At 70.6% G+C, this 55,447-nt stretch carries 45 protein-coding genes; 13 read left to right on the top strand and 32 right to left on the bottom strand.

Features of this window, described 5'->3' with window-relative positions:
* Positions 1–71 precede the first annotated feature (71 nt).
* From B056_RS0120425 to B056_RS0120380, 10 genes are all read right to left on the bottom strand, one after another.
* Positions 72–515, bottom strand: coding sequence for a Zn-ribbon domain-containing OB-fold protein (locus B056_RS0120425; protein WP_018503722.1), 444 nt, complete (start codon positions 513–515; stop codon positions 72–74).
* A 42-nt stretch (positions 516–557) separates the two neighbouring features.
* The gene (locus B056_RS37330) at positions 558–917 is read right to left on the bottom strand and encodes a 2Fe-2S iron-sulfur cluster-binding protein (protein ID WP_018503721.1); all 360 of its coding nucleotides are present in this window, start codon (positions 915–917) and stop codon (positions 558–560) included.
* Positions 918–949: 32 nt separating this feature from the next.
* The gene (locus tag B056_RS0120415) at positions 950–2,644 is read right to left on the bottom strand and encodes an FAD-binding protein (protein ID WP_026239928.1); all 1,695 of its coding nucleotides are present in this window, start codon (positions 2,642–2,644) and stop codon (positions 950–952) included.
* A 39-nt stretch (positions 2,645–2,683) separates the two neighbouring features.
* Positions 2,684–4,027 carry an aromatic ring-hydroxylating oxygenase subunit alpha gene (locus B056_RS0120410; protein WP_026239927.1) on the bottom strand — a complete coding sequence of 448 codons (1,344 nt, stop codon included), beginning with the start codon at positions 4,025–4,027 and terminating at the stop codon, positions 2,684–2,686.
* Positions 4,028–4,065: 38 nt separating this feature from the next.
* The gene (locus tag B056_RS0120405) at positions 4,066–4,308 is read right to left on the bottom strand and encodes a lipoyl domain-containing protein (RefSeq protein WP_018503718.1); all 243 of its coding nucleotides are present in this window, start codon (positions 4,306–4,308) and stop codon (positions 4,066–4,068) included.
* Positions 4,301–5,311, bottom strand: coding sequence for an alpha-ketoacid dehydrogenase subunit beta (locus B056_RS0120400; RefSeq protein WP_035752202.1), 1,011 nt, complete (start codon positions 5,309–5,311; stop codon positions 4,301–4,303). The genes B056_RS0120405 and B056_RS0120400 overlap by 8 nt, the downstream gene beginning before the upstream one ends.
* Before the next feature lie 120 nt (positions 5,312–5,431).
* Entirely contained in the window at positions 5,432–6,430 is a 999-nt protein-coding gene (locus B056_RS0120395) for a thiamine pyrophosphate-dependent dehydrogenase E1 component subunit alpha (protein ID WP_035752192.1), read from the bottom strand.
* Between the two features lie 235 nt (positions 6,431–6,665).
* Positions 6,666–7,406, bottom strand: a complete 741-nt coding sequence (locus B056_RS0120390; RefSeq protein ID WP_018503715.1) for an SDR family NAD(P)-dependent oxidoreductase — start codon at positions 7,404–7,406, stop codon at positions 6,666–6,668.
* A gap of 223 nt (positions 7,407–7,629) precedes the next feature.
* Complete coding sequence (locus B056_RS0120385) at positions 7,630–8,460, bottom strand: TauD/TfdA dioxygenase family protein (protein WP_026239924.1); 831 nt, start codon at positions 8,458–8,460, stop codon at positions 7,630–7,632.
* A gap of 147 nt (positions 8,461–8,607) precedes the next feature.
* Complete coding sequence (locus B056_RS0120380) at positions 8,608–9,507, bottom strand: BKACE family enzyme (RefSeq protein WP_018503713.1); 900 nt, start codon at positions 9,505–9,507, stop codon at positions 8,608–8,610.
* Between the two features lie 826 nt (positions 9,508–10,333).
* On the opposite strand from B056_RS0120380, the gene B056_RS37325 reads away from it, so the two are divergent.
* On the top strand, positions 10,334–11,179 hold the full coding sequence (locus B056_RS37325) for an SDR family NAD(P)-dependent oxidoreductase (RefSeq protein WP_026239923.1): 846 nt from the start codon (positions 10,334–10,336) through the stop codon (positions 11,177–11,179).
* Between the two features lie 59 nt (positions 11,180–11,238).
* Here the strand turns inward: B056_RS37325 and B056_RS0120365 are convergent, their stop codons facing one another.
* The 8 genes from B056_RS0120365 to B056_RS0120330 form a co-directional block, all read right to left on the bottom strand.
* Complete coding sequence (locus B056_RS0120365; RefSeq protein ID WP_018503709.1) at positions 11,239–12,501, bottom strand: acyl-CoA dehydrogenase family protein; 1,263 nt, start codon at positions 12,499–12,501, stop codon at positions 11,239–11,241.
* The gene (locus B056_RS0120360; RefSeq protein ID WP_018503708.1) at positions 12,498–13,637 is read right to left on the bottom strand and encodes an acyl-CoA dehydrogenase family protein; all 1,140 of its coding nucleotides are present in this window, start codon (positions 13,635–13,637) and stop codon (positions 12,498–12,500) included. The genes B056_RS0120365 and B056_RS0120360 overlap by 4 nt, the downstream gene beginning before the upstream one ends.
* A gap of 92 nt (positions 13,638–13,729) precedes the next feature.
* The gene (locus tag B056_RS0120355) at positions 13,730–14,554 is read right to left on the bottom strand and encodes an SDR family oxidoreductase (protein WP_018503707.1); all 825 of its coding nucleotides are present in this window, start codon (positions 14,552–14,554) and stop codon (positions 13,730–13,732) included.
* A gap of 58 nt (positions 14,555–14,612) precedes the next feature.
* A complete protein-coding gene (locus B056_RS0120350; RefSeq protein ID WP_026239922.1) occupies positions 14,613–15,827 on the bottom strand; it encodes a CaiB/BaiF CoA transferase family protein in 1,215 nt (404 codons plus the stop codon).
* Positions 15,824–17,125, bottom strand: a complete 1,302-nt coding sequence (locus B056_RS0120345; protein WP_020572611.1) for an amidohydrolase family protein — start codon at positions 17,123–17,125, stop codon at positions 15,824–15,826. Before B056_RS0120345 ends, B056_RS0120350 begins: the two co-directional genes overlap by 4 nt.
* Before the next feature lie 61 nt (positions 17,126–17,186).
* Positions 17,187–18,383, bottom strand: a complete 1,197-nt coding sequence (locus tag B056_RS0120340; RefSeq protein WP_018503704.1) for a cytochrome P450 — start codon at positions 18,381–18,383, stop codon at positions 17,187–17,189.
* 233 nt (positions 18,384–18,616) lie between these two features.
* Positions 18,617–20,059 (bottom strand): aldehyde dehydrogenase family protein, encoded by a 1,443-nt coding sequence (locus B056_RS0120335; protein WP_051105691.1) that lies wholly within the window; start codon positions 20,057–20,059, stop codon positions 18,617–18,619.
* A gap of 480 nt (positions 20,060–20,539) precedes the next feature.
* Positions 20,540–21,268: a TetR/AcrR family transcriptional regulator gene (locus B056_RS0120330; protein ID WP_018503702.1), complete on the bottom strand. Its 729-nt coding sequence runs from the start codon at positions 21,266–21,268 to the stop codon at positions 20,540–20,542.
* 1,201 nt (positions 21,269–22,469) lie between these two features.
* On the opposite strand from B056_RS0120330, the gene B056_RS0120325 reads away from it, so the two are divergent.
* The 7 genes from B056_RS0120325 (at position 22,470) to B056_RS0120295 (ending at position 31,873) form a co-directional block, all read left to right on the top strand.
* A complete protein-coding gene (locus B056_RS0120325; RefSeq protein WP_018503701.1) occupies positions 22,470–23,795 on the top strand; it encodes an ABC transporter substrate-binding protein in 1,326 nt (441 codons plus the stop codon).
* Positions 23,796–23,929: 134 nt separating this feature from the next.
* Complete coding sequence (locus tag B056_RS0120320) at positions 23,930–24,736, top strand: ABC transporter ATP-binding protein (RefSeq protein WP_018503700.1); 807 nt, start codon at positions 23,930–23,932, stop codon at positions 24,734–24,736.
* Between the two features lie 34 nt (positions 24,737–24,770).
* The gene (locus B056_RS0120315; RefSeq protein ID WP_018503699.1) at positions 24,771–27,584 is read left to right on the top strand and encodes an ABC transporter permease subunit; all 2,814 of its coding nucleotides are present in this window, start codon (positions 24,771–24,773) and stop codon (positions 27,582–27,584) included.
* A complete protein-coding gene (locus B056_RS0120310; RefSeq protein ID WP_026239919.1) occupies positions 27,581–28,516 on the top strand; it encodes a zinc-dependent alcohol dehydrogenase in 936 nt (311 codons plus the stop codon). Before B056_RS0120315 ends, B056_RS0120310 begins: the two co-directional genes overlap by 4 nt.
* A 100-nt stretch (positions 28,517–28,616) precedes the next feature.
* Entirely contained in the window at positions 28,617–29,168 is a 552-nt protein-coding gene (locus tag B056_RS0120305) for a VOC family protein (RefSeq protein ID WP_018503697.1), read from the top strand.
* A 114-nt stretch (positions 29,169–29,282) separates the two neighbouring features.
* Positions 29,283–30,140 carry an SDR family oxidoreductase gene (locus B056_RS0120300; protein WP_026239918.1) on the top strand — a complete coding sequence of 286 codons (858 nt, stop codon included), beginning with the start codon at positions 29,283–29,285 and terminating at the stop codon, positions 30,138–30,140.
* A 302-nt stretch (positions 30,141–30,442) separates the two neighbouring features.
* Positions 30,443–31,873 carry a DEAD/DEAH box helicase gene (locus tag B056_RS0120295; protein ID WP_020572607.1) on the top strand — a complete coding sequence of 477 codons (1,431 nt, stop codon included), beginning with the start codon at positions 30,443–30,445 and terminating at the stop codon, positions 31,871–31,873.
* Between the two features lie 149 nt (positions 31,874–32,022).
* On the opposite strand, the gene B056_RS0120290 is transcribed toward B056_RS0120295, so the two are convergent.
* The 7 genes from B056_RS0120290 to B056_RS0120260 all read right to left on the bottom strand — a co-directional run bounded on the left by B056_RS0120290 (position 32,023) and on the right by B056_RS0120260 (position 39,594).
* On the bottom strand, positions 32,023–33,213 hold the full coding sequence (locus B056_RS0120290) for an amidohydrolase family protein (protein WP_026239917.1): 1,191 nt from the start codon (positions 33,211–33,213) through the stop codon (positions 32,023–32,025).
* Positions 33,214–33,329: 116 nt separating this feature from the next.
* On the bottom strand, positions 33,330–34,340 hold the full coding sequence (dmpG, locus tag B056_RS0120285) for a 4-hydroxy-2-oxovalerate aldolase (RefSeq protein ID WP_018503693.1): 1,011 nt from the start codon (positions 34,338–34,340) through the stop codon (positions 33,330–33,332).
* Positions 34,337–35,263, bottom strand: coding sequence for an acetaldehyde dehydrogenase (acetylating) (locus B056_RS0120280; RefSeq protein WP_195905932.1), 927 nt, complete (start codon positions 35,261–35,263; stop codon positions 34,337–34,339). Before B056_RS0120280 ends, dmpG begins: the two co-directional genes overlap by 4 nt.
* 4 nt (positions 35,264–35,267) lie before the next feature.
* The gene (locus tag B056_RS0120275; protein WP_084647203.1) at positions 35,268–36,080 is read right to left on the bottom strand and encodes a 2-keto-4-pentenoate hydratase; all 813 of its coding nucleotides are present in this window, start codon (positions 36,078–36,080) and stop codon (positions 35,268–35,270) included.
* A 52-nt stretch (positions 36,081–36,132) separates the two neighbouring features.
* On the bottom strand, positions 36,133–37,068 hold the full coding sequence (locus B056_RS0120270) for a 3-carboxyethylcatechol 2,3-dioxygenase (protein ID WP_076784737.1): 936 nt from the start codon (positions 37,066–37,068) through the stop codon (positions 36,133–36,135).
* Positions 36,992–38,728 carry a bifunctional 3-(3-hydroxy-phenyl)propionate/3-hydroxycinnamic acid hydroxylase gene (locus tag B056_RS0120265; protein WP_018503689.1) on the bottom strand — a complete coding sequence of 579 codons (1,737 nt, stop codon included), beginning with the start codon at positions 38,726–38,728 and terminating at the stop codon, positions 36,992–36,994. The genes B056_RS0120270 and B056_RS0120265 overlap by 77 nt, the downstream gene beginning before the upstream one ends.
* 2 nt (positions 38,729–38,730) lie before the next feature.
* On the bottom strand, positions 38,731–39,594 hold the full coding sequence (locus B056_RS0120260) for an alpha/beta fold hydrolase (RefSeq protein ID WP_018503688.1): 864 nt from the start codon (positions 39,592–39,594) through the stop codon (positions 38,731–38,733).
* A 114-nt stretch (positions 39,595–39,708) separates the two neighbouring features.
* Here B056_RS0120260 and B056_RS42905 point away from each other — a divergent pair, with 114 nt between their 5' ends.
* The gene (locus B056_RS42905; protein ID WP_154677140.1) at positions 39,709–39,924 is read left to right on the top strand and encodes a hypothetical protein; all 216 of its coding nucleotides are present in this window, start codon (positions 39,709–39,711) and stop codon (positions 39,922–39,924) included.
* Here the strand turns inward: B056_RS42905 and B056_RS0120250 are convergent.
* Genes B056_RS0120250 through B056_RS0120230 form a run of 5 tightly spaced genes read right to left on the bottom strand, consistent with a single transcriptional unit; the run spans position 39,921 to position 45,762 of the window.
* Positions 39,921–40,673, bottom strand: a complete 753-nt coding sequence (locus B056_RS0120250; protein ID WP_018503686.1) for an IclR family transcriptional regulator — start codon at positions 40,671–40,673, stop codon at positions 39,921–39,923. The two genes, B056_RS42905 and B056_RS0120250, sit on opposite strands and share 4 nt — an antisense overlap.
* A 50-nt stretch (positions 40,674–40,723) precedes the next feature.
* Positions 40,724–41,260, bottom strand: a complete 537-nt coding sequence (locus B056_RS0120245; RefSeq protein ID WP_018503685.1) for a nuclear transport factor 2 family protein — start codon at positions 41,258–41,260, stop codon at positions 40,724–40,726.
* Positions 41,260–42,258, bottom strand: a complete 999-nt coding sequence (locus B056_RS0120240; RefSeq protein ID WP_018503684.1) for an alpha/beta hydrolase — start codon at positions 42,256–42,258, stop codon at positions 41,260–41,262. The genes B056_RS0120245 and B056_RS0120240 overlap by 1 nt, the downstream gene beginning before the upstream one ends.
* The gene (locus B056_RS0120235; RefSeq protein ID WP_018503683.1) at positions 42,258–44,051 is read right to left on the bottom strand and encodes a flavin-containing monooxygenase; all 1,794 of its coding nucleotides are present in this window, start codon (positions 44,049–44,051) and stop codon (positions 42,258–42,260) included. Before B056_RS0120235 ends, B056_RS0120240 begins: the two co-directional genes overlap by 1 nt.
* Positions 44,052–44,097: 46 nt before the next feature.
* Entirely contained in the window at positions 44,098–45,762 is a 1,665-nt protein-coding gene (locus tag B056_RS0120230) for an FAD-dependent oxidoreductase (protein WP_018503682.1), read from the bottom strand.
* A 569-nt stretch (positions 45,763–46,331) separates the two neighbouring features.
* On the opposite strand from B056_RS0120230, the gene B056_RS0120225 reads away from it, so the two are divergent.
* A complete protein-coding gene (locus tag B056_RS0120225; RefSeq protein WP_018503681.1) occupies positions 46,332–48,053 on the top strand; it encodes a class I adenylate-forming enzyme family protein in 1,722 nt (573 codons plus the stop codon).
* A gap of 65 nt (positions 48,054–48,118) precedes the next feature.
* Here B056_RS0120225 and B056_RS0120220 read toward each other — a convergent pair whose 3' ends face one another.
* Positions 48,119–49,000 carry an LLM class F420-dependent oxidoreductase gene (locus tag B056_RS0120220; protein ID WP_018503680.1) on the bottom strand — a complete coding sequence of 294 codons (882 nt, stop codon included), beginning with the start codon at positions 48,998–49,000 and terminating at the stop codon, positions 48,119–48,121.
* A 134-nt stretch (positions 49,001–49,134) separates the two neighbouring features.
* Positions 49,135–49,518, bottom strand: a complete 384-nt coding sequence (locus B056_RS0120215) for a rhodanese-like domain-containing protein (protein ID WP_230203085.1) — start codon at positions 49,516–49,518, stop codon at positions 49,135–49,137.
* Positions 49,519–49,721: 203 nt separating this feature from the next.
* Between B056_RS0120215 and B056_RS0120210 the strand changes: the two genes are divergently transcribed.
* From B056_RS0120210 to B056_RS45790, 3 genes are all read left to right on the top strand, one after another.
* Positions 49,722–50,420, top strand: coding sequence for a TetR/AcrR family transcriptional regulator (locus B056_RS0120210; RefSeq protein ID WP_018503678.1), 699 nt, complete (start codon positions 49,722–49,724; stop codon positions 50,418–50,420).
* 217 nt (positions 50,421–50,637) lie between these two features.
* Positions 50,638–52,653, top strand: coding sequence for a squalene--hopene cyclase (shc, locus tag B056_RS0120205; RefSeq protein WP_018503677.1), 2,016 nt, complete (start codon positions 50,638–50,640; stop codon positions 52,651–52,653).
* Positions 52,654–52,735: 82 nt separating this feature from the next.
* Positions 52,736–55,447: diguanylate cyclase domain-containing protein (locus tag B056_RS45790; RefSeq protein WP_326828239.1), on the top strand; the 2,712-nt coding region annotated here is incomplete at its 3' end.

Genomic DNA, 55,447 nt, shown 5'->3' with positions numbered 1-55,447 from the left:
CCGCCGCCCGCACGCGGACCGCCCGATACCGGACACGATCGCCCGCCGCTCGATGTTCCCGGGATCGGCGCTCACGCGATCCACGCTTCCACGGCCTGCCCCTGCCCAGCCTGCCCCTGCCCGGCCGGCCGGAACATCGGTACGAACACGTCCCCTCGCTGTTCGAAGGTCACCTCGNCCTCCATGCCGGTGCTGACCGCTTCGACGTCGCAGTCGACCACGTTGGTCAACAGGTGCAGATCGGGCTGCTCGGCGAGCACCACCCGGGCCACGACGTAGGGCGGCTCGTAGCCGGGGATCCACGGGCGGCGGACGACCGTGTAGGTCACCACCGTCCCGCGGCCCGAGACCGGCCGGGACGAGATCGACCGGGAATAGCAGCCAGGGCAGATCGGCGCCGGCGGATGGAACAGCCGTTCGCACGCCGCGCACACGCTGATCAGGAGCTGCCCGGCAGCCCCGCCGTGCCAGAAGCCGCGGCTGTCATCGTCAACCGCGGGTATGGGCCTGTCCACACCGGTCGCCGTACCGCCTCCGTTGTGAGGATTCTGCACAGGTCAGCGCTCCTGCTCGTCGACGACGGGTGGACATGGGCCGGTCGGTACTGCCTGCCGACGCCGGACGCCTTTCTTGCGCACGGTGACGTCGCCGGTCGCCTGCGCTCGGCAGGCGAGCCGGAGGCTGGTGAGGTCACGGCGGTGCGCGCCGGGGAGTCGGTGTTCGAGGGCGTCCCGTTCGTCGTGGTCGGGGGGTGTCAGGTGTTCGATGCCGGTGAGGATCTCAAGGTGGCAGACCGCGCACGTTGCCTGGCCGTGGCAGACGGTGGGCCAGTGGTACCCGAGGCGCCACGCGGCCTCGATGATCGTCTCTCCGGGTTCGAGTTCGAGGTCGGCGCCGATGGGGTCGACGTGTACCACCGGCCCTCGGGGCCGCCCTCTTTTTTGCGCGGTCATGTGTCCGCCCGGTCCGCGGAGGCGGCCTGGGCGGCGTGTTTCATGCCGATGTAGGAGAAGACGAAACTGTTGCCGATGCTGGCACCCGCGCCGAGATAGGTGCGGCCCATCACCGAGGCGGTGCAGTTCCCGGCGGCGTAGAGGCCGCGGATCGGGTCGTGGTTGGTGTCGAGCACGCGGGCGTGTTCGTCGCACAGGAGACCACCGCTGGTGCCGACGTCGCCCGGGTAGAGTTCGACGGCGTAGAACGGTGCCTTCTCGACGGGTGCGAGCGACGCGTTCGGCTTGTTGCCGTAGTCGCCCTGGTACTTTTCGTGGGCACCTTCGCCGCGGTGGAAATCGGGGTCCGTGCCCCGTCTCGCGAAGGTGTTGAAGCGGGTCACGGTGGTGGCCAGACCGGCGGGGTCGATGCCGCATGCCCGCGCGAGCTCGTCGAGCGTGTCGGCTTTCTTCATGTAGCCGCTGGCGAGCCATTCCTGTGGGGTGTTGGGACGGAACGCGAACAGGTAGCGGGAGCGGTGGCGGGCGTCCATGACGAGCCAGCTCGGGATGGATTCCCCGTCTACGTTGTGGGCGTACATCTGGCGGCCGGCTTCCATGTAGGAGACGGCTTCGTTGAAGTACCTGCGTCCGGCCCGGTCGACGATGATCGAACCCGGTTTGCAGCGTTCGCCGTTGTGCATGCTCGGACGGCCGCCGGGCTGGATGGAGGCCGGGATCCACAGGGCCTCGTCCATGAAGTCGACGGCGGCGCCCAGGCGCATGGCGGCCTCGATCGCCTCGCCGGTGTCACCCGGGTTGGCGCTGGTCCACGTTCCGTCGTTCGGCTGCCTCGAGTACCGTTTGCGCATCTCGGGGTTACGGCCGAAACCACCTGAGCTCAGCAGCACGGCATGACGGGCGCGAATCCGGATGGTGTGGCCGTCCCGGTCGGCGACGACGCCGACGACCCGGCCGTCCTCGGTGATCAGGTCGACCAGACCGGTGTTCGTCCAGATCGACGCCCCGGCGGCGAGTGCGGTCTTCAGGGTCTGGGCGATCAGTGCCCCGCCGTTGGCCAGCCTGGTCTGCCGCCGTAGTCGGCCGGCGGCCGTGCGCACCCCGACACGGGCGGCGGTGCGCATGGCTTTCGATCGTCGCTTGACCATCTGCAGCCTGGACGCCTCGCGGGTCATCACCACGATTCCGAGCCCCATCGTCATGCCCGGCATCAGCTTGTCGAACCACGGCCCGAGCTGTCTGCCGTCGGTCACCGCGGGTTCGAGGGAGCGCCCGCGGGCACTGCCGCCGCGGACACCCGCCACCCCGGCGTAATAGTCGCTGTAGCCCTCGCACCGCTCGAACCGCATACCCAGGTTCTGCAGGAAGCGGACCATCGCGGCGCCTTCGGTGACGTAGGCGACCCGGCGCTGAGGCGACGAAGCGGGACCGGCGTCTCCGACGACGGAGTCGAAGTACGCCAGCGCCTGTTCGAGGGAGTCGGGAACGTCGTCGGCCTGCATGAGCGGGTTGTTCGGTAGCCACAGGACGCCGCCGGACATGGCCGTCGACCCGCCGAGCAGCGGCTGCTTCTCGATCAGCAGTGTCTCCAGCCCACTCGCCGCCGCGGTCACGGCGCCGCCCAGACCACCGCCCGAGCCCACGACAACGACGTCAACGGCATGGTCGTAACCGGCGTCCGAATTCGACACGGTGCCCCTCCAGGGAGTGGATGGTTTCGGTACGGCGCTTCAGCCGGCGAGGTACCGGTCGAGTTCGGAGTGCATGTTGCTGATGAGCTGCTCCATCTCGGTGGCGAGACGATGCTCGCGGTAGCCACGCGAACGCAGGCCACGCTGCTGGCTCGCGATGTTGCTGAAGTCCTGGCGCGGGATCAGGCCCCAGTTCTCGGTGTCGTCGCAGGCGAACCGGCCCTTCAGCTTCGCCCGGCCGGGCTCCTCTCCCTCCGGATACATGGTCAGCGACCACACCTCGAAACGGCACCACTCCGGGTCGTCGTTGTAGGGGCGGGCCCGGTACGAAAGCGCGTTTCCGAACTGGGGAAGCATGAGGAAGTTCGGGAACAGGAAAACCCCCCCGCCCCACAGCCGCAGGCCCTCCGGTGTCGGATGCAGCGGGATGCCGGCACCTTCCGCGTAGTCAAGCAGCGCCCTGATCGCCACGGTCGGGAAATCCTCACCGGGTGCGACCCGGTTACGCATTCCCCGGAAGATGTTCAGGTCACGTTCGAGGGTCATCGCGTCCTGCCCCTCCCACAGTATCCGCGACCGCTCCAGGAACGCCTCTCCGCCGCGCCCCTGGGAGATACCGCCCGCGGTCGGGTCGAACCGACCCTGGAAACGGCCGTGGCCGTTCTCGAACGCGGTGTACTCGACATTCGCGAACGGATACTCGTCACCCAGGCCGAACGTGAGCTGCGGATGTGTTCCCATCACGTGATAGCCCTCGTGGAAAGCTTCCTGGGCCACCTTCCAGTTCGCGTTGAGGATGGTCTCCTTCCACCACCACACCCGCATGTTCTCCACGCACACCCCGTCCAGCAGCCCCGCTACCGGTGCCAGCGCCTCCCGCAGCGGGCGGGCGTCCGGATCCATGTTGATCCAGACGCACGCACCCCACGTGTCGACCCTGCACTCCTGCAGCCGGATGTCCTCCGGGCGCAGGACCTCCGGCGCGAACCCCTCCGCGCCATAGACGAACGAGTTGCTTCCGTCGAGGTTCCACCGCCAGCCATGAAACGGGCACACGATCTGCCCACCACGCAGCCGCCCGGAACCCGAACACAGCTGGGTGGCCCGATGGCGGCAGGCGTTGTGGAACGCCTTGATCGACCGGTCGGGCTGCCGCACCACCAGAATCGACTGATCACAGATCTCGTACTCGACGAAGTCACCAGGCTGCGGAATCTCCTCCAGACGGCACGCCATCTGCCAGACCCGCGGCCACAGGTACTCCTTCTCCAGTTCGTAGAAACCCCGGTCGTAATAACGCTCGCGCGGCACGTGTAAAAGGTCGCGCATCGGAAAAAAAATATCGCGAGCGACGACCGACCGGCGGTCTTCGGCGAGAGCCATCGACATCAACCTCCTGCCACACGGACTTCCCCACGGGGTCAGCCCGACGTCTGGATCGTCCCGATCTCGGCACCGATCTCATAAACCGTCTCGACGGCGCCGGTCCAGTGCACCGTGCCGGACGCACCGGCTTCCACCTCGGTTTCGGCCTTGTCCGTCGCGATGATGAACAGCGGTTCACCCTCCGTCACGTTCGCTCCCTCGTCCACGAGAAGCTCGATCAGCTCCGCTTCCGAGATCGCGACGGATACCCGCGGAATACGGATCGTGAAGTCAGCCACAGGCACCGTCCTCGATAATTTCCGACCGCAGCGTCCGCCGGACCGCCGCAGCAATACGTTCGGTGTTCGGATAGATCTGCGACTCCAGCGCCGAGGGGGCCGGATTCGGCACGAACCGGGCACCCACCCGTTCCACCGGCGCCGCGAGCACGCCGAAGAGCTCGCGCTGCAGAATCGCGGCGATCTCCGCCCCGGGCCCGGCGAACCGCACCGCGTCATGCACGACCACAGCCCGCCTCGTGCGACGTACCGCATCAACCATCGTCGGCACGTCGAGCGGAACCAGGGTGCGCAGATCAAGCACCTCGGCGCTGACTCCCTCCGCCTCGAGCACGGCCGCCGCGCCGAGCGACTCGACCACCCCCCGGCCATAGCCGATCAACGTGACATCGGTACCCGGCCGTTTCACGTCCGCCCGACCCAGCGGAATCGAGAATCCGGGGTCCACCGGCACCAACCCGCGTTGGCCCTGCAGACGAATCGTCTCCAGGAAGACACACGGGTCGTCATCGAAGATCGCCGACGTGAGAAGACCCTTCGCGTCCCGCGGCGTCGACGGAACGATCACCTTCAGCCCGGGAACGTGCATGAACCACGCCTCCAACGACTGCGAGTGCGTCGCCCCGGTCCCCAGCCCGCCGTAGACCTGTGTCCGGACCGTGATCGGCGCGGTTGTCCGCCCCCCGGTCATGAAGCGCAGCTTCGCCGCATGATTGACGATCTGATCGGCGGCGATACCGATGAAATCCATGATCATGATCTCGGCGACCGGGCGGAACCCCTCCATCGCGGCGCCGATCGCGGCACCCACGATCGCCGCCTCGGAAATCGGCGTGTCCAGCACCCGATCCGTGCCGTATTTGGTCGACAGCCCCCTGGTCGGCCCGCTGGAGCCGGGATCGGCGATGTCCTCCCCGAGCAGGAAGACACGCTCGTCGCGGGCCAACGCCTGGTCCAAGGCGAGGTTCAACGCCTCGCGCATCGTCATCCGTTGCTCGTCCACGTCCACCTCTATGCGGGTCGAATGATCGAGAAGGCGAGCAGCCGTCACGAAGCCGGCATCCCCCGGAGACGCGCCTCCCGTGACGCCCGCGGAATCCGCGGCCCAGCGGGATCCGCGAATCTAGGCGGGGCAGTTCCGCGGGTCGGCGTACACATCACGATCGAGTTCGTCGAGCGTCGCGGCCGGCGCCGCCAGAACCGCGGCCAGCGCCTCCTCGACCGCCGCGGTGGCGCCCGCCTCGATCTCGTCGAGAGCCTGCCTGTCGCAGACCCCCGTCTCCAGCAGGCGCGACCGGAACCGCGGTATCGGATCGGCCTCGACAGCGGCGGCCATCTGTTCGGCCGGGATGTACGCCATGGGATCCCCGAAGTAGTGACCACGGAACCGGAACGTCACGCACTCCACCAGCGTCGGGCCGCCCCCGTTCCTCGCCCGCTCCACGGCCCGCGTCAACACGGCGAGGAGGGCGACGGGGTCGTTACCGTCGACGCGGACGCCTGGCATCCCGTACCCGGCCGCCCGGTCCGCGACCTGATCGATCTTCATCGTGTGCCCGGTCGGCGTCATCTCGCCGTACTGGTTGTTCTGGCACACCAACACCAACGGCAGATCCCACAGCGCCGCCATGTTCGCCGCCTCGTGAAACGAGCCGGTGTTCGTCGCCCCGTCACCGAAGCTCACGGCTGTCACCCGATCCAGGCCCTTGCGCCGCGCCGCCATGGCCAAGCCCACCGCGACCGGCGGCCCGGATCCCACAATCCCCGTCGACAACATGACGCCCGAGTCGGGGCGGGCGATGTGCATCGTCCCGCCCTTGCCCCGGCCCGAGCCCACCTGCCGGCCCAGCATCTCGCCGTAGATCTCCACCAGCGGCACGCCCTTGCCGATCAGGTCATGCAACCCCCGATAGGTCGTGACCAACCGATCGTCCGGCCGGAGGCACACCCCCATCGCCGCGGCGATCGCCTCCTGCCCTCGAGGAGGCCAGTACACGCACTGCAGCTCACCCGACGCGATCCCCCGGCTCAGCCGGTCGTCGGCCGCCTTCATGAGCGTCATCAGCTCGTACAACCGGCGTAATACCCGTCCCGACAGGCCCGCCGTTCCATCCGTCGTCATGGTCCTCCTCCTGCGGCCGGCGAACCAGCGCCAGACGGCGACACGCGAAGCGGCCGAAAGGCGGGAGTTCGGGTATTTCTGTCGGGCCGACAGGCCGCGACACGGAGCATGGCCGCGCCGCGGAATCCGTATGGCCATCGCCCCGCCAGCGGATACTCCGCCAGCGATCACCGACGTATTCAATCATCAATCCGCCGGCGTATACAAGTCCTTCCGGCTATACGCTGGCGGTACGCTAGGCCAGTCGCGCAGACCAGCCGCCATCGACCGGGATGACGACTCCGGTCACGAAGGAGGCGCGGTCCGAGGCCAGAAAGGCCGCCACCTCGGCCAGCTCGCGCGGCCGACCTCCCCGTTTGAGCGCGGCCTTCGAGCTCATCTCACGCAACAGCTCAGGCGGCCCTTTCATGATCTCAGTGAGCGTGAATCCCGGTGCGATGACGTTTGCCCGGATGCCCTGAGGGCCGTACTCGACGGCCACCGCCTTGGTGAGCGCATGGGTTCCAGCCTTCGCGGCAGCGTACATGACCGACGTCCGGCTCTGTACGTTGACCGCTGAGATCGAGGAGAAGTTGACGATGCTGCCGCCGCCCGAGCGAAGCATCGCCGGAATCGCGTGTTCGGTCATGACGAGCACGCCGCGCAGATTCACCTGGGTCATCTTCTCGAACTCGGCGACGGTGACCACCTCGGGTGGCCGCGTACCGTGGGTACCGGCCACGTTCAGTACGGCGTCGACGCGTCCGAACTCCTTGATCGCGGCCTCGAACATCGCAGCGACGTTCGTCTCGTCGGAGACGTCGCAGTGGAAGGGGAGAACATTCCTGCCGACTTCGGCCGCGGTCTCCTTCTCGGCACCACTTATGTCGACGGCCACCACCTTGGCACCCTCCTGCACGAAGAGCTCCGTGGATGCCTTCGCTATGCCCGATCCAGCGCCGGTTATCACCGCCACCTTCCCGTCAAGCATGCCCATTACTCACCTCCGTGGACCGGCGCACCGGGACCGGTCACCTCGTCACCGGCACACAACGCGCGCACGCGGCCATGAGCGGGCCGCCGTTTTTGCTGACTCATCATGGACAGGACCTGGTTCCCCTACCTCTGCGGGCTCACGGGCGGCACCGCCCGCGGGCCGCCTGGCAACGGCACGCGAAAGGGTCGGCCACGCGGGCGCCGGCGAAGGGCCCAGAACGCGGTCAGGCCCTCGGACGGTCGCCGGTGATGGTGATGCGGCGCAGGACCCGTCGCTCCGCGTAGTCGGCGATCGCGCGATGTTGGGTGACCCGCTCCTCCCACACCGCGATCATGTTCGGTTGCCAACGCAGGCGGACGTGGAATTCCGGGGTGTTGACGTGTTCGTACAGCATCCGCAGAAGCGTCTCGTTCTCCCGCTCGCTCACCCCGACGAGCCGCTCCGTGTACACCGAGTTGACGTAGAGGGCCTTCCGCAGGGTCACCGGATCGGTGATCACGACAGGATGCACGTGGCTCTCCCCCTGACCGAAGGAGTCGTGGTACCGCGCCACCGCGGCGGTACTGTGCACAGCCTCCATGCCGTCGAACAGCCGCTGGTATCGGGACGACAGGGCGTCGAAGGCCGCGGTCATGCTTGCCCACATGGTGTCACCCCCGAAGGCCGGCACCTCCACCGAGCATAAGAGCGCGGCCTGGGGAGGCTTCTCCTGAGGACTCCCGTCCGTGTGCCAATAATTCGTCCGGAGTCGTACCGCGTCAGCGCCCTCCTCGGTCACGAAGTTGCCAGGACCTTTCCCATAGGGGTAGGCATAAAGATCACCGAAGACCGAGGCAAACGCCGAGAACTGCTCGCCGCTGACTTCCGTGTCCGCGTGGAAGAACAGCACGCCGTGTTCATGCAGCGATCGCAGCAGCACCGACGCCACCTCGTCCCCGTGGGCAACGTGGACATCGACACCGTGGACGGTCGCGCCGATGTTCCCGGTCACCTTCTCAAATCTCATACCGTCGACTGTTGAACGTTTCCGCGCCGGTGTTGTTTCTACACCCATGGATACCGACCTCCTTGAGCTGACGATGTCAGGACGCGCGCATCTGTTGGGCCGTGCGGACTCTACTGACGCTGGAGTCTCGGGGCCGATACGGCTCGCGCGATATCCGGCCGTGCCGCACACGACACTCGCCGAAGACGCCGAGGACTAACTCTCGTATCCGGGCAGTCCGAGCATCTCACGGGCCTCGGCCGGTGTGGCGACCTCCCGGCCCATGCTTCGAGCCATCTCGGCGACACGCGCGACGAGCTCGGCGTTCGTGGGCACGCCGAGTTCCTGGTACGGATGGTCGGCGACGCCGATGGCGACGTGGCCGCCGGATTCGATCGCGCCGGCGAGCGCCGGAAACGCATTGCCGCCGATCACACTCAGGAACCAGGGCCAGTTGGCCCGTGCCGGAAAGAAGTCGAGGAGAGCGTGCAGCCCCCTGATCGTCGCCGGATGTCCGTAACTGACGAACGGGTCCGCAAAAAGCGTCAGCTCACAGAACAACGGCTCTTTGTACAGTCCCATCTCGAGGAACGCCTCGGTGAGCCGAACCCCGGCGATGTTCCATATCATGGACACCGGCTGCACCCCGACGGCGCTCACGGTCTCGCAGATGTGCGTGAGCATCTTGGTCGTGTTCAAATAGACCCGCTCATCGCTGATGAACGCTCTGCGCCGCGCGTCGTACCGGTCCAGGTTGGTGGTCAGCATGTCGACTGGGACGCAGTCGGGCCTGGTCGCCGGATCCTTCGCCATCTCGACGATGTGCGCCAAACGCTCCCCGGCGGTGGGCAGCATGCTGGCACCCAGTGTGGGAAACGTGATGAGATCACTGTCCTGTTTGATCCGCCGTACCACGTCCGCGTACAGATCCACCTCAGCGGACTGCGCACCCGTCTCGGGATCCCGGGCGTGATAGTGCACGAGTGACGCGCCCTGCCGCCAGCATTCGACTGCCTGGCCGGCGATCTCCGCAGGGCTGTAGGGAACGTGTGGGCTGCTGTCCCTCGTCGTTCCCTCGTTGATCCGGACCTCGATGATGAGCTTCTGCTTCGTCATACCCACCTCACGTTCGCCACGCCGGCTTACATCGAGTCAGTCGGCCTCGTGGCCGAGGCCGTGGCGGGAGGGGAGCCCCGGGGCCGGGGCCAGCCGCCCGCGGACGGGATCACCCGGCACCTGGCGAGACCGCCACACCGGCGCGTCCGGCGTGGTGCCGACTCGGTACGCCGGGCTCGTGGCGGCTGCGCCCACGGGCCGGCTCACCCTGGACTTGGATCATCGTCCCGATATACCTCCTGGGCGACCGGCCTTGGGATGAAGGGACCCGCCTGCCCGCGACCCCCGCCCACCCACTTCCAACTGTTGTATACACCTCTCGGGCATGGTTGTATACAAACTGCTCGAGATCCGCAAGAAATGGGCTGGCCGCCGGACCGTCCGCGGTGCCGGGCATGTCCGGCTGGCTGGTTACGCCGGAGCCATGATCGATGACCGTGGGAGGTGGGGCTGCGTCCTCGCACGAGCGACCCTTGAAAGATCAGCACCGCGGCGGGACGGCGAGGACGGAGGCACCCGGCGGGACGAGGCGGGCCCTCGCCTGCGGTGACGGTCGACGCCTGGGCCCTGCCGTCAGGCCGCGTCGGTCCGCTCGCCGGCAGGGGCCTGCGACAGGCGAGGAAAGTACTTCGTGCACGGCCAGGTCGGGACGGACGTACATTTTCACCGGCCTGGCCGGCGCCGAACCCATGAAAGACACCAAAGTAGGACTGGGGCCGTGGACCCGCGATAGAGGGGCCTACCCAGAACAATGGAGAAGATGCCGCCAGGACCCCGCGTGAATGCGAGGCGTCCTCGGCGAGCGTGACACACGAGGCGGGCAGCTATGGACAGGCTAGAAGGACGCGGCGCGGTTGTTGTCGGCGGCGGGAGCGGAATCGGTCGCGGGATTGCTTTAGGTCTCGCCGGCGAGGGCGTGCGAGTCCTCGTCGCCGACATCGACTCGGGCAGCGCGGGCGCGGTACGCGACGAGATCGTACGGCGCGGGGGCGAGGCGCACGCTTCACGCGTGGACGCGACCGATCGCGACTCGTTAGCGGAACTCGCGGCCGGCGCGGCACGCGATCTGGGCAGCGTGCACGTGCTCGTGAACACGGTCGGCGTCCACACCAACGCTCCACTCACCACGGCCAGCGAGCAACTGTGGGCGTGGTTCGTCGAATTCCACCTCATGGCAGCCGTGCGCGTGGTCCAGGCGTTCCTGCCGCTGCTGCGTGGATACGGCGACGAATCGCACATCGTGCTCACATCGTCAATGGCCGGCCTGCTGGCGTTACCCGCGGAGCAGACGGGCGGCACGGACACCGGCGTGTACACCACGCTGAAGCACGCCGTTCTCGGGTACGGCGAGATGCTGCGGCACGAGCTCGCGTCCGAGGGTGTCGGGGTGTCGGTGCTCTGCCCCGGAGCGGTGGCGACCAATCTGGTCTCGACGTCTGCCCGGCACCGCCCGGAGCGGTTCGGTGGACCGGCGCCCGATCCGATGGCGGGTCGCGAGCTGCCGTCGAACCTGCCGCTGAGCATGATGTCGGACGAGGCCGTGGGGCCGATTGTCGTGCGGGGCATCCGCGCCAACCGCACCTACATCATCACGCATCCGGAGATGGCGGGCATGGTGCGTGCCCGCCACCAGCAGCTCCTGGAGGACTTCGCGTTCTTCTCCGAGACGTGACCGCCGGACCTGGCCGGATGGCCAGGCGCCCGTCGAACCGCGCCTGGCCGGGATCCCGGTCAGGCCCGGTTCGACGCGCTGCGCGGGACGTCGCGGAACGGGCGGTCACGGTCGGGCGTGCGCTCGCGGGGCATGCCCAGCACCCGCTCGCTGATCACGTTGCGGGCCATCTCCGTGGTGCCGCCGCCGATGCACGACGTCTGCCGCATCAGGAAGTCGTCGCCGCAGTTCGCGGCCGCGCCGTCGTCCGCCGTCCAGGCCGCGCCCGCGGGGCCCGCGATCTCGAACGCGATGGTGGCCTTCCGCGCGGAGGAGACACCCGCGAACAGGCGGGTGATCGCGGCGGACTGTTCGGAGATCCGGCCCGCGGCGACACCGCGGCCGATCCGGCGCCGGAGCGTCTGACCGACGAGCTCCAGCATGTGGGCCTCGCCGAGGAGATCCCGGACGCAGCGGTCGTCGAACCGCCCGGTGTCCCGGGCGACGTTGACGATGGAGTCGGCGCCGACCTCGCCGGGTGAGGTCCCCACCGGGATGCTGACGAACGGCGAGTTGAAGAGCATCCGCTCGTGGAACATCCACCGGGTGCCGACCGTCCAGCCGCCGTCGACGTCGCCGATGCGGTCGCTGTCCGGGACCCGGACGTCGGTCAGGAACTCCTGGCAGAACTCGGTAGAGCCGTTCAGCATCTCGATGCGGTGCACCTCGATGCCCGGCTGGTGGATCGGCAGGATGAACACGGTCAGGCCCCGGTGCTTGGGGACGTCCCAGTTCGTCCGGGCCAGGCACAGGCCCCAGTCGGCGGTCGAGGCGCCGGTCGTCCAGACCTTCGAGCCGTTCAGGATCCAGTCGTCACCGTCGCGGACGGCGCTGGTGAGGGCGGCCGCGACGTCCGACCCGCCGCTGGGCTCGGACAGCAGCTGCATCCAGATCTCCTCGCCCTTGAGAATGGCGGGGATGTGCCGGCGCTTCTGCTCCTCGGTGCCGAAGTCCAGCAGCACGGCACCGCAGGGCGAGAACGACGGCGCCTGCAGCCGCGCCGGGTATTCGTAGCCCACGATCTCGGCGTTGAACGCGCGCTGGTGGTCCGTCGTCAGGCCCTGCCCGCCGTACTCCCGGGGGAAGCCGATCCCGGCGAGGCCGGCGTCGAAGATCATGCGCTGGAGCTCACGCTCCCGGGCGAGCGCGGCGTGTTCCTCCTCCTCGGTCTGGACCGGTAACGCGAGGGTGGGCGCGAGTATCTCGTGTGGCTCCAGCGGGCGGAGGTTCGCGCGGATCCAGGCGCGGGCGCGCAGGCGGAAACTCTCGACGTCCTCGGTCATGCCCGCTCCTTCCGGTTCTCGAGCACGGTGCTGATGCGTTGGCGATGGTCGGCCGGCGTGCCGTACAGGGCCCGGTTCACGGTGACCCGACGCAGGTAGAGGTGCAGGTCGTGCTCGAAGGTCACGCCGATCCCGCCGTGGATCTGCACGCAGTCCTGGACCAGCTCGGAGCCGTAGTCGCCGATGAACGCCTTGGCGGCGCTCACCAGCTCCTTCGCGTCGGGCGACCGGTCGTCGACCGCCGCCGCGGCGGCGTCGTTGACGGCGTGGCAGGCTTCCAGCCACGTCTTCTGGTCGGCGAAGCGGTGCTTGAGCTCCTGGTAGGAGGCCAGCGGGCGACCGAACGAGTAACGGTCGAACGCCCATTGCAGCGTCATGTCGAAGGCGGTCTGCAGGGCGCCCACCGCCTCGGCGTTGCCTATCACCACGGCGAGCTGGAGCTGGTACTCGAGGAGCTCGTCGGCGTCACCCAGCTCTCCCACGAGGGCCTCGACCGGGAGTCGGACGCCGTCGAACGTCACCGCCGCGAAACGGCGGGTCAGGTCCGCCGTGCGCATCGGCTCGATCGACACCCCGGCGGTGTCGGTCGGGACGAGGATCTGCGTGAGCCCACCCTCGGCCCGGGCCGTGACCAGGATGTGGTGCGCCTGGCCCGCCGCCTCGACGGGGCGCTGGACGCCGTCGAGGACGACCTCGCCGTCGGCGATCCGGCAGCGCGGGCCCGCGGGGCCGCGGCCGTCGGTGTCGACGGCCGGGCCGAAGCACCACGCCGCGACCGACGTGCCGGCCAGCAGCGACTCGAGGACGGGACGGTGCGCCTCGCCGCCGAAGGTGCTCAGCGTCCCGGCGACCACGTTGGTCGGGACCAGCGGTCCGGGCGCGGCGTGCACGCCGAACTCGTGGGCGATCGTGGTGAGGTCCACCAGCCCCCCGCCGCTGACCGAGCCACCGCCGTGTTCCTCGCTGACCAGCAGCGACGTCCAGCCGAGCTCGGCGCCCTCGCGCCAGTAGTCGGGATCGAAGCCGGCGGGATGGTTCCGCAGACTCCGGACCTCGCTGATCGGCACCCGACTGGTCAGGAATCTCGCGGTGGTGTCCCGAAAGATCTCCTGGTCGGAGCTCAGTTCCAACAGCATGTCGGGTTTTCCTCCAGGTCGCTGGCGGCACCGGCGGGGCCGGATCGGCCGGATGCCGGACCGGTGGGTCCGGCCGGCCGGCCGGACTGGGTCTAGCGGCCGAAGAAGTAGTTCACGTTCGCCGTCGCGGCCGGGTAGCTTCCGGTGATGCCGGAGCTGCAGTAGCCCGCGTCGGTGACGACGGTGATGCCGCTGACGCCCACGGCGGCGTCGCTGCAGAGGAACAACAGCGGGTAGGCCTGCTCCAGCGGCGTCGCCGCCTCGATGCCGAGCTCGGCCCGGTAGTCGGCGCCGAAGCCGAGCCACATCTCCTTGTTGGCCTGGGCCAGCGGCGTGTCGGTGGGGCCGGGGCAGATGGCGTTGACGCGGATGCCCCGCTTCTGCAGCGCGAACGACTCGCGAGCCACGTAGGCGCAGATCGCCTGCTTGCTCCACGTGTAGTCGGCCTTGCCGTGCTCCTGGACCCACAGCGTCGCCGCGTCGAAGTCGGTGATGTCGAGGAATTCCTTGAGCAGCGGGAGGTTGCCCTCCCAGCCGAGGCCGGCCGCCGACGAGATGAAGCCGATGGCCGAGCCCCGGGGCAGCAGGCCCCCGGCCAGCAGGCGGTCGATGAGATACCGATGGCCGATGAAGTTGATCCGCTCGATGCCGGGCGTGCCGTCGGCGACACCGGCGGCGGAGAACAGCGCGTGCACCGGCCCGCCGACCTGCTCGACGGCCGCGTCGATCGACGCCGCGTCCGCCAGGTTGACGTGGATGGACTTGGCGCCGGGCAGCGTGACCTCGGCGTAGTCCATGACCACGACCTCGGCGCCGGCGCTCTGCGCCAGCTCGGCGGCGGCCGCGCCCATACCGGTCGCCCCGCCGACGACGAGGACCCGCTTCCCGTCGTAGCGGAACGCGTCGAACAAGGTCATGTCACTTTCTCCTACCTGTCGAGTCGGATGGTTGGTGTGCGGACGGCCCGGGCGGCCGCTACGCGACGACGCCGCGCACCTTGAGGTCCACGACCGTGTCCCAGTCGAGCCCGAGCTCCGCGAGGATCTCGTCGCCGTGCTCGTTGAACTGCGGCGCCCGGCGGGTGGCCGACGGCTGCTCGTCGAACTGCACCGGCGCGGCGGCCAGCTGGAACGGCACGCCGGCCGCCGTCTCGAGGTCCTGGATGTAGCCGTTCGCGGCGGACTGGGGGTCGACCGCGGCCTCCCGCGTGTCCTGCACGACCGCCCACTGGCCGACGAAGTCGGCCAGCCGCGACCGCCACTCCTCGAGCGTGCGCTCCGCGAAGGCCTCGCGCAGCAGGGCGATCGCCTCGGTGCTGTTGTCCCGCAGCGCCGTGTGGTCGGCGAACCGGGGGTCGACCGCCAGCTCCGGCCGCCCGATCACCTCGCACATCGGCGGCCAGTACCGGCCCGCCTGCAGGCAGGAGAACGCCAGCCAGCGCCCGTCCTTGGTGAGGTAGTTGCCGACGAGCGGGTTGGCCATCGCGTTCAGCGGCAGCGGCTCCCACGGCATGTTCAGCACCAGCGAGAGCCCGAGCGCCTGGCCCATGGCCCACAGGCCGGTGCCGAGCAGGGACACGTCCACGATCTTGGCGACGCCGGTCCGCTCCCGGTGGAACAGAGCGCCCATGATGCCGCCGGCGATCGTCATCGCGCCGATCGAGTCCCCGAAGCCCGGGGCCGGCGGGCTCGGCACATGGCCGTACTCCGGACGGGTCAGACCCGACGCGATCCCGGCGCGAGCCCAGAACGCGAGCGAGTCGTAGGACCCCCGGTCGGCGTCGGGGCCCCGCTCGCCCTGGCCGGTGCCGCGCACGTAGATGATGCGCGGGTTGTGCTCGCGGATCGACTCGACGTCGATCCTCAGCTTCGCCCGCACCTTAGGCAGCTTGTTGGTGAGGAACACGTCGGACGTCGCGGCCAGCCGGTAGAGCAGGTCGCGGCCCTCGTCGGACGTGAGGTCGAGGCCCAGGCTGCGCTTCCCGCGGTTGGAGTGCTCCAGCAGCACGTGGACGTCCGCCGGCACCGCGGCCACCCCGGCCGAGGCGAGCCCGCGCATGGCGTCGCCGCGCTCGACGTGCTCGATCTTGATGACCTCCGCGCCCCAGTCGGCCAGCAGGGCCGAGGCCGCCGGCACGAAGGTGTGCTCGGCGACCTCGAGGACGCGGACGCCCTCCATGACACCGCTCATCGAGCCGCGCTCACGTCCTGGAGTCCGTCGGCCTCCACCCGGCCCACTCCGGCGGCCTCGTTGCGCTTGCGCCACTCCGCCCGCGACATCCGCGTCACGTCCACGTCGGTGGCCTGCGCGCGCAGCGCCCCCACCGTCGCCTGCTCCTTCGGGACGTGGCTGAACGGGTCCCAGTTGAAGAAGCGAGCACTGTTCTCCCAGGTGATCTTGTGGATCTCGGCATCCGGGACGCCGGCGGCCTGCAGCTCGTTCCACACGAACTCCGGCGACTCCGGCCAGGTCGTGTCGGTGTGCGGGTAGTCGCACTCCCAGGCGATCACGTCGACGCCGATGTCGTGCCGCATCTTGAGACCGGCGGGGTCGGTGATGAAACAGGCCAGGAAATGCTCGCGGAAGACCTCGGAGGGCAGCTTCCCGCCGAAGTCGCCCTCGATCCACGTCTGGTTCTGGAAATGCCGGTCGATACGGTCGAGATAGAACGGGATCCAGCCGATGCCACCCTCGGAGAGGGCGACCCGCAGCTTCGGGAAACGGCGCAGCGTGGGACCGAAAAGCAGGTCCTGCGCGGTGAGCATCGTCAGCTGCGACGGTATCACGATGGAATGGTCCACGGGCGCCTCGGGCGCCAGCTGCACGATGTCCCAGGCGCCGCCGATGTGCAGGCAGAGCACCATGTCCTCGTCGACGAGCGCCTTCAGCATCGGATCCCAGTAGCCCGACAGGAAGCTCGGCCAGCCCTGCCCGTGCGGCGCCTCCAGGAAACTGATCGCGCGGCAGCCCTTCCGGGCGATCCTCCGGATCTCCGCGACCGCCAGGTCGACGTCCCACATGGGGACGATTCCCAGCGGGATGAACCGGCCGGGGTAGGTGGCGCACCACTCGTCGATGTGCCAGTCGTTGTACGCCTGGAGCATGATGTAGGAAATCTGCTTGTCGCCGGCCTCGCTGAAGGTCCGGGCGTTGAAGCCGGCCATCGTCGGGAAGCACATCGAGGCCAGCACGCCGTTGACGTTCATGTCACGGACGCGCTCGTGGACGTCGAAACAGCCCGGCCGCATCTCGGACATCGAGCCGGGGTGGAATCCCCATTCCTCGCGGGGCCAGCCGACGGTCGCCGCCATGCCGAACGGCGTCGCGGTCGCCTGCCCCTGGAACACCCAGAGATCCGCGCCCTCCTCACCGCGCACGACTTTCGGGGCCTGGTCCAGCCACTTCGCCGGAACATGCCGCTTGTACATGTCCGGGGGCTCGATCGAATGGTCGTCAATGCTGATCAGGATCATGTCCGACTGCTGCATTTTCTTTCTCCCCTGGGGCTGCGGCGGAACGGTACGCAAAACACTGGCTCCGGGACGGCTGTCAGCCGATGCGGACGGGCATCTTCTCCCAGCCCCGCACGGTCGAGGTGCGGGCCTGGACCGCGTTGTCCCAGTCGACCTCCCAGTCGGGGAAGCGCTGGAGCACCTCGTCCAGCGCGACCCGGCCCTCGAGGCGGGCCAGTGCGGCACCGAGGCAGTGGTGGATGCCGTAGCCGAAACCGAGATGGCGACCCACGGAGCGGTGGATGTCGAAACGGTCGGGATCGGGGAAACGGCGCTCGTCCCGGTTGGCGGAACCGTTGAGGAGGAGGACGACGCCGCCCGCGGGTATCGTCCGGCCGTGCAGTTCCACCTCGCGTTCGATGTACCGCGCCTGTACCGGGGAGGGCGCCTCGTAGCGCAGCACCTCCTCCACCGCGTTGGGAATCAGTGATCGATCGGCGGCGAGCTCGCGGCGCTGGTCCGCGTGCTCGCCGAGGAGCTTCCCGGCCCAGCCGACGAGCCGGGCCGTCGTCTCGTTCCCGGCCCCGGCCAGCAGGTTGATGTAGGCGATCACCTCATCCCGGGTCAGCGTGCGGACGGTCCCGGTCTCGTCCTCGAACTCCGCGTTCATGAGTTCCGTCATGAGGTCGTCCGAGGGATGTTCGGCCCGCCAGTCGACGTAGTCGCTGAACGCGCCCTCGATGCCGATGTCGGGTGGCGTCGGGTTGTCCGGGTCCTCGATGCGGAGATTGTCGTCGAAGAGGGCCCTGATCGTCTCCTGGTCCTCCTCCGGAATACCCAGGAGATAGCCGATCGTGCGCATCGCCATGTGCGTGCCGAGGTCTCCGATGAAGTCGAAGCCAGCGGTGCCGACGAACGGGTCGAGGGATCGCCCGCAGAACTCCCGGACCTTCGACTCGAGGGCGTTCATCTTCTTCGGCGTGAACACCCGGGCCATGACACCGCGGTGCGCGTGGTGCACGGGAGGGTCCTCGAAGAGGATGTTCCCGGGGGGTATGGGGACGTTCGCCTTGATGATCTCCAGGAGGGTGCCCCGCCCGGACAGGAAGGTGCCCCACTCGCTCAGGGCGCGCTCGACGTCCTCGAAGCGGCTCAGCGCGTAGAAGTCGTGCTTCTCGTTGTGGTAGAGCGGCGCCTCGTCGCGCAGCCGCCGCCACACCGGGTAGGGGTCGGCGTCGATCTGGAAGTCGTAGGGGTCGTAGTAGACGTCACCTAAATGGCTGGTGATTGACACGGTTGCTCCTTCACTGGGGCGAGCGGCCTTCCGGAGATGCCTCGTGCCTCGCGTCGTTCGCGGGGGTCGTCGGCACGGTGTTCGTCTGGGCATGCCGCCGGCGGCGGACCGCGCGGTTCCGGCCATGCCGAGCGTGCCGGTGGGCCGCGGGTGGCGTTCCGAGGCGGGTGACGTCCTGAGGCGGGAAAGGAATCCGCTGGATCCGCGGGACCTGCGGGATCCGCGGGCCGGGACTAGGCCTTCGGCCAGGCGAGGGACTTGGTCTCCAGGTACTGCTCGAATCCCAGCGTGCCGTTCTGCCGGCCGATCCCGCTGTGCTTGTAGCCCCCGAAGGGCAGGTCGGCTCCGTAGGGCGTGCCGCCGTTGACGCACATCCCCCCGGTGCGCACCCGGCGGGCCACGGCGAACGACCGTTCCAGGGATCCGGAGAAGACACCGCCGCTGAGCCCGTAGACACTCTCGTTGGCGATCCGGACGGCGTCGTCGTCATCGTCGAACGGGATCACCACGAGAACCGGCCCGAAGATCTCCTCCTGGGCGATCGTCATCGAGTTGTCCACATCGGTGAACAAGGTGGGCTCGACGTACCAGCCGGTGGGCAGGTGCTCGGGCCGACTGCCGCCGAGAGCGAGGGTGGCGCCCTCCGCCACCCCCTTCTCGATGTAGCCGAGCACGCGAGCCCGCTGCTTGGCCGAGATCAGCGGGCCCATCATCACGTCCGGGCGTTGCGGGTCGCCGTAGGGCACCGCCGCGAAGGCGGCCTTCAGCACCTCGACACCCTCGGCGTAACGCGACCGCGGCAACAGCATCCGGGTCTGGACGGCGCAGCCCTGACCGGCGTGGTAGCACACGCCCAGGCCGGCCATGAGCGCGCTCGGGAAATCCGCGTCGTCGAGGACGATCGTCGCGGACTTGCCCCCGAGCTCGAGGAACACCCGCTTCATCGTCGCCGCGCCCTTCGCCATGATCCGCTGCCCGACGGTGGTCGATCCGGTGAAGGAGATGAGGTCGACCTGCGGGGAGAGCGTCAGCTCCTCCCCCACCAGGTGGTCCGAGGAGGTGACGACGTTGACCACGCCGGGCGGGATGTCCGTGCGCTCGGCGACCAGCCGGCCGATGCGGGTGGCGTTCCACGGCGTGTCCGGAGCGGGCTTGAGCACCACGGTGTTGCCGGTGGCGAGGATCTGGCCGAGCTTGTTGAGGGCCACCTCGAAGGGGAAGTTCCACGGCACGATGGCGCCGACCACACCGGCCGGTTCCTTGCGGACCCGCCGCCGGTTGAGCACGCCCATCGCCATGCCGTCCGGGAGATCCGACTCCCAGGGGAACTCGTCGATCAGCTTGGCCGGGTAACGAAGCGCGCTCTCCAACGGGTCGTCGAGCTGCGGGCCGCTGGTCACCATCCGTGGGCAGCCGACTTCGAGGATGAGCTCCTCGCGCAGCTCCTCACGCTCGCTCTCCAGCGCGTCCTGCAACTGCTCGAGGCAGCGCTTGCGGAAGGAATGGTTCGTCGACCAGTCGGTTGTGTCGAACGCGCGGCGGGCGGCCGTGATCGCCCGCCGCATCTCCACCGTGGAGGCGTCCGCCACCTGGCCCAATAACTGTTCGGTCGCGGGGTTGATGTTGTCGAATCGCTTGCCCGAGTCGGCTTCGACGAGCTCGCCGTCCACAAGCATCCTGGACTCGGACCTGACATCGGTCACCGCGGTCACGGTGATCTCCTCTCGCCCGCAGGCAGAAGTACGCCCTGGTGTGGCTGAAGTACGCCGGTAGGTGACGGTGGTGGCTGGCGTGACGGTGGAGTCCGCATCCCGCGTCCCGCCTCTCCCACACGCTTCGCAACAGGAGCTGGTCAACGTCCGGTCCGGCGCCGGGAGCAGTGCTCACGTCTGGCCAGACCGCCACGTCGGGTTCTCGGCGACGCCGCCCGAGGAGATACCTGGGCGGGCGTGACGTCGCGGGTGGGTTGTGGTCCGTATCCGCCCGGGGACGCGAGGCGGGTGTCGTCTGGTGGTGTGGGAGAGCGGGTGATCTGGTCTCGACACCGAGTCGCGTGCGGTGTCGACATCGGATCGCGGGAACTGTCCCCCCGCTGGTGTCGTTGGTTGGAGTCCGCTGATCAGCCGGCGACGCCGGCCGCGCCGGGACAGGGCGCGCTAGCCGCTGTCGTCACGCCGGCGGCGCTTCTTGGGGTCGCGAAGTTGCAGCGCGTTGATGAAGATCTTGGTGATCTGGTCGACGGCGATGTCGAAGTCGTATCGAGAGCCGTCCTGCATGAGTGACTGTTCGGCGAAACGCAGTGTCATCGTGGCGAGCGCGTCGGTGGCGATGACCGCGTCGAGGGTCGCGTCCGCCAGGCCGCGTCGCTGGAGCTGTTTGATCGAGTGCGCCATCTCCTCACAGTGCCGCTGGTAGAGCTCGCTCCAGAGAGCGTTGATCGACTCGTTGTACCGCGCCACCTGCTCGATGACATTCATGATCCGCGCTTCCTCGCGGTGTGCCTCGAAACGAATTCGGATCGCCTTCGTGAGGCGCTCGCGGGGGGTGGCGGGAGAAGATGGATCAAGAATGACATCCATACCCGAGTTGAGGGCATGGTCTATGGCGGTGACCACCTCCCGGAGGATGTCCTCCTTCGAGTCGAAGTAGTGGTAGAAGGCGCTGTGGGTCAGGCCGGCACGCTCGCCGATGTCGGAGACCCGCGCGTCGTGGAAACCCTTCTCCTCGAAGACACTCTTCGCCGCCTCCACCAGTCGGGCCCTTGTCTCGGCTCCCCGGCGGGAGCGCGGCAGGTCGTCGTCCCAGCGCTGTGTCCTGAGCTGACTGTCGGCGCCGGAGCTCCAGACCGGTTCCGCCGCCGGCTTCGGCTGGGGAACTGCTGTCATCGGTACTCCTCCAGGGCCATCGGGTTGGTGCACTGCGAGTGCCGGGTCCGACGACGTAGTCGAACCCCACGCCCGCATCCGCCTCGGGCCAGGGGGTGCGGGCGGGCTTCGGTCAGCGCCCGCCGGCACCCGCTCACCTTCGGCATCTTCATCACCGCTCACCTGTTCACGGGGTCCCGGTCCGCCGCCGCTGCGCGCGGTCGTCGGGCCGGTGCCCCTCGCCGGCCTGCCGACGAGCCCGTTGCACCAAAACTGACATGATCCTGAAAAAAAATCGACGATCATGTCTGGAAAGTTGACGATAATGTAGACGCTCTCCGGGCCGACAGCAAGCACCTTCCGAACGGTCGCAGGCGGTCGACCGATGGCGACCAGCCCGCCTACCAGGCGTGGAACAGCGAGCCTTGCCGACGGACGGGCCGCGGCGGGATGGACGGACCGGGCCAGGGGGCCGCCGATCGATCAACCCCGTACCGGCGCGCGGTCGCACACCGCGCGCGGACACAGGCCACCGGACCCGCCCTCCCCGGACGAGGACGGCCGCCCCGGACGGAGACAGCGGCCCCGGAGACGATCCGCGGCAGCCGACAGCCGGCACCTCTCCGGTACCCCCTCCTTGCCTGGAGACGGGAATGCGCGGAACAACCAACCGAAAGCGGCATTTCCGGGAGAAGCCGACAAGGCGGGCGGCAGGCGAAGACCGGCCATGCACACATCTGCGCAAGGCGACCGATTTGCCACCCAGAGTCACAACCACTGGCCTCTTGACTTCCGGATCGGAAAATGTAAGCCTTCCCACACGTTCCGGCCGAACCGACAGGCAGTCGCGCCGGCGCGGCCCAGTAATTGTTCACCTGCCGGCTGACGCCGGCAGGTGGAACTGCCGCGTACTGGACCGCAGCCGACCTGTCGCGGCCACTTCAGCCACTACAGACCGTCGGCGGCCGTATTCACAGTCGCCGCCACGGGACGCTTCGCCGCAGTGCGTTCTATTTGGCTTCACCGGGATTCCAACCGACCGGCGGGCAGTATCAGCCGCTCGTTCAACTTCACTTTCGCAGGCGCGGTCCGGCGCGCCGCGGATTTCGGCTGCACCGAAGAGGCCGTCGTCGCGGAAAGCGCCGCGACGGCCGGACCGCCCGCGCAGCGACTACCCAGGAAGGTCGTCCAAGAAATGAATCCGAGGAAAGGCCTCTTACCCGTGCTGGCGGCGGCACTCGCCCTGGTGGCCGCCTGCGGGAGCGGCGGGGACGGCGGCGGCGCCAGCACGGCGGCACCAGGCACGGACGCCGGGACGACGGCGACACTCTCGCGCTCCTCCGCGACGCAGCCGGCCACCTGGAAGACCCTCCCGGTGTCGGGCACCCTGCCCTGCTCCGGCCACTCGCCCGACCCGACCCGGGGGATCACCCCCACCAGCATCAAGGTCGGCGGGATCGGCACCCTCAGCGGCGGTGGCACCTCCACCTACCAGGAGGCGGACCTCGGCGCCCAGGCCCGGTTCGACCGGGAGAACGCCGCGGGCGGCGTGTTCGGCCGCACGATCGACTACACCGGCATGGTCGACGACGCGCAGAACGCCCAGCAGAACGCCGACGCCGGGAAGAAGCTGGCCGAGAACGAGAAGGTCTTCGCCGCGGCCCCGGTGACGACCACGATGGCGGGCTACGTCGACGCGCTGTGCAAGAACGTGGTGCCGGCGTTCGGCTGGTCGTTCAACAGCGGGTTCTGCGGCCGGGCGAACACCTTCGGCTTCACCGGCTGCCTGCTGCCGGACAAGTACAACTCGATCCAGGTCGGCCCGTACGTCGAGCTGCTGTCCAAGAGTTCGGACAAGAGTGTCGTCCTGCTCGGCGTCGACAACGCCTCGGCCAAGCAGGGCGTCGCCGACACCAAGGATGCCCTGGAACGAGCCGGGCTGGACGTCGTCATGACGAACACCACCCTGCAGTACGGGCAGCCGCCCTCGGACCCGTCCTCCCTGGTCCGGCAGATCATGACCGCCAACCACGGCAAGCCGCCGGCGCTCGTCTACCACGTCACCGACTTCGTGAACGTGACCGCGCTGGCCCAGACGCTGACCGCCGCCGGCTACCAGGGCATCCAGACCAGTTCGGTGGGCTACGACCCGCGGCTGACCGGCCTGGAGGCGCTGAACAAGACCTACACGGCCGTCCAGTGGCTGCCGTTCGAGGAGACCGCCAACCCGACGGTGCGCCAGATGACCGACGACATCAACAAGTACGGCAAGGGCGCCAAGCTGTCCCTTACCTCGGCGATGGGGTGGATCTCCGCCGACATGCTGATCTCCGGCCTCAAGGCGACCGGCAAGGATCTCACCGTCGACAAGTTCCTGAGCACAATGAACAGCCCGGACTACCACTACGGTGACGGCATCTTCATCGCTCAGTCGACGTGGCCGGAGAATCATTTCTACGGCGCTCCCTGCAGTGCCTCCACCCAGTTGAAGGACGGCCACTACTCGCTCGCCGTTCCGCTCGTCTGCAACAACCCCTACACCAACTAGACCGGCACCCGTGCGAAGCGGGCGGAGGGCGGAACCAAATCCCTCCGCCCGCGGAGGGAGTCCCAGTCTCCGCACGGGGGCCGGGTCTGTCCCCCGCTTCCTGGACCGTTACGGGCCCGCAGGGGCGGAAAGGAGTGGGTGTGGTTGCGACCAGCACCGACAGCAGCGTCGCCGGGGTGACCACGGAACCGGCACTGGAGGTCCGCCACGTCACCAAGCGCTACGGCGGTCTCACCGCCATCAGTGATGTGTCCCTGCGGGTGGACCCCGGCGAGGTCTGTGGCTTCATCGGCCCGAACGGCGCCGGCAAGACCACCCTGTTCGACATCATCTCGGGCCTGACGCCGCCCACGTCGGGCGCCGTGTTCCTCGACGGAGTGGACGTCACCCGGCAGCTCCCGGAACGTCGCGCGCGTTCCGGTGTGCGTCGTACCTTCCAACGCGCGCAGCTGTACAGCCGCCTCTCGGTGGAGGACAACGTCCTGACCGCCATGGAATGGCGCGGCGGTGGGGGCGGGCTGCTCGCCGACCTGTTAGCCACGCCCGGCCGCCGGCGGCGCGAGGCCGAGCGGCGGGAGCACGCGCTGTCGGTGCTCGCCGCCTGCGGGCTGGCCGACCTGCGGCACAAGCCCGCCGGGGCGCTGCCGATCGGCCAGGCCCGGCTGGTGGAGCTGGCGCGGGCGATCGCCGACCGACCCCGGCTGCTGCTGCTCGACGAGCCGACGTCGGGCCTGTCCGCGCACGAGACGGAACTCTTCGGCGAGCAGATCCAGCGCCTGCGCACGACCGGCGTGGCGGTCGTGCTCGTCGAGCACGACGTCGGCTTCGTCATGGGCCAGTCGGACCGGGTCGTGGTGCTGAACCTCGGCTCCGTCCTGGCCGAGGGCACACCGGACGAGATTCAGGCCCACCCCGCCGTCCGAGCGGCCTACCTGGGCTGACCGCCAGACCGGATCTCCATCGAAGGGCCACACAATGGAGGAGTTCCTCAATCTCATCGTCGGCGGCGCCGTCGCCGGCGGTCTCTACGCCATCCTGGCGGCCGGCGTGGTCTTGACCTATCAGACGTCGGGCATCTTCAACTTCGCGCACGGTGCGGTCGCCTTCGCCACCGCCTATCTGTTCGTACAACTCAATGTCACCGCCGGCGTGCCGGTCGTCCCCGCGGCGATCATTTCCATTCTTGTCTTCGCGCCGCTGCTGGGCCTGTTACTGGACAGGCTGGTCTACCGGCGGCTCGCGCACGCCCCGGTGGCAGTGAAGATCGTGGTACCGATCGGGCTGCTGATCGCGGTGCCCGGGCTCTGCCTGTTCATCTCCAGCCGGCTGAACCTGTGGTTCCACCTGGACATCGCCGGCATCGAGGACCTGTTCCTGATCCCCGGCCTGGGGCCGACCCCGAAGAAGACCTGGACGCTCGGCGGGGTGCTGCTGGACAGCAACCAGATCGCCGTCTTCGGCGCCGCGGTGCTCACGGCCGTCGGTCTGTGGGTCCTGCTGCAGCGCACCCGGCTCGGGCTCCGGATGCGGGCCGTGGTGGACCGGCGGAGCCTGGCCGCCCTGCGCGGCATCGATCCCGACCGGACCTCGGCGGTGTCGTGGATGCTGGGCAGCTTCCTCGCCGGGCTCGCCGGTGTGCTGGTCGCCCCGATCTTCACGCTCAACACCCCGGTGTTCACCACGGTCGTGCTGATCTCGACGCCGGCTGTCGTGTTCGCCCGGTTCCGTTCGATGCCCCTCGCGCTCGCCGGCGGCCTGCTGATCGGCGTCCTGCAGAACCTCATCGTCGGCTACGCGGACTTCGCCCAGAACATCTCCGGGTTCAGCACGTCGGTGCCGTTCATCCTGCTGCTCGGGCTGCTGTTCGTGTTCGCCGTGGACCGCAGCCGGCGGGCCGGCGCGCACGCCGACGACGACCCGCCGCCGCCGTCCTACGGGACGGAGTCGAAGCGGCGCAAGGTCATCGCGTGGACGGTGTGGAGCGTCGTCGTCCTCGTCTTCGCGCTGTTCGTGGCGGACGAGTACTGGCAGTCACTCATCATCCGCGGACTGGCGCTGTCGCTGGTGCTGCTCTCCTTCACGGTCGTGACCGGAGTCGGCGGGATGGTCAGCCTCGCGCAGGCCGCGTTCGTGACCGCCGCCGGCATCACGGCCGGCTGGGCGGTCAGCCACCACTGGCCGTTCGCGGTCGCGCTGCTCCTGGGCACCGCGGTCGCCACCGCGATGGGCGTGCTGGTGTCGCTGCCCGCCCGTCGGCTCGGCGGACTGCCCCTGGCGCTGGCGACCCTGGCCCTGGCGTACCTCTGCCAGAACCTGTTCTTCCAGCTCAGCGGCGTGAGCCGGAACGACTTCGGTGGGTGGGTGCTCAGCCCGCCCGCCCTCGGGCCGGTGGACCTCGCCGACTCCCGCTCAATGATCATTTTCCTGTCGGTCGTGCTGGGCCTCGCCCTTCTCCTCGTCAGCAACCTGATCCGGTCGAGCTCCGGCCGGGCGATGGCCGCGCTGCGCTCCACCGAGCCGGGCGCGGTGACCATCGGCATCTCGGCGGGCCGCACGAAGACCGCGGTGTTCGCCCTGTCCGCGGCCATCGCCGGGTTCGGCGGTGTGCTGCTCGCGAGTTCGTCCGGGCGCATCACCCACCTTGACTACCCGGTCGAGACGGGCCTGTTCTGGCTCGCCACGGTCGTGTTGTTCGGGGTGCGCCGGCCAGCCGCGGCCGTGATCGCCGGGCTGAGCGCCGCCGTCAGCCCCGAGATCCTCAGCCACGTCGCGGAGACGTCCTACCTACCGCAGGTGCTCTCCGGCCTGGCCGCGATCAACCTGGCGCAGAACTCCGACGGCATCCTCGCGCTCACCGCGCAGCAGCGGTTCGAGCGCCGCCGCAGGCGGGAGCGGCGGGCGCTGCGCCGGGAGGCCGCCGCCACGGCGGCGACCCCGGTCAGCACCACCCCGAACAGCGTGACCCCGGTCAGCGCGCCGGACACCGAGGCCTCGGACGGTGCCTCGACCGTGCTCGAGCTGCGCGGCGTGCACGCCGCCTACGGCGCCGTGGAGGTGCTGCACGGGGTCAGCCTGACGCTGCGGGCCGGCGAGGTGCTCGCCCTCATCGGGGCCAACGGGGCCGGCAAGTCGACGATCTGCGGAGTGGTCACCGGCGGCGTCCCGGTGACGCGGGGCACCGTGCGGCTCGGCGGCCAGGACGTCACGGGGCTGCCACCGCACCGCAGAGTCCGGCACGGCGCCTTCCTCATCCCCGAGGGCCGCGGCATCTTCCCCGCCCTGACCGTGGACGAGAACCTCTCCCTGTGGCTGCCGTCCGCCGATGACCGGGACGCCGCCTACCGCCGTTTCGCGGTGCTCGGCCGGCGCCGCGGCCAGCTCGCCGGATCTCTGTCCGGCGGCGAGCAGCAGATGCTGGCCCTGGCGCCGGCGCTGGTGAAGCCCCCCGCCGTGCTGATCGTGGACGAGCCCTCGCTCGGCCTGGCCCCCCTCGTCGTCGCCGAGGTCTACGCCGCCCTGGAGGAACTGCGGGCCACGGGGACCGCGATCCTGCTGGTCGAGGAGAAGGCCCACGACGTGGTGGCGCTCGCCGACACCATCGCCTTCATGGCCGTCGGCCGGGTGGCCTGGGCGCAGCGGACCGCGGACGTCGACGCCGACCTGCTGGTGCAGTCCTATCTCGGGATCAGCGACACCCCCGCCGGGCCACCGGCAGCCCTGGCCGGCAGCACGACCGGCTCCAGCACGACCGGCCCCACCGTCCCGCAACCCGCGAAGGAGCGTCCATGAAAGCCGTACGTGCGGCCGAAGGCGGCGTGCGGCTCGTCGACCTCGACGAGCCGCCCGGCACCGGCGAGATCCTGCAGGTCCGCTCGGCGAGCATCTGCAGCTCCGACCTGATCTACATCAGCCAGGGCAGCCGCCACATTCTCGGCCACGAGCTGGCGGGCGTGCGCGCGGACGGCAGCGCCTACATCGTCGAGGCGCTCTTCGGCTGCATGGAGTGCGAACAGTGCCTGAACGGCAACTACAACCGCTGCCCCACGCACGGCGAGCGGGCGCTCGGCTTCAGCGCCGACGGCGGCATGGCCGAGCAGTTCCGCGTGCCCACGGCCCGATTAGTCCCGCTGCCGGCCGGCCTCGACGTGCGCGACGCCTCCATCGTCGAGCCGGCGTCGGTGTCCTGGCACGGCGTCCGGATCTCCGGCGCCGCCCCCGGAGCCCGGGTCGCCGTCGTCGGCGCGGGCGCGCTGGGCCTGCTCGCCGTCGCCGCCGCCCGCCGGCAGGGCATCACCGACATCGCCATCGAGGCGCGCTATCCGCACCAGATCGAGGCCGCCGAGCGCCTCGGCGCCAGCGGCCCGCCCAAGGGCGAGTACGACGTCATCATCGAGGCGGCGGGAAGCCCGGCCAGCCTCGCCCGCGCGGTGGAGCTGCTGGCGCCCGGCGGCACCGTCGTCGCCATCGGGGTCTACATGGGCACCATCGAGGTCGACTGGCTAAGCGTCTTCCTCCGCGAGGGCCGCCTGCTGTCCTCCCTCGGCTACTGCCGCCACGGCGGCGGCCGTGAGATGGACGACGCCGCGGCCATGCTCGCCGAGGAGCCCGACATCGCCCGCGCCCTCATCACCCACCGCTTCCCGCTCGAGGAAGCCGAGGAGGCGTTCCGGGTGGCGAGCGACCGGAAGTCGGGCGCCATCCGGGTCGTGCTGGAGCCATGAGACGGCACGCCCGGTCCCCCCGACACACCGGGATCGGCCCGTCACCGGTCCCCCGTCCCGCGGGCCCGTCCCACACGTCCGTCTACGCAGAGGAGCACCGATGACCCCGACCTCGGAGGTGGCCGCCCGGCCGGCCGTCCTGCCCGGCGCCGCCCGTCAGATCGGCTACGTCGTCCGCGACATCGATCAGGCCGTGCGCAGTTGGCTGGAGCTGGGGGTGGGTCCCTGGTACGTCCTGCGCGGCCTGACGCAGACCGGCGTCTACCGGGGTCGGCCCTGCTCGGCCCCGCTGTCCGTCGCCTTCAGCAACACCGGTGACCTGCAGGTGGAACTGATCTGCCAGGACGACGACACCCCCAGCATCTACACCGAGTTCCTGCACGCCGGGCACGAGGGGTTCCACCAGCTGGCCTGGTGGACCGACGACTTCGACGCCACCATGCGGGCCGTGACAGCCGCCGGCTGGCCCGTCGTGTGGTCCGGTGACGGTGACGGCGCGGCTCGCTACGCCTACGTCGAGCCGCCGGCCGGGCCCGCGACCATCGTCGAGATCATGGAGGTCACGGCCGCCACGGACGGCATCGCCACGCTGGTCCGCCAGGCCGCGCAGGACTGGGACGGCAGCGACCCGGTCCGCACGCTGAGCGTGTAGGCCGCCCGCCGACGGCGCGGGCCCGGCCGGGTAGTCCCCCCGGACCGGGCCCGCGCCGTCGGCGGACCTCGCCGCACGCTTCGACCAGTCAAGCCACAGGGAAGTGGAGGAGCCTTGACCAGGAATGGCACCCGGGCCGCCGGGACGGTGGGCATCGTGACCGGTGCCGGTCGCGGTATGGGCCTGGCCTGCGCGCAGCGCCTCGACGGCACGGTCGACGCGCTGCTGCTCGTCGACCGGGACGAGTCGGTGACGGCGCTGGCGAAGCGGTGGCCGGCGAGCGCGACCACCGTCGAGGCGTTCGTCCTCGACGTCACCGACCGGGAGGGACTGGACCGGCTCGCGGCGCGGGCCGGCGAGCTCGGCACGCTGCGCGCCGTCGCGCACGCCGCGGGCATCTCCCCGACCATGGCCGACTGGCGCCGCATCTTCGCCGTCGACCTCGTCGGGACGGCACTGCTCGCAGCGGCCCTGCGCCCGCTCACCACCGCCGGGACGGCGCTGGTGTGCTTCGCCTCCATGGCGCCGTACCTGCAGATCAGCGAGGCCGATCCGGCGGCCGACGCCGTGCTGGACGACCCGCTCGCCGAGGACTTCCTCGACCGCCTTCAGGAGGCCCTCGGGCCCGTCGTCGAGGACCCCGGCATGGCCTACTCGTGGGCCAAGCGCGGGGTGCAGCGCTTCGCCCGCCAGGAGGCGGTGCGGGTCGGTCCGCTCGGCGGGCGCGTCTGCTCCCTCTCCCCGGGGATCATCGACACTCCGCAGGGCCGGCAGGAGGCCGAGACCCACACGATCATGCAGACCCTGGTGGACCAGACTCCGCTCGGCCGCATCGGGCAGGCGCAGGACGTCGCCGACGTCGTCGCCTTCCTGCTGTCCGACAGCGCCCGGTTCGTGACCGGCGTCGACATCCTCGTGGACGGCGGCATCTGCGCCGCGCTGAGCGGGTCGGCGGCCGCCGCCACCCAGTAGGGCTCTGTCAGGTGCGACGCACCCTGGGTGGGGCCCACCGCCGGCGCGGCCTCCCGCGACGGCCCGTTGCCCGCCGACGACCTCACCGCACTTGTGGGCACCGATGCGGCGCGCGGACCGGCTATGCTGGCTCCATCAGCTCGTCGAGCTCCTGCCGCGAGTTGTCCGCGCGTCGTAGCGCCTGCCTCTCAGCATCGGGCTTCCGCTCCGCGCGTAACCGGCCGAGATCCTCGGATCCCCGGTTGTCGGCGGGACACCCGCACAGATAGAGATTCTTCTTGTCTTCGTTCACCGATCTCGGCGTGCCCACGCGCCTGACCGACGTTCTCACCCGTCTCGCCATCGAGACCCCCACCCCCATCCAGCGGGCGACGCTGCCGGACGCGCTCGCCGGACGTGACATCCTCGGCCGCGGCCGCACGGGGTCCGGCAAGACGCTCGCGTTCCTCCTGCCCATGGTCGCGCGGCTGTCCGGCGGGCCCCGGGCCCGGGCCGGGGCTCCGCGCGCGCTGGTTCTGGCGCCCACCCGCGAACTCGCCGCGCAGATCGACACGGCGCTGCGACCGCTGGCCGCCGCGGCCGGCCTCACCTCGTGCACCGTGTTCGGCGGCGTCGGTCAGGAACCGCAGGTGGCCGCGATCCGGCGGGGTGTCGACATCGTCGTGGCCTGCCCCGGCCGGCTGGAGGATCTCCTCGCGCGGGGGCGCTGCTCGCTGGCCCAGGTGAAGATCGTCGTGCTGGACGAGGCCGACCACATGGCCGATCTGGGGTTCCTGCCCGCGGTGCGCCGGCTGATCGGCCAGACCCCGGCCGGTGGGCAGCGCATGCTGTTCTCGGCGACCCTGGACAAGGCCATCGACACCCTGGTGCGCCAGTACCTCAGCAGGCCCGCGGTACACGAGGCCGACTCCGCCCAGTCCCCGGTGGGCACGATGGCGCACCATCTGCTGCACGTCGAGCGGGACAGCCGGCTTCCCGTGCTCGTCGACCTGTCCAGCGCCCCGGGCCGCGCGGTCGTGTTCACCCGCACGAAGCACGGCGCCAAGGCTCTGGCCCGCCAGCTCAACCGCGCCGGCGTGCGTGCGGTCGAGCTGCACGGCAACCTGAGCCAGAACGCCCGCACCCGCAACCTCGACGACTTCCACACCGGCCGGGCCTCGGCGCTGGTCGCCACGGACATCGCCGCCCGCGGCATCCATGTCGACAACGTGGCACTCGTGATCCACGCCGACCCACCGGCCGACCACAAGGCATACCTGCACCGTTCCGGGCGCACCGCGCGCGCCGGCAACAGCGGCACCGTCATCACCCTGGCGACCACGGAGCAGATCCGTGAGGTGACGCAACTGGCCCGCGCCGCCGGCATCAGGCCGACGACCACCCGGGTCGCATCCGCCGATCACCCGATACTCTCCGCACTCGCCCCCGGCACCCGGTCGCTCACCAGCCCCGTGGCCGCGATCCAGGCGGAGACCAGAACCACTCCAGCCCAGCGCCTGCCGGTCGGTGAAGACCCCGGCGCCGAGCCGACACCTCGAACGGGCAGACGGCGTGGACGCCGCCCCGCCGGCAACCACGGCCGCCGCGCCGGACGGTCCACGGCGTCTCGACCGCCCGTGGCCACGGCTCGTACCAGCTCGCCCGATCACGAGGCCGGCCCGTCGCCCGCGGAGCGGTCCAGGGCGCGACCGACCCACAGCGCCGCGATGTTCAGCGCACGCCGCGCCCGCTGATCAGGCTCGGTCACACCCACACAACATGAGCTCAGGTCCGTTCTGGCCGCGTCACCACAGGGCGGCGCTCCCACCCCCCGGGGGGAGCGCCGCCCTGAGCCGTGTCCCGGGAACGGGTCCGTGACCCGCCCCCCGGGGAACCGGTCCGGCTAGGCCGGGACCGAGATGTTCATCAGCCGGGCGAGGTTGCCACCCATGATCTTGCGGGTGGTCGACTCGGGCAGGTGCTTGAGCTCGTCGAGGTAGGTCAGCGGGCTCGCCAGCCCCTCCGGGTGCGGGTAGTCGGACCCGAACAGCACCCGGTCCTCCCCGATGAGCTCGGCGAGCGCGCCCAGGTCCTCCTCCCAGAACGGGCTGATGTTGATGTTCCGCTTGATGACCTCGACCGGGTCCTCCGTGAAGTCCTGCGGCAGCTTCTTGTAGAGATCCTTGATCGACAGCAGCAGCGGCGCGACCCAGCTGCTGCCGTTCTCGACCACGGCGATCTTCAGCCGGGGGAACCGGGACAGCGCGCCGTGGCAGACCAGCGCCGCCACCGCGTCCTCCACCGGCCGCCAGGCCTGCAGCATCCGGAACGCGCTGGGCTTGAACGGCAGCATCTCGGAGCTGGTGCCCGTCCAGTCGCTGTAGTAGCGGTCGTAGCCGCTGTCCGACGAGTGCAGCGTGACCAGGATGTCGGCCTCCTGCACCCGCTCCCAGAACGGGTCGAACTCCGGCAGCCCGAACGAGCGCGTCCCGCGCAGGCCGGGCACCGGCGCCGGGCGGATGAGGATCGCCCTGGCTCCGCGCTCCAGCACCCACTCCAGTTCCTCGATCGCCTTCTCCACGATCGGCAGGGAGATCACCGGGGTGGTGAAGATGCGGTCGAGGCCCTCGTAGTTGAACTGCCAGGTCTCGTACAGCCACTCGTTGAGGGAGTGGACGACGGCGTGGATCAGGTCCGGGTCGTCCCGCATCCGCTCCTCGATGAGGCTGGCCAGCGTCGGGAACATCAGGGTGCGGTCCAGGCCCTGCTCGTCCATGAGCTTCAGCCGGGCCGCCGGCTCCCGCCAGGCATCGATGCAGCGCACCGGCGCCCCGAAGATCTCCCGGTGCGACTTGCCCTCCGGGTTTCCGTGCCGGTAGTAGTCCTCCTGCGCACCCGGGCGGGCGACCACGTCGAAGGTCGGGTTCGGGATGTAGTCGCTGATCTGCCCCCGCACCACGATCTTCGTCCGGCCGTGGACGTCGACATAGTCGACGACGCCCTTGTAACGGGCGGGCAGGAACTTCGTCAGCGCGTCCTTGGTCTCGTACAGATGGTTGTCGGCGTCGAACACCGGGATGTCGTTGGCGGGCATCATGGCCTCCTCGGGCACACGAAAAGCAGCATGCGGGGCACGGCACAGCGGAAGGGGAACGCGGAAGCGGCAAAGCGCTGAAAGCGCCCTGCGGGCATCCGCCAGTTATCGCGGGCTTACTTGGGCTGTATCGCCAGGGCGATGTCGACGAGCATGTCCTCCTGGCCGCCGACCAGTTTTCGCCGGCCCGCCTCGATCAGGATGCTGCGGGCGTCCACGCCGTAGGTCTCGGCGGCTATTTCGGCGTGCCGGAGGAAACTGGAGTACACGCCCGCGAAGCCGAGCGTGAGCGTCTCGCGGTCGACCCGGACGGGGCGGTCCTGCAACGGCCGGACCAGGTCCTCGGCCGCGTCCTCCAGCGCGAGCAGGTCGCAGTCGAGATCCCAGCCCAGCAGCAGCGCGACCGCGACGAACGGCTCGATCGGGCAGTTGCCGGCGCCGGCTCCCTGCCCGGCGAGCGACGCGTCGACGCGATAGGCGCCCTCCTCGACCGCGGCGAACGAGTTGGCGACCGACAGCGAGAGGTTCTCGTGCGCGTGGATGCCGATCTGGGTGTCCGGGCGCAGGACGTCGCGGTAGGCACGGACCCGCTCGCGCACGCGGTCGGTGGTCAGCCGGCCGCCCGAGTCGGTGACGTAGACACAGTGCGCCCCGTACGACTCCATCAGCTTGGCCTGGGCGGCCAGCTCCGCCGGCTCGGCCATGTGGCTCATCATCAGGAAGCCGGAGACGTCCATCCCGAGCTCGCGCGCCGCGGCGATGTGCTGGGCGGCGACGTCCGCCTCGGTGCAGTGCGTCGCGACGCGGACCGAGCCGACCCCCATCGCGTGCGCGCGGCGCAGATCGGCGATCGTGCCCACGCCCGGCAGCAGCAGCGTGGTGATGGTGGCCTGCGAGGCGTTGGTGACCGCCGCCTCGATCCACTCCCAGTTGGTGTGGCTGCCGGGGCCGTACGTCAGGCTGGAGCCGGCCAGCCCGTCACCGTGGGTGACCTCGATCGCCCGGACGCCCGCCTTGTCGAGAGCGGCCACGATGGCGCCGACCCGCTCCGGGTCGACCCGGTGCCGGATGGCGTGCATCCCGTCCCGCAGGGTGACGTCCTGCAGATAGATGTTCGGCCCGCTCATGCCGTCACCTCGGATCCCGCGATGCGCTCGGCGACCCGCACGGCCGCCGACGTCATGATGTCCAGGTTGCCGGCGTAGGCCGGCAGATAGTGCGCGGCGCCCTCCACCTCGAGGAACACGCTCACCTTCCAGCGGACGTCGACCGTGTCGTCCGGCAGGAGAATGCGCATCTCGGCCGGGTCCACGGGGGTGAACTGCACGTCCTGCTTCAGGCGGTAGCCGGGCACGTAGGCGGCGACGTCCGCGATCATCCGGTGGATCGACTCGGTGACCGCGTCCCGGTCGACGTCGCCGACCAGGCACAGCACGGTGTCGCGCATGATGAGCGGCGGCTCGGCCGGGTTCAGGATGATGATCGCCTTGCCGCGCCGCGCGCCGCCCACCGACTCCAGCGCGTGCGCCGTCGTCTCGGTGAACTCGTCGATGTTGGCGCGGGTGCCGGGCCCGGCGGACTTCGACGCCACCGTGGCGACGATCTCCGCGTAGGCCACCGGGGTGACCCGGGAGACCGCCGCGACGATCGGGACGGTGGCCTGCCCGCCGCAGGTCGTCATGTTGACGTTGGGGGCGCTCAGGTGCTCGTCGAGGTTGACCGCCGGTACGACGAACGGCCCGAGGGCCGCCGGGGTGAGGTCGATCAGCCGCCGGCCGTACGGGGCCAGCGCCGCCGCGTTCGCGCGGTGGGCGTTCGCGCTCGTGGCGTCGAGCACGATGCCGGCCTGTTCGAACTCGGGCATCGCCAGGAGACCGGCCACCCCGTCGGAGGTCGTGGCGACGCCCAGCCGCCTGGCGCGGGCGAGGCCGTCCGACTCCGGGTCGATCCCCACCATGGCCGCCACGCTCAGCGACTCGGACCTTCGTTTGATCTTGATCAGGAGGTCGGTGCCGATGTTCCCGGACCCGATGATCGCCACCTGTTGCACGGTGTCAGCCTTCCTTCTCGAACGTCGCCGTTACCGGGCCCAGGGGGCCGACCTCGGCTTGGATCACGTCGCCGGGCTCGATGGGGGCAAGCGGACCGAGCGCCCCGGACAGGACGATGTCGCCGCTTCGGAGCGGATCCCCGAAGTCCAGTGCCGTGCGCGCGAGCCACGCCAGCGCGCTGAGCGGGTCGCCGAGGCACGCCCGCCCCGTCCCGGTGCTGGCCGTCACGCCGTTGCGCAGCATCCGCATCGACACGTCGGCCGGAGTGAACTCGTCCAGGGTGAGATGCCGGTCGCCCAGCACGAAGACGCCGCTGGAGGCGTTGTCCGCCACCGTGTCGGTGATGCGGATCCGCCAGTCCGCGACCCGGCTGTCGACGACCTCGATCGCCGCGACCGCGCTGCCGACCGCCGCCCGGACGGCGGCGGGCTCCGGGTCGACGATGTCCGTGGCGAGGATGAAGGCGATCTCGGCTTCGGCCCGGGGCTGCAGCAGCCGACCGAACGGCACCGTGGCGCCCGAGGCGTAGTTCATGTCGTCGAAGAGCACGCCGAAGTCGGGCCGGTCCACGCCGACCTGGCGTTGGACGGCCGGCGAGGTGAGACCGATCTTGCGGCCGACGACCCGCGCGCCGCGGGACACCCGCAGCGCGGTGAGCGCCGACTGCACCGCGTAGGCCGCGTCGATGTCGCTCGGGCCGATCAGGTCGGCGACCGGCGCGCACGGCACGTGCTCGACCGCCGCCCGGTCGAGCCGCGCGACGGCGGCCTCGATCGCCTCGCGGCCCACGCCGCCGGTCACAACGCTGCCAGTCACACGGCACCTCGGAATCGTCGGGGCGAGCACTGCCCGCGGGTGGACGCCGGCCTCATCGCGGGAAGGCCGTCCGCACGGCGAAGCCGGCGATCAGCTCGGGCGCGGGCCGGTAATAGCTGGTCCGCACCTGGTACGGCCCCGCCGCGGCCAGCGCCGCGAACGCGGCGACCCACGTGCGTATCTCGTGCGCGGAGTTGCCGCCCTCCCGGGTGATCCCCTCGTTCGTCCATCCGTCCAGCTCGGCCAGCCGGCCCTGGTCGAGGACGTCGAGCACCCGCCGGTCCCACTCGGGATTGAGCGGTCGCAGGTCGGCCGTACCGCGGGCGAAGCTCGCCGCCGCCTCGATCACCGCGCTCTGCCGGGCCTGCCGCTCACCGGCGGTCGGCGGCCGTCCGTGCACGATGCGCTCGAGCACCTCCGGCGGGCTGGCCAGGTTCGGGACGGGCGGGTCGTGCGAGAGCCCGCCCGAACCCAGCACGAGCACCCGCCGGTCGAGGCCGGCCAGGTAGCGGCCGATCGCGGCCCCCAGCAGCCGGGCCCGCCGCAGCGGCGCCAGCGGGACCGCCACCGAGTTGACGAAGACCGGGACCACCGGACGGGCCGCGATGTCGCCGAAGAGCGCCGCCAGCGGCTGCACCGTGCCGTGGTCGACGTCCATGCCGGTCGAGACGGCCACGTCGACGTCGGCCGCCCAGGCCGCCTCCGCGAGGCCGTAGGCGAGCTCGGCGGGGACGTCGAGCTCGCCGCTCTGCGTCCCGTAGTCGCCGACGCCGCGCGCCGCGGTGCCGACGCAGAACGGCGGCATGAGCCGGTAGAAGAAGCCGTTGTAGTGGTCCGGGGCGAACAGGACGACCAGCTCCGGGTCGTACTCACGCACCGCGTCCCGGGCGGCGGCGAGCGCCGTGCCGACGTCAGCCAGCAGAGACGGCGGCGGGCCGGGCAGACCGAGCAGCGGACTGTGCGACATGCAGCAGAGGGCGAGCGCCATCCTCGGCTCCCGGGGTGAGGGACAGCGCGCCGACGAGCGACGCGGCCAGTTCGGAGGTCAGCTGGGCGACGCAGGCACCGGCCACACACCGGTCGGGCCGCAGGAAGAGCACGGACTCCTCGTGCGCGTCGAACCAGGACTTGAGCGCGCCGGTACGGTCCCCGACCACCACGACGTCCGGGTGGTCCTGGTCGGCCCAGTGCAGCTGGGTGAGCGGCCGCAGCGCGACGAAGGTCGCGCCGAGCGCCTTCCACCTCGCGAACGTCTCGGGGCCGAGCAGCTCGTACGGGTCGTTGTTCCAGCACAGCACGGCGAACCAGGGCCCGAGCACGTCGTCGAGCCGGACGTTCTCCCGCTCGCGGGTGTCGACCCGCGGCTGGATGAACAGGGTCCCGACCGGCGAGTTCGCCCGGATCGGCTCCGTGTGCACGACCGCGCCCTCGACGTACCGCGGCATCGGTTTGAACCGCATCTCCACGACGTACTGCTTGAGCGCGGGCACGGCCGAGGCCGTCCGGGCGATCCAGTCCCGCACGGTGGCGACCCGCCGGTTGGTCGGGGAGATGATGCGCCCGACGGTCGTCGACAGGTCGATCATCGCCTGCGCGTGCCGGCGGCGCTCGACGTCGTAGGTGTCGAGCAGGGCCTCGCCGGCCAGGCCGTTCGCCACCGCGGCGAGCTTCCAGCCGAGGTTGGCCGCGTCCCGGATGCCGCTGTTGTAGCCCTGGCCCTGCCAGACCGGCATCAGGTGGGCGGCGTCGCCGGCGATCAGGACCCGCCCGGCGCGGAAGGAGCCGGCGATCCGCGAGTGGTGCGTGTACACCCGGCGCCGGATGATGTTGACCTGGTCCGGGCGCGGGACGAACCGGGCGAGCATCGTGCCGATGAACTCCGGGTCCTCCGCCGCCTCGTCGGCCTCGTCCGCGTGCAGCATGAACTCGAAGCGGCGGATGCCGTGCGCGATGGACACCGACACGTACGGACGCGCCGGGTCCGCGCCGACGTCCACGTTGGGCCGGCCGAGCGGGTCGGGGCGGATGTCGACCACGAGCCAGCGCGTCGGCGACGTCGTGCCCTCGAACGACACCCCCATGAGCTGGCGGGTGGCGCTGCGCCCGCCGTCGCAGCCGACGACATGGCCGGCCGTGACGGTCGAGGGGCCGTCGGGCCCGGACAGCCCCACCGTCACCCCGTCGGCGGTCTGCTCCAGTGACTCCATCCGGTGGTTCCAGCGGACCTCGACATGCTCGTACCGCCGCAGCCCCGCCAGCAGCTCGGCGTCCACCAGCGGCTGGACGAAGCCGTTGCGCTTCGGCCAGCCGAACGGCTCGCTGGTCGGCGCGATCTCGGCGAGCACGCGCTGCTTCGCGTCGACGAACCGCATCACCTGGTTGGGGTTCGTGTGCGGCAGGATCCGGTCGACCAGGCCCGTGCTCTGGAAGGTGCGCAGCGACTCGTCGTCCAGACCGACCCCGCGCGGGTAGTCGATCAGCGTCTCCCGCTCCTCGACCACCAGGGTGCGCACACCGTGGCCGCCGAGCAGGTTCGCGAGCGTCAGTCCCACCGGCCCGGCGCCGATCAGCACGACCGCCGGCGCGGTGGCGCCGGCTCCGGGGCCGGGGTTGGGGCCGGGGCCGGGGTTGGGCAGGTCCGTGGCCATGGTCAGCGCCCCAGCAGGAAGTCGACGTGCAGGCGGTTGAAGGTCTTGGCGTCCTCGTACTGGGGCCAGTGGCCGCAGCCGGGCATCACCTCGAAGCGGGCGCCCGGGATCATCGAGGCGATCCGGCTGCCCTCCTCGACGTCCGCGGTCGGGTCGTCGCTCGTCCACAGCACCAGCGTGGGTGCGGTGATGGCGCCGTACTCGGCCGGGCCGAGCAGGTTGCGGGCCCTGATCGTCGGATCCTGCAGCGCCATGATGTCGCTCATCGCCGCGGTGAAGCCGGGCTGCCGGTAGACGCGCTGCCGGCTGGCGACGAGGTCGTCGTAGTCCTTGGTCTTGTCCGCCATCAGCCACTTGATCCGGGCCTGGACGGTCGACCAGGCCGGGTCCTCCACCGCCGCCATCGACAGGGTGCGGATCCGGGCCATGACGACCGGATCGGCCTGCGACCCGCCGGCGGTGTTGAGCACCAGCCGGTCGACCCGGTCCGGATGGTCGACGGCCGCGCGGGCCGCGACCCAGCCCCCGAGGGACTCGCCGCTGATGTGGGCCCGGTCCGCGCCGATGGTGTCGAGCACCGCGGTCAGGTGCTCCACGTAGTGGGCGATCTCCAGGGGATGACCCGGCCGGCCCGTGTACCCGTGCCCGAGCATGTCGATCGACCACGTCGAGAAATGCCGGGCGTGGGCCTCCAGATTGCGGACGTAGGCCTCGGCGTGCCCGCCCGAGCCGTGTAACAGGACGAGCACCGGTTGGTTCTTGTCGCCGGCGTGCAGATATCTCGTCCGCACGCCCGCGGCGTCCAGGTATCCCTGCGAGAACGGGACGCCTTGAAGGTCACTCCAGATGCTTTCGAACTCCGACACGCGCCTGGCCCATCCCTCGGTCACGCTGCACCCTCGCCAGCGACCCGCGCTAGCGCTGTACGAACTATAGAACGCCAGCGTTCTAAATATGCACAGTAGGATCCGCCCTCAAGGGTGTCAAGACCGGGAGGACGGTGGACGGACGGCCCCGCCCACCCGTCCCGCGGCGGCCGGGAACGGCGCGACGGCGCCCGCCGCCACGAGACGGTGGGCACGTGGGAATCGCGGGCAGACGGGCAGGCCAGCAACGCGGGTGCGCGGGAAGGCACGACCGCCGAGCGCCGGCGCCGGGCCGGCGTCGGCTACAACCTGGTGGAGCCGGTGGGCTAGCCGGCCTGGCCGAGCCCGGGCACCCGGGCGCCCGACAACCGGTCGCCGCCGTCGAAGAGCTGGCCGATCTCGCCGGCGGCCTGCACCATCACCGGGCCGGCGCCGTCCGCCACCTCGGAACGGAAGGTGACCAGGTGGAGGCACATGAGCGGGCTGGAGGACCGGGCCGGGATGAGCGCCGCGACGCCGTGCGCCCCGGCCTCGATCTCACCGCTGCTGACCGCGAAGCCGAGCTCGCGCGCGAGCTTCACCCCGGCCGGCTCGCCGGGCCGCGGCGGAAGCGCCGAGGCGAGCGCGTAGCCCGCCGACCCCCGGTCCAGCGGGGTCCGCATGCCGGCGCGGAACGACAGGTGATGCGTCGTGTTGGTGGGTTCGACCAGCGAGACCGCGACCGCTTCCTCACCTTCGGCGATGAAGAGCGCGATCGTGGAGCCGAGTCGCTCGGCCAGCCGCCGCATCGAGGGCAGGGCGATCTCGCGCAGGCCCGGCAGGTACGCGTCCGAGAGCGACACGAGCCTCGCGCCCGGCCGGTAGACGCCGTTGTCGGCACGGGTGAGAAACCGGAAATCCACGAATGTCTGAAGCAGCCGGTAGGCGATCGACCGATGGATGGAAAGCCGTTCCGCGACTTCCTGGGTGGTCAGGCCCGTCCCGGATTCCGTGACGGCGATGAGGGCCCGCAGACCGCGCGCGAGCGTCTGGCTCCCAGGCTGCGCTTTGACGATCTCCGTCTGGTCGGCTCGGGCCATGGGCTGATGGTATCCGGCCCCGTCAGCGCCCGGTTGCACGGCGCGGGCTCTCACCCCCGCACCAGGCGCATGATCGCCTGCGACTCGGGTGAGCCGTCAAGGACGCGGTTGCGGCGGTCCCGGATCCGCCAGCCGGCAGGGGTGCGCAGCAGCGTCCAGTGGTTGACCGCGGCCCGCCACAGAAACCACCGGTCATCCTCCCTGAGGACCACGAAGGAATAGCCGACGGCCTCCGCCGTGTCGCCGCTGACGGTGACGCGAGGCGGGGCGGTGAGGTGCGCGACGCCGGCGGCGACCAGCCCGGTGTGCGGCTCGGTCCGGTAGAGATCCGCCAGGCCCTGCGGCGCCTCGACCCGGACAGCGCTCCCGGCTGGAACGCCGAACTCGTAGCCGCCGCCGCTGATCCACAGGTCGGCGGCCTCTTCCGCCGACCCGCTGTCGACCAGAGGACCGTAGCTGTTGAGCAGGCGGAGGATCTCCAGCTGGTCCTCGGCCGACCGCAGCCGTGCCTCCAGCCGCCGGACCCTGCTCTCCACCTCCGCCAGGCCAGCCAGGTCCGCCACGTCCGCCAGGTTCTCCCCGGCCATCAGGGCCCCTCGCCGGCTTCCTGGGATCCGTCCGCCGGCACGAACGCGGCGGCCAGCGCCGCGTAGACATCCCGCAGGAACTGCGCGGTGCGCGGGGTGCGCGGCGGCGCGCCGAACCCGCCGTGGATGACCCCGGGGTACACGTGCAGCTCGGTCGGCACGCCCGCGGCCGACAGGCGTGCCGCGTAGGCGACGTTCTCGTCCACGAACCCGTCGACGTCGCCGATCCCGAGGAAGGCCGGCGCGAGCCCGGTGAGGTCCTCCGCCCGTGCCGGCGCGGCGCTGGGCGGGACCTCGCCGCCGGCGAGCGACCCGAGATAGGCCGCCCAACACAACCGGTTGGCCCGCAGATGCCACAGGCCCCAGTGGCCCGGGTCCTCGAGCGCGCGGATCGAGGGGGTCAGCTCACGGTCGTCGAGCATCGGGTAGATCAGCAGCTGCAGCACCGGCTGGGGGACGCCGAGGTCCCGCAGCCGCAGACACAGCCCGGCGGCCAGGCCGGCACCCGCGCTCGCCCCGCCCAGGACCAGCCGGGCCGGGTCGACCCCGAAGTCGGCCGGGTTCGCGCTGACCCGGCGCCAGACGGTCTCCGCGTCCTCCAGGCCCGCCGGGTAGGGGTGCTCCGGGGCCAGCCGCCAGTCGACCGAGGCGACGGCGCAGCCGAGCTCGATGACCATCCGGTCGAGGCGGTCGTCGTTCTCGTCCAGGTTCCCCATGATGTAGGCGCCGCCGTGCAGCCAGAGCAGGAACGGCAGCGCCGCCCCGTCCGGCGCGTCGGCCGGGCGGTACCAGCGCACCCGCACGTCGGGACGGCCGTCCGTACCCGGGACGACCTGGTCGTGCCGCCGGACCCGCGGGTCCTCGGGGGCGGGCGGCGGGCCGACCGCCGCGTACGAGCGCCGGATCGTCGCGATGCTCGTCAGGTCCCAGCGCGCCAGCCGATCGAGCAGCGCCACGGTCCCGGGTTCGACCCGCCTGTGCACGTCGATGGCGGCCATCAGTCGCCGTCGGCCCGGTCCGGGTCCATCGGCTCGACACCGACCTCGATCGCCTTGATCAGCAGCGCCGTGAACCGGGTGTAGAAACGGGCCATCCGGATGAACCCGGTGCCGAACCACAGCCCGGGCTGGGCGGAGCGACGCCACGTGTTCGCGTACTCGCCGTCCGCGGCACGGCCGTACGCCTTGTCGATCCGGTCCGCCACCGAGCCCAGCGTCGGCTTGATGTGGCCCCAGAACTGGTGGTAGCCGGTGGCGAAGACGATCAGGTCGACGTCGAGGGTCGAGCCGTCGGTGAAGACCACCGTCCGCTCCCTGATCTCGGCCACCTCGACGCCCTGCTTGAGGTGCACCAGGCCGTCCGCGATCAGTTCGGACGCGCCGATGTTGATCTGGTAGGCGTCCTTGCCGGACATGTGGGCGCCGATGATGCCGGTGCCGTCCGGGCCCCACTCGAGCTTGAAGCCGCGCGAGGTGAGACCGTCGAGGAGATCCTGGTCGGCCGCCGCGGCGAGCTTCACCAGCTTCTTGTTGAGCTCGTCCACCCGCTCGTTGGGCAGCGAGTAGGTCATCTGGTCCGCGAAGTCCGGGGTGTAGGGCATGTCCTCGGTGAACAGCGTCGACCAGTACCGGTGGTAGGACTCGTAGCTCACCACGTAGGTCGCGCTGCGCTGCAGCATGGTGACGTCCGCGCCGTGCTCGTACAGGTCGTGCGCGATCTCGTGGCCGCTCACGCCGGCCCCGATCACCAGCGCCTTCTTCCCCGCGAAGTCGGCGCCGTACTGGAACTCGTCCGAGTGCGCCGTCATGCCGGGGAAGGTCTCGAGGCCCTTGATCGCGGGGATCTTCGGCGAGCCGAACAGCCCGCCCGCCACGACGAAGTGCCGCGGGTGCAGTTCCCGGACCGAGCCGTCGCCGCGCCGGACCCGGATCGTCCACCGCTGGGCGTCCTCGTCGTAGTGCCCGTCGAGGAACGTGGTGGACGTCCACACGTTGAGGTCGAGCAGGTTCGCGTACGACTCCAGCCAGTCGGCGAACTTGTCCTTCGGGGTGTGCGCCGGCCAGGAGGGCGGCAGCGACAGGTAGGGCAGATGGTCCCCGAAGACGGTGCTGTGCAGGGCCAGCGACGCGTAGCGCTTGCGCCAGGTGTCCCCGACCCGGGCCTCGCGGTCGATGACGAGCGTCGGCACGTCGAGCGCGCCGAGCCGGGCCGCGGTGGCCAGCCCGTTGTGCCCCGCGCCGAGCACGAGCACCGCGGGCTCGGTGTCCTCGAAGGCGATCTCCTTCTCGCGGTCGCTCGACCACCGGGTGCGGTCCGGCACGATCCCGTAGACCTTGCCGTCCCGGCGGTGGTGACGCACCCGTTCCGGATGGGCCTGCAGCCCCATCACCTGGGTCTGCAGGATCGACACCACGAAGTGCCCCTCGCTCGGTACGAGCAGCACATAGCCACGGTCGATCCGGTCCGAGGTGGTGAAGTCGAAGAACGCGTTGACGGCGCCGTCGGTGACGACCGGCGGCTGCTCCCTGCTGGGCCGGAAGTCGGCGGCGTTCCAGGCCTTCGCCAGCTCGGTGAGCCGGGTGACGGTCTCCTCCCGCCCGACCGTGTGGTGGAAGTCCCAGGGGAAGGCCATGAAGTCCCGCCAGGTCGCCTCCGGGAGGAAGAGCGCGGCGAGGTCGGACGTGGATCCGCTCCGCAGGGCCGCCGCGAAGTCGGCGAGCCATCCGGCGAAGATGTCCTCGGCGTCCCGCGCGGTGATCGTCTCAGCCGGATTCTCTAAGGTCTCAGTCATCGTCTCGCTCTTCGCCCCAATTCCCGGTGTTTCTACTGGCTTCGGGTCAGCTTCCGGATTGTTCGCTCAGGACCGGCGACCGGGCTCCGGCCGCCGGGTCACGCGCCGCCGCGCGCCCGGCGTAGAGACCCCACACCCCGGCGACGGCCAGCGTCGCCCCGGCACCGCCGTAGACCATGCCGGACGGACTCGCCATCACGTTCCCCGCGGCGTAGAGCCCGCGGATCACGTCGCCGTCGACGTCCAGGACCCGGCCGTCCCGATCGGTGCGGGGCCCGCCCTTGGTGCCGAGCGCCGACGACCCGACCTCCACGCCGTAGAACGGCGCGGTCTCGACCGGGCCCAGCGTGGACAGGGTCGAGTCGGGGTCGAGCACCCGGCCGCCGGGGAACCGGTCGTAGGCGTTGTCGCCGCGGCCGAAGTCGGGGTCGGTGCCGGCCCGGGCATGCTCGTTGAACCGCCGCACGGTCGCCGCCACCTCGGCCGCTGGCAGGCCGAGCCGGCCCGCCAGCGCGTCCAGGGTGTCCGCGCGCTCCAGCCAGTCCGGCACCGCGCCGCCGGGCGCCCCGCCGAAGACACCGAACCGGTCGACGGTCGACTGGTCGAAGATCATGAAGCTGGGCAGGTTCGGGTACTCGAACCTCGACGCGTCGAGCTGGTGGTAGGCGCCGCCGAAGGCGTTGTAGTTCGCCGCCTCGTTGGCGAACCGGCGACCGTGGCCGTTGACCATGATCGAACCGGGCAGCGCGCGCTCCCGGGCGGTCAGCAGCCCGTTGCGGGCGCCGTCCCGGCGATGCCCGGGAAGGCTGACCACCGGGGCCCACCAGGCCTCCCGCATGTTGCCGAGCTGGGCACCGACCCGCATCGCCATCCGCAGCCCGTCGCCGGTGTTGGACGGCGCGCCGATGGCCCGGGTCAGCGGCCCGCGCAGGAAGTCGCGGACGAGATCGGGATCGTACTCGAAACCGCCGGTGGCGAGCACGACCGCGCTGGTGCGCACCGACCGGGTGCCGTCGGGGATCTCGATCTCGATCCCGGTGACGGCGCCGTCCTCGGTGACCAGTCGCAGGCCGCGCGACCGGGTGGCCACCCGCACCCCATGGCGCAGGCAGGCCTGGAGCAGACCGCCGACCAGCGCCCGGCCGAGTCCCTCCGCGCGGTTCTTCTCCCGCTCGGCGAGCACGTCCGGCTCCAGCGTGCCGGTGCCCCCGCCCAGGGGCATCTCACGGATGAGCATCCGGCGGGTGTCGCCCGCGATGCGGTCCTCCCACTCCTCGAACCCGAGGAAGGAGAAGAGTCCGACCTCGATCGACCGCCCCCCGTTCGGCAGGCCGCCGGGGCGTTCCGGGTGGTAGTCGGGATAGCCCTCGACCAGCTGGAAGCGCAGCTCCGTCCGCTGCTCGACGAAGTCGACCAGCTCCGGCCCGCCGTCGACGAGCGCCTCGGCCAGCTCCGGCAGAATCATCCCGTAGGACAGACTCGCCAGGTAGGCCAGGCCGTCCGCGCGGGAGTCCTTGATGCCGGCCGCCCGGGCCGGCTGGTTGGCGGGGACCCAGATCGTCCCGCCGGACAGCGCGGTCGTGCCGCCGAGCAGCTCCGCCTTCTCGAACACCGCGACACGGGCGCCCTCCACGGCCGCCGCGAGCGCCGCGGTCAGCCCCGCCGCGCCTGACCCCAGAACCACCACGTCGTACGTCTCATGCTCGTGCATCGCATGCCCCCGTCACTGGGAGAGGTTCGGAACCGCCCGGCCGGCCGGCACCGGGACCCGCGTCGGCGCGGCGCCCGCGGGCCGCGACGGCCGTGCGGGCCGCCGCGCCGCCGGTGTCACCGCCGGCGGTCGAGTCAGGTCTGTCAGCCGGTGAGTCCGCCGCCTGCGGACGCCCTGCTGACACCTCGGGCTGCGGGGCGGCATCGCGACCGCTGTGCAGCACCCGCCGTGGAGCACCTGGCCCGCCGTCCAGGATGTGCGCGTTATGTGATGTGTGCAGACTGTGAGGTGTGCAGTATGTGAGACACAGTGTTCAATAGCTGCTCAAGTTAGTAAGCTCCCGGAGGGGTGTCAAGCCCGACCGGTTCCCGCTCGGCCGCCCCGCGCCGCATACGCCGCGTCCCGAACATCCCGAGCCCTGAACATCCCGCGTCCCGGACACCCGTGGTGCGGACACCCTGCACCCACGGCGCCCGGACGAACCGCCGCGGCCGCGGCGGAGGACTCCGCCCCGCGGCCGACCCGCCGAACGCTCGACCGAACCCTGCGCAGACCCGAGGGGCTGATCAATGCCGACCGATTCCGCGAGCGAGGACGTCCTGTCGACCGCCCGGCCGTGGCTCGCCGCCTACCCACCGCGGATCGACCCGTCGCCGCGCCTCACCCACCCCTCGATCGTCGACGCGTGGCGGGACCGCGTGGCCGGCAACCCCGGCCGGACGGCCGTGCGGTACTTCGACGGGTCCCTCAGCGCGGCCGAGCTCGACACCCACAGCGACGCCCTCGCCGCCGAGCTGCGGGAACGGGACGTCCGGCCGGGCGACCGGGTGGGCGTCTACCTGCAGAACGTGCCGTACTACCCGATCAGCCTGCTGGCGATCTGGAAGGCCGGCGCCGTCGCGGTGCCGCTCAACCCGATGTACCGCGGGCGCGAGCTGCGGCGGCTGATCGACGACTCCGGCGCCACGGGGATCATCCTGGCCCGCGGGACCGACGCCCAGACCCGTGAGACGCTCGCGGGCAGTACCGTCCGCTGGCTGTTGTCCGCCTCCGCGCGCGACTTCCAGACGGCGGACGACCCGCGCGTGTTCGGCACCGCCGGCGATCCCGCGCCGTCGCCCGACGGCGATCTCGCGGCGATCCTGGCGCAACGCCGGGGGCAGCACCCCGAGCCGGTTGAGACCACCCCGGACGACACGGCCTTCCTCACCTATACCTCCGGCACCACGGGTCCACCCAAAGGCGCGCTGAACACACACCGGAACTTCCTGAACTCGGTGCTGAACTACGGCCACTGGCTCCTTCTCGAGCCCGGCGACGTGGTGTTCGCCATCGCCCCCCTCTTCCACATCACCGGGCTCTCCCTGAACGCGGGCATCGCCCTGCTGAACGACACGACGCTGAGCATGAGTGGCCGATTCGAGCCCTCGGTCGCGCTCGAGGCCCTCCGCGACCACGGCGTGACGACCACCATCGGTTCGATCACGGCGTTCAACGCCTTCTTCCGGATTGACGCCGCGGGCCCCGAGCATTTCGCCACGGTGAAACGGCTCTATTCCGGAGGCGCGCCCATCCCGCCGTCGACGGTGGAGGCGTTCCGGTCACGGTTCGGGCCCTACCTGCACAACATCTGGGGCATGACCGAGACGACCGGCGGGGGCATCGCCGTGCCCCCCGGCGCGGCGGCACCCGTGCACGGGCCGAGCGGCACCCTGTCGATCGGCGTGCCGATGCAGAACGTCGACGTGTGGATCACCGACGAGAACGGCGTGCCGCGGCCGCCGGGTGTCGAGGGTGAGCTGGTCATCGCCGCGCCGCAGGTCATCCCCGGCTACTGGCGCAACCCGGAGGCGTCGGCACACGCCCTGGCGGGCGGGCGGCTGCGCACCGGGGACGTCGCCGTCCTCGACGCCGAGGGCTGGGTCTACCTCGTCGACCGGGTGAAGGACCAGATCAACACCTCGGGCTTCAAGGTCTGGCCGCGCGAGGTCGAGGACGTCCTGTACGAGCATCCCGCCGTCTTCGAGGCCGCCGTGGTCGGCCTGCCGGACGCCTACCGGGGCGAGACCGTGGCGGCCTACGTGTCGCTGCGCGACGGCGCGGCGGCCACGCCCGAGGAGCTGACCGCCTTCGCCCGGGAGCGGCTCGCCGCGTACAAGTACCCCCGGCGGATCTCGATCCTTCCGGAGCTGCCGAAGACCGCCACCGGCAAGATCCAGCGGGCGGTGCTGCGCGAACAGTCCTCTGCGGGTCAGGCGGCGCCCGCCCTGCCACGGGCGGAACCCGGCTGACGCCCGGCGACGGTCCGCTCCCGCGCCGAGCCGGGAGCGGGACCGACCGGGCCGGGCCGGGCCGCTCAGCGCAGGGCGACCTCGGCCTTCTTCATGATCTCCGCGATGTAGTCGAGGTGGCGGTCGACGCCGGTGAGCCCGCGCCCCATCGTGAACAGCGAGGCGTGGGTGGCGCCCGCCGCCCGCAGCCGCAGCAGCCCGTCGGTGATCTCCTGATCGGTGTAGGGCCGGCCGGGCGCGTGCAGGACGAACTGCGCACCGAAGCCGTCGAGCGGCCGGCCCGCGTTCGCCAGCAGTTCCCGCAGGCGGGCCCAGCCGTCCATCGCCGGCTGGTCGAGGCCGTAGCCGAAGACGAAGCCGTCGGCCAGGGCGACGGCCCGGTGGAACGCCGCCTCGGCGAACCCTCCGCACCAGATCGGGATCCGCCGGGTCGGCCGCGGGACGATGTTGGCCCGGTCGATCTGGTCGAACTCACCCTCGAAGCTGATCAGCTCCTCGCTCCACAGCCGGCGGAGGTAGGAGATCTGCTCGGTCAGTCGCCGGCCCCGGCTGGCGAAGTCCACACCCATCGCGTGGAACTCGACCCGGTTGTACCCGGCCCCCACGCCGAGCCGCAGCCGCCCCCCGGACATGAGGTCGATGTCGGCCGTCTGCCGGGCGACGAGGACGGTCTGGCGCAGGGGAAGGATGAGCACGCCGCTCACGAACTCGATGCGCTCGGTCAGGCCGGCCAGGTAGGCGAAGGCCGCGAGGGGATCGTGGAACGGGCTGCGCTCCCCGTACCGGCCCCGGATCGGCGGGTCGCGCCGCTCGTGCGACGCGCCGATGAGGTGGTCGTACATGACCAGATGGTCGTAGCCGAGCGCCTCGGCCGCCTGGGCGAACCGGGCCAGCGCCGACGGATCACCCTCCAGCTCGATCTGCGGATAGACGACCCCGAGCCTCATCGCACCCGCCCGTCTCTCTTCTCATGCTGAGGATGCCGGCAGACTATCAGCCATAATTCTATTTCTACAACCATCAGTTCAAATATCGAACAAGGAAAGCCGGTGTCGCGACCGGAGGCGGCGCCGCCCGCGCGTCAGCTCTCCGGCCCGAGCACGAGCGGCAGGTCGGGGTCCGCCGCCCACTCCGGCATGGAGCCGTCGTACACGGCGGCGTCCGGACCGCCGACCGCCGACAGGGCCAGCGCGTTCCAGGCGGCGCTCACCCCGCCGCCGCAGTAGAAGACCGTCCGCCGTTCGCCCGGCTCCAGGACGCCGACACCGCGCATCCGCGCGTCGATCTCGGCGGCCGGCAGCGGCGCACCGGTGCGGGTGTCCACCAGGGTGCGGGAGATGATCGCGACGGCCAGCGCGAGCAGCAGCGCGAGCTCGATGTTCACCGGCAGCGCGGAGGCGATCGTCTCGCGGACGTCCTTGACCGGCGCCACCAGGTTCTGCCCGAAGTCGCCCCGGTCGGCCACGCCGCGGCTGGCCGGCACCCCAAGCCGCCGGCCAGCCGCCCTCGGCACCCCGGACCAGGACGCCCCCCGGCCGCGCCAGGAAAGGGGCATACGACCCATCCGGGTCAAAAATCTGTCAGAGGCTGCCATTTGCCAGTCCCATGCGTATGCTTGCCGAAGACATCAGGACCACGGAATCGCTACCTGGCAGGAGGTGATCGAGCGTGTCGGACCAGCGCACGGAAGGCCTGCGCGAGCGGAAGAAGCGCCGCACCCGCCAGTCGATCATCGATGTCGCGCACGAGCTGTTTCACCTGAAGGGCTACGAGGCGGCCACGGTGGAGGAGATCGCCGACCAGGCCGAGGTGTCCGTACGCACCGTGTTCCGTTACTTCACCAGCAAGGAGGCGATCGCCCTCGCGCCGCTGGACGAGATGGGCGATCTGACCGTGGCCGCGCTGCGCCGCCGCCCCGCCGACGAGCCGCCCCTGACGGCGCTGCGCAACGCGGCCTTCGACGCCTGGACGCTGATGTCGCCGGACGGCGACTCGCTGCGCCACTACGCTGATCATCTGCTTCTCCTCGACGGCTCGTCGCCCCTGGCGGGAGCGGTCCTGAGCCGCCTCGTCGCCATCGGCGACCGACTCGCCGTGGAGCTCGCGGAGGAGACCGAACCCAGCTCGGTCGAACCCACCACTCCTGAACGCGCCACCGCTGAACACACCCCGCCTGAACACGCCATCGCCGGGAACGGCCCGCCCGACCCCGGGCTGGGCGCCCAGCTGACCGCCGTCACATTCCTCGGGGCCATCCAGGTAGCCACCCGGGCATGGTGCAGCTCGGGCAGCACCGACCTCGGCGATCTCCTCATGACGGTCGACACCTGCCTCGGTCGACTGGGCGTCCAGCCCCCCACCGGCTGACCCACCCGCACCACAGGAACCGCACAAACGGAAAGCAAGATCTGTCGCGGCACCCGGAACAATGTGAGCGCGCCGGGGTGAATGAGTGCCCAATACTCTGGCGGCACAGTTCGGAGAGCTCCTTCGGCGTGCCCTTCCGGCGCCCAGGCCGGCCATGTTCCGGGGATCCGACCGATTTCCCGTCACGTTGGTGATGAACGATATGCGAGGACCGGACATGAACGTTTCCGACACCGTCGGGGTCACCCGGGAAAGCATTCCCGCGCAGATCAGCGCCGACGACGCCACCGCGCGCGACCGCACCGCGGACGCCGGGGGTGAGCTCGCCCGCGCACTGCGCCTCGCCACCGACCACCTGCTCGCGTTGCAGGACGGCACGGGCTGGTGGAAATTCGATCTCGAGACGAACACGAGCATGGACGCAGAGAACCTCCTGCTGCGCGAATACCTCGGTATCCGCACGGCTGAGCTGACGGCGCCCTCGGCCCAGTTCATCCGCTCCCGGCAGAGCGCCGACGGATCGTGGCCGCAGTACTTCGGCGGCCCGGGCGAGCTGTCCACCACTGTGGAGTCGTACATCGCCCTGCGCCTCGCCGGCGACGAGACCCGCGCGCCGCACATGCTCAACGCCGCGGCCTGGATCCGCGCTCAGGGCGGAATCCCCGCTACCAGGGTGTTCACCCGGATCTGGCTGGCGCTGTTCGGCTGGTGGCGCTGGGAGGACCTGCCGGTGCTGCCCCCGGAGATCATGTTCCTCCCCCGCCGGGCGCCGCTGAACATCTACTCCTTCGGGTCCTGGGCGCGCCAGACCCTGGTGTCGCTGACGGTCGTCTCCGCCCTCCGCCCGGTACGGCCGGCGCCGTTCGCCCTCGACGAGCTGCACCCGGTCCCGCCCGCCGCGCCCGCGCCCGCCACGCCCGGCGCCGGAGCCTTCGGCATGCTGGAGAGCATCCACACGCGGTTCACCGCGAAAGAGCTTTTCGCGGGTGTAGACCGACTACTGCACATGTATCACCGGCGTCCCGTTCGCACCGTGCGCAATCAGGCGCTGCGGGCCGCGGAAAGGTGGATCATCGCCCGCCAGGAGGCGGATGGATGCTTCGGCGGAATTCAGCCGCCGGCGGTCTATTCGATAATCGCGCTGCGGCTGCTCGGGTACGAGCTCGACCACCCGGTGCTGAAGGCCGCGCTGCGGGCCCTCGACGACTACAGTGTCACCCTCCCCGACGGCTCCCGCATGGTCGAGGCGTCCCAGTCGCCGGTCTGGGACACCGCGCTGGCGGTGAACGCCCTCGCGGACGCGGGTGCCACGGCCGCGATCGCCCCCGACCATCCGGCGCTGATCCGCGCCGCCGACTGGCTGCTCGGCCAGGAGGTCCGCCACCGGCGTGGAGACTGGGCGGTCAACCATCCCGACGTCCCGGCGAGTGGCTGGGCGTTCGAGTTCGAGAACGACACCTATCCCGACACCGACGACACGGCGGAGGTCCTGCTCGCGCTGCGCCGGGTGCGCCACCCGGCGCGCGACGAGCTGGCCGCCGCCGAGAACCGGGCGGTGGCCTGGCTGTTCGGGCTGCAGTCCAGCGACGGCGGATGGGGCGCGTACGACGCGGACAACACCAGCACCATCCCCTACCAGATCCCGTTCGCCGACTTCGGGGCCCTCACCGACCCGCCCTCCGCGGACGTCACCGCACATGTCGTCGAACTGCTCGCCGAGGCCGGCCTGGCCGGCGACGACCGCACCCGGCGCGGGGTGGCCTGGCTGCTGGACCACCAGGAGGCCGACGGGTCGTGGTTCGGCAGGTGGGGTGTCAACTACGTCTACGGCACCGGCAGTGTGATGCCCGCGCTGCGCGCCGCGGGCATCGAACCGTCTCATCCGGCCATGCGGGCGGGAGCGGACTGGCTGCTCACCCACCAGAACACCGACGGCGGCTGGGGTGAGGACCTGCGCTCCTACTCCGATCCCGAGTGGTCGGGCCGCGGTGAGTCCACAGCGTCCCAGACGGCGTGGGCGATGTTGGCCCTGCTGACGACGGACGACCAGCCGGGGGTGGGCAGGGCCCTCGCCCGGGGCGCCCGGTGGCTGGCCGATCACCAGCGGCCGGACGGTTCCTGGGACGAGGACCAGTTCACCGGTACCGGGTTCCCCGGCGACTTCTACATCAACTACCACGGCTACCGGCTGCTGTGGCCGATCATGGCCCTCGGCCGCTACCTCCGCGGGTAGGCCGACCGACCCGGTCGGGCGTAACGGTGCAACTATCCGAATCGGTTCGACTTCGCTACGCTTCCCTTGAGGGATGTGGACGATGTCCGGACTCCGTGGCGTCACGAGCGCCACACAAGACTTGTGGCGTTCGCTCGTGTCGGGCCGCACGCCGCGGGTGTTGTGGTGCGCAGTCGTCGGCTCGCTGGTGCTCTCCGTGCTGGAGGTGGCCCTCGCGGTGCTGTTGGGCCCGCTGCCGGGCGTCATCGCCACGATGTCGCTCAACGCGGTCGCCCAGGCGGCCGCCGCGGGGGCCTGTTTCTGGACCGCTCGGCGCGCCAGCACCGGTGACCGGCGCTGGCGGCGGCTCATCGGCGTCATGGCGGGCAGTTCGGCGCTAGCCAGCGGCGCGACGGCGGCGGCCGCGCTGGGAGGTCGATGTCCCCAGGTGTCCTCGGGGTGGTACTCCGTTCTCGTCGTCTTCCACGGTGTGGCCCTGGCCGGGCTGCTGTCCCTGCCCACCGACCCGGTGGACGGCCGCGGGGGCCGGCAGGGCCGCGGCTCGTCCCGCTGGTACGCGATCATCCTTCTGGACTGCGTCCTGATCGTCGGTTCGATCGTCCTGCTCGAATGGGGGACGGTCCTCGCCACGGTGGTCCGCAGCGGTGCGCCCGACCTCCAGCAGTTCCTGCTGTCCCTGGGCCACGCGGTCTCCGTACTGATCCTGCTCACAGCTGTGGTGCTGATCGCGAGCTTCCGCCGGCCACGCTCCCCGGCGACCCTGGCGCTGCTCGGTTCGGGCCTGCTCGCCTACGGTCTCGTCAGCAACGTCTTCGTCTACCGCGTCGCGCAGCACCAGCTCGACATGCCGCCGCTGAGCGTGGTCGCGTTCGGACCGGCCTTCCTGCCGATCTTCCTGGCCGCGCTGTTGCCGTCCCCGGGGAGGGCCCCGCCGGACAGCCCAGCGCCGGTCGGCCCGCAGGCGACGTGGGCCTACGCGGTGCTGCCCTACGCGGCGCTCGGTGCGGCGGGCCTGCTGGTGGTCGGCAGGCTGTCGATCGGTATGCCGGTCGGCCGCTTCGAGACGTACAGCATCGCCGGGCTGCTGCTGGTGGCGCTGGTCCGCCAGATGCTCACCCTGGTCGAGAACGCCCGGCTGTTGGCCGGGATCCGGGAGCAGGAACGGGAACTGCTCCACCAGGCGTTCCACGACCCGCTGACCGGCCTGGCGAACCGGGCCCTGTTCACCCGCCGACTGCGGCAGGCACTGACGCGCACCCCCGGCGCCGACGGCAACGGCGCGTCGCTGTCCGTGCTGTTTCTGGACCTTGACGATTTCAAGCGTGTCAATGACACCTTCGGGCATGCGGCCGGCGACGAGCTCCTCCAGATCAGCGCGGACCGGCTGCTGGCGGAGACGCGGACGGTGGACACCGTCGCCCGGCTCGGCGGCGACGAGTTCGCCGTCATCCTCGACGGCGACGGACTCCGCGATCCCCGCCGGGTCGGTGAGCGGCTCGCGGCGGCGATACGGACACCGTGCCTGCTCGACGGGCGGCCGTACGCCCCGCAGGCCAGCCTCGGGCTGGTCACCCTCGACGCCCCCGGCCGGCCGGCCGACTCCGACGTCCTGCTCCACCAGGCCGACCTCGCGATGTACGCCGCCAAGCGGGAACGGGCCGGCAGGCTGAAGGTCTACCAGCCCGACATGGCCCAGGCGACCGCCGCACCGCCGCCCGATGAACCGGGTGGTACCGCCTTCGACGGGCGGAACGATCCCGTTACCCCGGGCAGTGAGCACGAAGTCCGGCATCGACCGGCCCGGCCCGACTTCCGACCCCGGAGTCAGGCCGGGCGGCGGTCGCGGCCCGACGAAGATGATGAGGACGAATCCGGCGGAGGTCCGCTCGATCCTGCCGCCCTCGGCGGCGCCTCCGAGCCGGCGGGTGGACGACCTCGGCTACTACCTGGTGCTGGCAAAATGGAGGCTGGCGATCGTCCTGGAGCAGGGCTGCCAGCGCGCGGGCGGCGACCCGAAGCTCGAGGACTCCGGAGGCCACGTGGTCAGGTACCTGCACGAAGCGGCGGAGACCGCCGCGTCGAACGACTGTCCGGCGACGTGGTGACCCTGCGGGACGACACCGCCGACCCGAGTGCGATCCGGCGGCTCGCCTCGGGTCGGCGGCGCTACGGCAACCTCAAGGACGAGGCCGCCGACTTCATCCGGGAGGCGATCGTCTCCCGCGCGCTACCCCCACGCAGCAAAATCGATCAGGACGAGGTCGCCGACGCGCTCGGGATCAGCCGCGCCCCGGTCCGCGAGGCCCTCATCGAACTCGCACAGAAAGGCTTCGTCGACGCCGTCCCCCGGCGCGGCGCGTTCGTCGCCGAGGTCACCGTCGAGGACATCGAGGACCACTACGAAGTTGTCGCCCTGGTCTCCGGAATGACCACCCGACGCGCCGTGCGCACCCTCACCCCGACGCAGATCGAGGAACTCGCCCGACTGCACCGCGAGATCACCACCACCGGCGAGGAGACCCGCCGCCGGAGCCTGGACCGCCGGTTCTTCCAGATCATCGCCACCGCCGGCAAATCACCACGCCTCGACGCGATCCTCGACTTCCTCGGCGGCGTCCTGCAGGGCAGCTTCTACTACGACGCCCCCGCCTGGGAGAACAACGAGACGAAATACCGCGAACGACTACTGACCGAGATCCGGGCCGGCGACGTCACGGCGGCGGCCCGCACCAGCGAGGAACACGTACGCTCCTGCGCCGCCGTCACCGTCGAACACCTACGCACCCGCGGCTAC

The organism is Parafrankia discariae, from assembly GCF_000373365.1.
Lineage (GTDB): Bacteria > Actinomycetota > Actinomycetes > Frankiales > Frankiaceae > Parafrankia > Parafrankia discariae.
Note: the sequence above shows the minus strand (reverse complement) of the source record. Positions and strands in the feature narration are given on the sequence as shown.

Bases quoted from the DNA above. Each gene is read 5' to 3' on its own strand.
- B056_RS0120410 (WP_026239927.1), bottom strand. From the start codon at position 4,027: ATGGCTCTCGCCGAAGACCGCCGGTCGGTCGTCGCTCGCGATATTTTT.
- B056_RS0120395 (WP_035752192.1), bottom strand. From the start codon at position 6,430: ATGACGACGGATGGAACGGCGGGCCTGTCGGGACGGGTATTACGCCGG.
- B056_RS0120390 (WP_018503715.1), bottom strand. From the start codon at position 7,406: ATGGGCATGCTTGACGGGAAGGTGGCGGTGATAACCGGCGCTGGATCG.
- B056_RS0120385 (WP_026239924.1), bottom strand. From the start codon at position 8,460: ATGGGTGTAGAAACAACACCGGCGCGGAAACGTTCAACAGTCGACGGT.
- B056_RS0120380 (WP_018503713.1), bottom strand. From the start codon at position 9,507: ATGACGAAGCAGAAGCTCATCATCGAGGTCCGGATCAACGAGGGAACG.
- B056_RS37325 (WP_026239923.1), top strand. From the start codon at position 10,334: ATGGACAGGCTAGAAGGACGCGGCGCGGTTGTTGTCGGCGGCGGGAGC.
- B056_RS0120365 (WP_018503709.1), bottom strand. From the start codon at position 12,501: ATGACCGAGGACGTCGAGAGTTTCCGCCTGCGCGCCCGCGCCTGGATC.
- B056_RS0120360 (WP_018503708.1), bottom strand. From the start codon at position 13,637: ATGCTGTTGGAACTGAGCTCCGACCAGGAGATCTTTCGGGACACCACC.
- B056_RS0120355 (WP_018503707.1), bottom strand. From the start codon at position 14,554: ATGACCTTGTTCGACGCGTTCCGCTACGACGGGAAGCGGGTCCTCGTC.
- B056_RS0120350 (WP_026239922.1), bottom strand. From the start codon at position 15,827: ATGAGCGGTGTCATGGAGGGCGTCCGCGTCCTCGAGGTCGCCGAGCAC.
- B056_RS0120345 (WP_020572611.1), bottom strand. From the start codon at position 17,125: ATGCAGCAGTCGGACATGATCCTGATCAGCATTGACGACCATTCGATC.
- B056_RS0120335 (WP_051105691.1), bottom strand. From the start codon at position 20,059: ATGCTTGTGGACGGCGAGCTCGTCGAAGCCGACTCGGGCAAGCGATTC.
- B056_RS0120330 (WP_018503702.1), bottom strand. From the start codon at position 21,268: ATGACAGCAGTTCCCCAGCCGAAGCCGGCGGCGGAACCGGTCTGGAGC.
- B056_RS0120315 (WP_018503699.1), top strand. From the start codon at position 24,771: ATGGAGGAGTTCCTCAATCTCATCGTCGGCGGCGCCGTCGCCGGCGGT.
- B056_RS0120310 (WP_026239919.1), top strand. From the start codon at position 27,581: ATGAAAGCCGTACGTGCGGCCGAAGGCGGCGTGCGGCTCGTCGACCTC.
- B056_RS0120305 (WP_018503697.1), top strand. From the start codon at position 28,617: ATGACCCCGACCTCGGAGGTGGCCGCCCGGCCGGCCGTCCTGCCCGGC.
- B056_RS0120290 (WP_026239917.1), bottom strand. From the start codon at position 33,213: ATGCCCGCCAACGACATCCCGGTGTTCGACGCCGACAACCATCTGTAC.
- dmpG (WP_018503693.1), bottom strand. From the start codon at position 34,340: ATGAGCGGGCCGAACATCTATCTGCAGGACGTCACCCTGCGGGACGGG.
- B056_RS0120270 (WP_076784737.1), bottom strand. From the start codon at position 37,068: ATGGCGCTCGCCCTCTGCTGCATGTCGCACAGTCCGCTGCTCGGTCTG.
- B056_RS0120265 (WP_018503689.1), bottom strand. From the start codon at position 38,728: ATGGCCACGGACCTGCCCAACCCCGGCCCCGGCCCCAACCCCGGCCCC.
- B056_RS0120250 (WP_018503686.1), bottom strand. From the start codon at position 40,673: ATGGCCCGAGCCGACCAGACGGAGATCGTCAAAGCGCAGCCTGGGAGC.
- B056_RS0120245 (WP_018503685.1), bottom strand. From the start codon at position 41,260: ATGGCCGGGGAGAACCTGGCGGACGTGGCGGACCTGGCTGGCCTGGCG.
- B056_RS0120240 (WP_018503684.1), bottom strand. From the start codon at position 42,258: ATGGCCGCCATCGACGTGCACAGGCGGGTCGAACCCGGGACCGTGGCG.
- B056_RS0120235 (WP_018503683.1), bottom strand. From the start codon at position 44,051: ATGACTGAGACCTTAGAGAATCCGGCTGAGACGATCACCGCGCGGGAC.
- B056_RS0120230 (WP_018503682.1), bottom strand. From the start codon at position 45,762: ATGCACGAGCATGAGACGTACGACGTGGTGGTTCTGGGGTCAGGCGCG.
- B056_RS0120225 (WP_018503681.1), top strand. From the start codon at position 46,332: ATGCCGACCGATTCCGCGAGCGAGGACGTCCTGTCGACCGCCCGGCCG.
- B056_RS0120220 (WP_018503680.1), bottom strand. From the start codon at position 49,000: ATGAGGCTCGGGGTCGTCTATCCGCAGATCGAGCTGGAGGGTGATCCG.
- shc (WP_018503677.1), top strand. From the start codon at position 50,638: ATGAACGTTTCCGACACCGTCGGGGTCACCCGGGAAAGCATTCCCGCG.